Origin of the sequence: Streptomyces sp. AK08-02, assembly GCF_033795085.1 — a bacterium.
Taxonomy (GTDB): domain Bacteria; phylum Actinomycetota; class Actinomycetes; order Streptomycetales; family Streptomycetaceae; genus Streptomyces; species Streptomyces echiniscabiei.
This window is the reverse complement of the sequence record NZ_JARAZV010000001.1, coordinates 230,687-287,386: the sequence shown is the minus strand read 5'-3', so window position 1 is coordinate 287,386 and position 56,700 is coordinate 230,687. Positions and strand designations below refer to the sequence as shown.

The following is a 56,700-nucleotide window of genomic DNA, read 5'->3' as shown; positions in this document are numbered from 1 at the left end:
CCGTGTCACATTCCCGGTGGCCGCGCCGTCGTACCGCCGAGGCACCATCCACGGACCAGAGGAGCGACCACATGCCCGCAGCCGGCGCCACCAGCAACACAGCGACCCTCGACCGCCTCCACTCCGCCGTGAACAGCGGCGACCCGGACATCATCTCCAAGGCCATCGACGAGTTGGTCGCACCGGACGTGCTCTTCCACGCGCCGGTACCGATGGGCGCGACGGGACCCGACGCACTCAAGCAGGTGTGGGAAACGCTCCTGCGCGCGTTCCCCGACATCCACGTCTCCGTCGAGGAGACGGTCGCGGAAGGCGACAAGGTCGTCTCCCGGAACACGGTGACCGGGACCCACCGGGGCGAGTACCAGGGGCTGTCGCCCACGGGAAGGACCGTCACCTACGGCGAGATCTTCATCTGCCGGTTCACCGAGGGACGGATCACCGAGATCCGCGGCGTCGTCGACGTCCTCACCCAGCTGCGCCAGTTGGGCGCCCTCCCGGCCTGACCTCGCCCGGGACGGCAGGACCTCCTGGCGGAGCCGGGTTTCGGCACGCGGTCGCAGCCAGGAGATCCGCCGGCGGCCTCACTTCACCGGTTCCCGCCGAACCCGGCGATCAGCCTCGGACGCTCGCCTCGGCCGTGTCGTCCGCCCTGCGCGTCAGCGCCGCCGCTGCCGCGCCGACGAGGCCCGCGTCCGTGCCCATCTGCGCCGGGACGATCTCCAGACGCTGGACGAACGACAGTGTGGCGTAGGTCTTCAGGGCCGCGCGCAAGGGCGCGAAGAGGACGTCACCGGCCTTCCCCACACCGCCGCCGATCACAGCGACGTCGATCTCCACGAGGGTCGCCGTGGCGGCGATGCCCGCCGCGAGCGCCTGGGCGGCGCGCTCGAAGGAGGCGAGGGCGACCGGGTCGCCGGCCCGCGCCGCCTCGGCGACCGCGGCGGCCGAGATGTCGCCGTCGGGGCCCGGCTGCCAGCCGTTCTCGAGGGCGCGCCGAGCGATGTTGGGACCGCTGGCGATGCGCTCCACACAGCCGCGGGAGCCGCAGGCACAGGGTTCACCGTCGAGTTCCACGCTGATGTGCCCGATGTGGCCGGCGTTGCCGGTGGGTCCGGGGTGCAGCCGGCCGTTGAGGACCAGGCCGCCGCCGACGCCGGTCGAGACGACCATGCAGAGCGCGTTGTCGTGGCCGCGTGCGGCGCCCTGCCAGTGCTCGGCGGCCGTGATCGCCACGCCGTCGCCGATCAGTTCGACGGGCAGGCCTCCGGTCACGGCCCGGACGCGTGCGACCAGCGGAAAGCCGCGCCAGCCGGGCACGTTCACCGGGCTCACCGTGCCCGCCGAGGCGTCCACCGGCCCCGCACTGCCGATTCCGACGGCGGTCACACCCACCCACGAAGGCGAGCCGGTCAGCTCGGCGAGCACCTCCTCCACTGCGCGCATGACCGTCTCCCCGTCCTCCCGGGCGGGCGTCGGGCGCTGAGCGCGCAGCAGGATCCGGCCGTGGCCGTCCACCAGCGCTCCGGCGATCTTGGTACCGCCGATGTCGAGCGCGGCCACGAGGTCGGTGTGCATCAGTGTCAGATCTCCCTGTCAACCATGGCAAAGGGGCAGGCCGGTCTGATGGTGGGGGCGCAGGCCGGAGTTGGCGTGGACAGTGTCCCCTGCACCTGACAACGTTGTCCAGGCCCTATGCTCGACGCCACATCCTCATACACAACCTGGGACGACGCATCCCCCGCACGCAACACGGTCCGGAGTTTCGCGATGGATCGCCGTGGACCGCCGACATCCCGTGGACGACAGGACAGGACAGCGCATCGTGGCCGACACCGCCCGCCGCCCGGAGAACCGCTACGGCAACCGTCCGACCATGAAGGACGTGGCCGCCCGTGCCGGGGTCGGTCTGAAGACGGTCTCGCGTGTCGTCAACGCGGAACCGGGGGTCACCCCGGAGACCGAGCGCCGCGTACAGGAGGCCATCGACGCCCTGGGGTTCCGCCGCAACGACAGCGCGAGAGTGCTCCGCAAGGGCAGTACTGCGAGCATCGGCCTCGTCCTGGAGGACCTCGCCGACCCGTTCTACGGCCCCCTGAGCCGAGCTGTCGAGGAGCTCGCCCGAGCACACGGCGCCCTGCTGATCAACGGGTCGAGCGCCGAGGACCCGGACCGGGAGCAGGAACTGGTGCTGGCGCTGTGCGCGCGGCGCGTGGACGGGCTGGTGATCATTCCGGCCGGTGACGACCACCGTTATCTGGAGCCGGAGCTGAAGGCCGGCGTCGCCACGGTGTTCGTGGACCGGCCAGCCGGGAAGATCGACGCCGACGTCGTCCTGTCGGACAGCTTCGGCGGCGCCCGTGACGGCGTGGCCCACCTGATCGCGCACGGCCACCGCAGGATCGGCTTCATCGGCGACATGCCCCGCATCCACACCTCCGCCGAGCGGCTTCGCGGCTACCGCGCCGCGATGGAGGACGCGGGGATACCGGTCGACGACGCGTGGATGTCGCTCGGCGTCACCGACCCGGAGCGGGTTCGGCGCGCGGCCGAGGAGATGCTCTCCGCGCCGTCCCCGGTGACGGCGGTCTTCGCGGGCAACAACCGGGTGACGGTCACCGTCGTCCGGGTCCTCACCGAGCAGCGCCGCCCCGTCGCCCTCGTGGGCTTCGACGACTTCGAACTCGCCGACCTGCTCCAGCCGGGCGTGACCGTGGTCGCCCAGGACGCGGCTCAGCTGGGCCGCACGGCCGCCGAGCGTCTCTTCCGCCAGCTGGACGGCACCCTGCTCGCCCCGGAGCGCATCGAACTCCCGACCCGCCTGATCACCCGGGGGTCGGGGGAGCTGCCTCCGGCGGACTGAGACGGGCCGCGCCCGGAGTCCCCGGGCTCAGCAGACCGGGAGTCCGGGCACCGGGGCGTCGTTGTCGCCGCCCTTGAGGTAGACGACGCTGACGTAGACACCGGCGTTGCCGCTGTCGTCGTCGGTCTTCGCCCACCAGACGTTCGTCCACTCGCCGTAGGTCTCGCGCCGGCCCAGGTTCTGCTGGCAGTAGAAGTAGTTGATGCCCGAGTTGAGGACGCCGACCTCGGTGCCGGACGCCGTGTAGGACTTGGTGGTGCGCCAGACCGAGCAGTTGTACTTGCCGTCGCCGGCCGGCTCGCACGCGGGCTCGGGCGTGGCGGTCGCGCCACCGCTCGTGCTGCTCCCGCCGGTTGTGCCGCTGCCCCCGGTCGTCCCGGTCCCGCCGGTCGTGCCCGAGCCCCCGGTCGTCCCTGTTCCGGTGTCTCCGGTGGTCCCGCCCGAGGCGCCGCCGCCGGTCGTGCCGTTTCCCGAGGTCTTCGACGCCTCCGGGGTCACGTGGTCCCCGGGCTCGGCGCCCTTGGTCCCGGTCGGCTCCGCCGGAGAGGGGGACTTCCCGGGGGCCTTTCCGGTGGGAGTGGGATCGGAGAGGTCCAGGTCGGCCCGGCCGTTGCCGGTGGAGGGCGCCGGCCCACGGCTGTCCCCGGGCGCGACGGGCCGGGTGCTCGCCTCGCTGGCCTCCCCGCCGTTCAGCACCGCCGCGGTGGCTCCGGCGGCGGCGAGGACCACGATGACGGCCGCGGCGGCGAGCAACACGCGTCCCCTGCGGCGGGGTTGGGCGGAGGCGGGCACCGGGGTGGAGAAAGCGGTCGGCGCGGCGAGGTGGCCTGCATCCGGGACGCCGGCGGTGTGCGGGGGCCCGACGGGGCTGAAACCGGGCGCGGAGGACGTCACCGGCTCCGGCGGACCGAACCCGGGGGACGCCTGCTGTACGGCCGGGACGGCGGGTGACGCCTGCCCGGCGGGACCGAATCCCGGCGGCACCGACGGCGCGACGGACTCCGCCGCCCCCGCCGCCTTCCCTGCCTCCCTCACCTCTTCGTCCGTACGTGCGCTGCCCGCCTCGGGGATTCCGGCCGCGGCCGCTTCCGGCGGTCGCAGGCTCGTCGTCGGCATGTCCGTCGCACCGGCCGCGGCCGACGCACTCGCCGCGGGCGTGTCCGTCGCACCGCTCGTGGCCGACGCCACCGCCTCCAGCAGGCCCCGCGCCGTCTCCGCGTCCGGGCGTTCCTCCGGCCGCTTGGCCATCAGTTGCCGCAGGACGGGGCCCAGGGCACCGGCCTGGCGGGGTTCCGGGAGGGGTTCGGCCACGATCGCGGTGAGCGTGGACCAGGTCGACGTACGGCGGAAGGGCGAGGCGCCCTCGACGGCCGCGTACAGCGTGGCGCCCAGGGCCCAGATGTCGGAGGCGGGGCCGGGGTCGCCGCCCTGGGCCCGTTCGGGGGCCAGGTAGTCCAGGGAGCCCACGAGTTCGCCGCTGCGGGTGAGGTTCGTGGCCGAGCCGTCGCCCGGGTCCTCCATCGTGGCGATGCCGAAGTCGGTCAGGACGACCCGGCCCGAGGTCTCCAGCAGGATGTTGCCGGGCTTCACGTCGCGGTGCAGGACGCCGACGCGGTGGGCGGCGGACAGCGCGTCCATCACCTGGGCGCCGATTCCTGCGGCCTCGCGCGGATCCAGGGTGCCGCGCTCGCTCAGGACATCGTCCAGGGAGCGGCCGTCCACCAGTTCCATGACGATCAGAGGGCGGCCGTCGATCTCCGCGACATCGTGCACGGCGACGACGCCGGAATGGCGTATTCGGGCCGCCGCGCGGGCCTCGCGCTGCATCCGCAGCCGCAGGGCGGCCAGTTCGGGCGCGCCGGCGTCGGTGAACGCGCGCAGCTCCTTGACCGCGACCTCACGGCCGAGCACCTCGTCGACCGCACGCCAGACGACGCCCATACCGCCGCGCCCGAGCCGGGACACGACCCGGTAGCGGCCGGCCAGCAGTCGACCGGTGCCCGCCGCCGGATCCATTGCCGGTTCCACCGGCCGCTCCTCCGGCTGTCCGCCCGTCTGTCCGTGCTCCCCCGAAGACACCACTGCCCCGTTCCTGTGACCCATCCGTACGTGGCGTACGTGCCGTACAGACTACGGGGCCGGTGTGACAGCGGAATCTCGTGCCCATGGTTGTGACAGGCGTGCTATCTGGGCGACGCGGTGAGGTCGGCTCGTCTCGGGCGGGCGAAGCCGTCCAGGTCGGCGCGGGTCAGGCCGTTCGTCGCCCGGGTGACCTCCGCGACGTCGAGGGCGCCGCAGTCCAGGCCGCGCAGCAGATAGCCGCTGAGGGCCTTGGCGGTGGCCGGCTCGTCCATGACGTCGCCGCCGGCCCGGTCGGCGTAGCGGGAGAGGCGGGCCGCGGCCTGCTCGTAGCCCTCGCGGTAGAAGGCGAAGACGGCCGCGTACCGGGTCGGGATGTGCCGGGGGTGCATGTCCCAGCCCTGGTAGTAGGCGCGGGCCAGGGCGCGGCGGGTGAGGCCGTAGTGCAGGCGCCAGGCGGCGTGGACCTGCTCGGTGGGGCCGACCGGCAGGACGTTGGTGGAGCCGTCCGAGACGCGTACCCCGGTGCCCGCCGCCGCGACCTGCATGATCGCCTTGGCGTGGTCGGCGGCCGGGTGGTCGCTGGCCTGGTGGGCGGCGGAGACGCCGAGGCAGGCGCTGTAGTCGAAGGTGCCGTAGTGCAGGCCGGTGGCGCGGCCCTCGGCGGCCTGGATCATCCGGGCGACCGTGGCGGTGCCGTCGGTGGCGAGGATGGACTGGCTGGTCTCGATCTGGATCTCGAAGCCGATCCGGCCGGGCGTGAGGCCGCGCGCCTTCTCGAACTCCTCCAGGAGCCTGACCATGGCGGTGACCTGCTCGGCGTAGGTCACCTTGGGCAGGGTGAGGAGCAGTCCCTCGGGCAGGCCGCCGGCCTCCATCAGACCGGTCAGGAAGATGTCGAGGGTGCGGATGCCCCGGTCGCGCACCGGCGCCTCCATGCACTTCATCCGGATGCCCATGTACGGGGCGGCCGTGCCCTTCTCGTACGCCTCGGCGATCAGCCGGGCCGCGCGGGCCGCCGTCTCGTCCTCCTCGGTGTCCGGGCGGGGGCCGTAGCCGTCCTCGAAGTCGACGCGCAGGTCTTCGATCGGCTCGCGCTCCAGTTTGTCGCGGACACGGTCGTGGACGGATTCGGCGAGGTCGTCGGAGAGGCCGAGGACCGCGGCGAAGGAGGCGGCGTCCGGGGCGTGTTCGTCGAGGGCGGCGAGGGCCTGGTCGCCCCAGGAACGGATGGTGTCGGCGGCGAACGCGTCCCCGGGGACGTACACGGTGTGGACGGGCTGGCGGGTGCCGGGGTCTCCGGGGTAGCGGCGCTCCAGCTCCGCGTCGACCGGGGCGAGGGAGGCGCTGATCTCCTCGCTGACGGCACCCGCGAGGCTCGTCGTCACGTTTTCCTGCCGACCCTGCACCATTCCGAACCCTCCGTCTTCCGCAGTACGGAATCAGTAATCCGCATGACGAAGCTAGCCGTCGATCTTCCTCCAGGTCAACACCGTCCTGAAGCGGGATTGCCGAACCTTTCCCCTGGTCACTGCTGATCCCGGCGCCGTCTTCCGTATTCAGTGGGCAAGGTTCATTCTGACTCCGAAGGGGAGGGGATCGCGTGCCGAGAGAGGTCGGAGTGACGCGTCGCCACGGACTCAAGTCCGTGGCGGCCGCCGCCATCGCCATGCCGCTGCTGACCACAGCGAGCTCATCGATACCCGCGGTCGCCGGCGAGCACGCGGGCGCCCTGAACGTCATGACGTTCAACGTGCGCTTCGCGACCGTGGTCGACAAGACACCGCGCTGGTCCGTGCGCCGCCCGGTGATGCGGGAGCTGTTGCGTCGCGAGCGCCCGCACGTCATCGGCACCCAGGAGGGGCTCTACCAGCAGGTACGCATGATCGAGAAAGATCTCGGCGGGCACTACGACTGGATCGGCACGGGCCGGGGCGGTGGCAGCAAGGACGAGTTCATGGCGGTCTTCTACGACACCCGAAGACTCGAACCGCTGGAGTTCGACCACTTCTGGCTGTCCGACACCCCGTACACCATCGCCTCCAACACCTGGAAGGCGGACTGGCTGCGCATGGTGACCTGGGTGCGATTCGCCGATCTCGCCGACGGGGGGCGGGAGTTCTACGTCCTCAACACCCACCTGGACAACGTCAGTCAGTACGCCCGGGAGCGGTCCGCGGGGCTCATCGGCGAGACGATCGCCAAGTGGGACCCGTCGACGCCGGTCGTCGTCACCGGCGACTTCAACTCGGGCGCGCACGAGAACCGGGTGTACGACCTGATGCTGGACAACGGGCTCGTGGACACCTGGGACACGGCGCTCTCGCGCGGCCCGCAGTACGGGACGCTCAACTCCTACCGGCCGCCCAAACCCGGCGGTCGGCGCATCGACTGGATCCTGACCTCACCGGGGGTGACCACCCACCGGGCGGAGATCAACACCTTCTCCGTCGACGGGATGTACGCGAGCGACCATCTGCCGGTGCAGGTCTCGCTGAGCCTGGGATGAGCTGAGGCCCCCGCGACCGGTCGTGCTCAGGTGCTGCCGGTCGCGGGGGCCTCGACGGTTCAGGAGGCTCAGCCCTTGCGGGTGTTGATCTCCTCGGTGAGCTGCGGGACGACGTCGAAGAGGTCGCCGACGACGCCGTAGTCGACGAGGTCGAAGATCGGGGCCTCGGCGTCCTTGTTGACCGCGACGATGGTCTTCGAGGTCTGCATACCGGCGCGGTGCTGGATGGCGCCGGAGATGCCGTTGGCGATGTAGAGCTGCGGCGAGACGGACTTGCCGGTCTGGCCGACCTGGTTGGTGTGCGGGTACCAGCCCGCGTCCACGGCGGCGCGCGAGGCGCCGACAGCCGCGCCGAGGGAGTCGGCGAGCGCCTCGATGATCGGGAAGTTCTCGGCGCCGTTGACGCCACGGCCGCCGGAGACGACGATCGCGGCCTCGGTCAGCTCGGGGCGGCCGGTCGACTCGCGCGGGGTGCGCGCGGTGACCTTGGTGCCGGTGGTCTGGGCGGAGAAGGTGACGGCGAGGGCCTCGACGGCGCCGGCGGCCGGGGCGGCCTCCACGGGGGCCGAGTTCGGCTTGACGGTGATGACCGGGGTGCCCTTGGCGACCCGGGTCTTGGTGGTGAACGAGGCGGCGAACGCGGACTGCGTGGCCACCGGGCCCTCGTCGCCGGCCTCCAGGTCGGTGGCGTCGGTGATGATGCCGGAGCCGATGCGCAGCGCCAGACGGGCGGCGATCTCCTTGCCCTCGGCGGAGGAGGGGACCAGCACGGCGGCCGGGGAGACGGCGGCGTAGGCGGCCTGGAGGGCGTCGACCTTCGGGACGACCAGGTAGTCGGCGTACTCGGCGGCCTCGTGGGTGAGCACCTTGACGGCGCCGTGCTCGGCGAGAGCGGCGGCGGTGTCGGCGGCGCCGTTGCCCAGGGCGACGGCGACGGGCTCGCCGATGCGGCGGGCCAGGGTCAGCAGCTCCAGGGTGGGCTTGCGGACGGCGCCGTCCACGTGATCGACGTAGACGAGAACTTCAGCCATGGGACTTCTACTCTCCTGCTTGCGGAAGATGAGGGGCGGTCTGCGGGGCGGGGCTCAGCGAGCCTCGAACGGGCCTAGATGAACTTCTGGCCCGCGAGGAACTCGGCGAGCTGCTTGCCGCCCTCGCCCTCGTCCTTGACGATCGTGCCGGCCGTGCGCGCCGGGCGCTGGGTCGCGGAGTCGACCACGGTGTACGCGCCTTCCAGACCGACCTCCCCGGCCTCCAGGTCGAGGTCGGACAGGTCCCAGGCGGCCACCGGCTTCTTCTTGGCGGCCATGATGCCCTTGAAGGACGGGTAACGCGCCTCACCCGACTGGTCGGTGACCGACACGACGGCCGGGAGGGAGGCCTCCAGCTGCTCGGAGGCGGAGTCGCCGTCGCGGCGGCCCTTGACGACACCGTCCTCGACGGAGACCTCGGAGAGCAGGGTGACCTGCGGGACACCCAGCCGCTCGGCCAGCAGCGCCGGTACGACGCCCATGGTGCCGTCGGTGGAGGCCATGCCGGAGATGACCAGGTCGAAGCCGGCCTTCTCGATCGCCTTGGCGAGCACCAGGGAGGTACCGATGGCGTCGGTGCCGTGCAGATCGTCGTCCTCGACGTGGATCGCCTTGTCGGCGCCCATCGACAGGGCCTTGCGGAGCGCGTCCTTGGCGTCCTCGGGGCCGACGGTCAGGACCGTGATCTCCGCGTCGTCGGCCTCGTCGGCGATCTGCAGCGCCTGCTCGACCGCGTACTCGTCGAGCTCCGAGAGCAGACCGTCCACGTCGTCACGGTCGACGGTCAGGTCATCGGCGAAGTGCCGGTCGCCAGTGGCGTCGGGCACGTACTTCACAGTGACAACGATCCTCAAGCTCACGCCGGCTCTCCTACTGCATCGTCTGTTCCGGGCTGCCTTCCTGCAGGCAGCATAGGCGCCTCAAAGCGGCAGATCCCGATGGGGGCGACCCGCGCTCCGAACGAAATATTACTCGCCAGTACACCCACTCGACGCCCACTGAGCAAGCGCTTTGACGTGTGACCTTCGCAACGCAGCGTAACCGGAACCGGGCCGGGGCGCAGAGTCGGCAACATCACATTGTACCGATCGGTCGGTCACTGTCGGTCAGTCGCGAAGCCCGTTGAACCGGCCCTGGTGGTACAGCAGCGGCCGTCCAGGACCCGCGGGGTCGCCCAGCACGACCTCGGCCAGCACGATCCGGTGATCCCCCGCCGGCACACGCGCGACCGGGCGGCACACCAGCCAGGCCAGGACGCCGTCGAGGACGGGCACCCCCTCGGGGCCCTCACGCCAGGCGGTGGGCGCGCCGAAGCGGTCGGCGCCGCTGCGGGCGAAGGTCGCGGCCAGCTCGTGCTGGTGCTCGCCGAGTATGTGCACGCCGACATGGTCCGCCCCGGATATCGCGGGCCAGCTGGAGGCGCCGGTGCTGATGCCGAAGGAAACGAGCGGGGGCTCCGCGGAGACGGAGGCGAGGGAGGTGGCGGTGAAACCGACCGGACCGGCGCTCCCCCGGGCGGTGATCACGGCCACACCCGCCGCGTGCTGCCGGAATACGGAGCGCAGGAGATCGGGAGAGGCGGGAACGACGGACTGAGCGGTACCGAGGGCGGGCGTTGCCGTCATGGAACTGTCCTTCTGCGGGAGACGGTGAGCTGGGCGGTGGTTGCTCAACGGCCCGGACAGCGCGCGCTCGCGGTGCGCACGAGGTCCACATGGACCCGCGCGTGGAGAAGGAGTTCCGGAGGCATAGGGTCAGGTTGACGATAGATGGTGGGCGCAGTCAAGTGGCTTCCGGCATCTGGGAGATGCGTCACCGAACACACCATCAGCGGTGTTGACGGACAACCGGAACACCTCAAACGGCCTCCCCCAGCGCGGCGATGACCTCTTCCTTGCGCGGCTGCCCGGTCGCCCTCCGCACGATCCGCCCGTCGGCGTCGAGCACCAGCACGGTGGGCGTCTTGAGAATGTCGAGCTTCCGTACGAGGTCCAGGTGCCCCTCGGCGTCGATCTCGACGTGGGTGACTCCGGGCACGAGGCCGGCCACCTCGCCGAGGACACGTCGGGTGGCCCGGCAGGGGGCACAGAACGCGCTGGAGAACTGGACCAGCGTCGCCCGCTCGCCGAGGCTCTCACCCAAGTCGGCGGCGCCGAGCCGTTTTCCGTCGTCCCGCACGCGCACGCGTACCCTCCCGCTCCGCCGCCGATGCAGCACTCCGAACACGCTCGACGCCGCGAGCACCGCCACACAGATCACGATTCCGGTCATCCCCGGCTCCAGCGTTCATCAGACTGCAAAGATTCCCGGCTGCTCTAATCGTTTCCGTTGCGGAATGCTGTGTTCCATGGACATCGATGTGAGAGGGCCGCGATTCGGAGCGGCCGTGACGGCCGTCGTTCTGGCGACCGTGCTGGTCACCGGAAGCGCGTGGCTGCTGGCCTGGCAGACGCTGGCGTTCGCGCTGGGCGCGGTCGGCGGGGTGGGGCGCTCCCCGTACGGTCTGCTGTTCCGCCGGGTGATCCGTCCCCGGCTCGGCCCCCCGACGGAGTTCGAGGCTCCCGAGCCGCCCCGGTTCGCGCAGGCGGTCGGGCTCGTCTTCGCGGGCGTGGGACTCGCCGGGTACGCGCTGGGGGTGGAGTGGCTCGGGATCGCCGCGACGGGGGCGGCACTGGCGGCGGCGTTTTTGAACGCCGCGTTCGGGTACTGCCTGGGATGCGAGATGTACCTGGTCGTACGACGGGTGACGCCCCGCGCGGAGTAATGGCGACATAAAGACGATGCAGGGGAAGCGTAAAAGCACGAGGTGGATCAAGGGAGGACGTGACGAGTGTCTCGCCGATCACAGGCACGGGGACTGGCCACCCGTCCGTTCTTGGGGCACGATCTGCGCAACGCTGTAAAACCTACGGCTGCGTAACTTCCCGCCGGGGACCCCTTCCCAGGCAGAGCAGAGAGAAGGGTCATCCCCGTCCATGGCTGAGCTTGCCTACCGTCCCGCCATCGGTCTCGCCCGGACACTGTTCAAGGCCTGGGACCTGCAGATCGACTGCAAGGGGTCGGAGAACATTCCGCGCTCGGGTGGTGCGGTGCTGGTGAGCAACCACATCGGCTACCTGGACTTCATCTTCGACGGACTCGCGGCTCTTCCGCAGAAGCGCCTGGTGCGCTTCATGGCGAAGGAGTCGGTGTTCCGGCACAAGGTGTCCGGCCCGCTGATGCGGAACATGAAGCACATCCCGGTGGACCGCAAGAACGGCGAGCAGGCGTACGCGCACGCGCTGGACTCACTGCGCTCCGGCGAGATCGTCGGCGTCTTCCCCGAGGCCACGATCTCCCAGTCGTTCACGCTGAAGAGCTTCAAGTCCGGCGCGGCGCGGATGGCCCAGGAGGCGGGCGTCCCGCTGATCCCGATGGCCCTGTGGGGCACGCAGCGCCTGTGGACCAAGGGCCACCCGCGCAATTTCAAGCGCAGCCACATCCCGATCAACATCCGGGTCGGCGAAGCCATAGACGCCTCCCGCGACAAGTACGCGGGCGCGATCACCCGCCAGGTGCGCGAGCGCGTCAACGAGCTCCTGGAAGCCGCCCAGCGCGCCTACCCGGTCCGCCCCAAGGGCCCGGACGACACGTGGTGGATGCCGGCTCACCTCGGCGGCACGGCCCCGACCCCGGAGCAGGTCCGCGAGGCCGAGGCACGCTGAGCCCTCCGGGGGCCGGCCGGGCAGGCGGTTCGTTGGCTGCGGGTCCGTGGGGGCTGGTCGCGCAGTTCCTCGCGCCCCTACAGGGCGGGCCTGATCGTGATGCTTGAACCCGGGCTGAACTTCTCCAGCAGTTCCGCCAGTTCGGCGGCGGCGGTCTGTGACTCCTGGGTTGTCATCGGGGGCAGGCACTCCAGGAGGAAGATCGCGGACGTGGTCCGCTCGGTGAGCCGGGTGCGCGGGCCCTGGCGCCAGTTCCAGCGCCGGCACGTCACGCCCGCGTCGTCGCACCACACGACCTCACCCGCGCCGGGGTGCTCGACGGTCTCCTCGCCGCCCGCCACGGTCACGAAGTCCTCGGCGCCCGTGGCGCGCACGAGGCGCATCCCGCCCCGGATGTGGTCGAGGTCCTCGCCGCCGACCGGGACCAGGTGCGCCACGCTGATGGCGTTGTAGAGGTCGACCAGGACGTTGATCCGGGGCAGGCCGGCATCCGTCAGAGCCCTCTTGGCGAGCGCCTCGGCCGAGTTGCGGGTGCGCGACGGCTTCGAGCCGAACGCCGTGTACGTGTCCCGCCAGGCGACCATGTGCGGGTCCTCGTGCGGGGCGCGGCCGTCCAGGCGTACGGCGAGCCGGCGGGCCGCGTCGTCCAGGAGCGCCGAACTGGCCTCGGTGCTGGGCCCGTTGACAAGTCCGTGGGCCTCGATCGCGACGTGGGTGAAGCCCGGCGCGAGCGTGCGCACCTCGTCGGACACGATCAGGGTGAGTGTCATCGTCAGCCTCAGAGTGCGGTGGGGAGCGTCTTCCAGAGATACGGCCTGTCGGGTGCGGCCTTCAGCACGCCCAGCACAGCCGGATGAGGTTCAGCGTACAGTACTGGATAGTCCATCTCATTGGACTCTGGATCGGGGATCCAGGCCAGCCGCTCACCGTCGAGGGAGAACCGCGCGTCCACTCCGGCCCTGTTGCCGCGCGGATCCTGGCGATGCCAGGCGCCGTTGAACCGCACGGCGACCAGCCCGTGCACGACATGTCCGCCCCCGTCGTCGTGCGCGAGCCGCTGATAGCACAGCGCTGTGGGAATGTCCTCGGCACGCAGCAGTGCGGTCAGCGCGTGCGCCTTGGCGTAGCAGATGCCGGTGCGCTCCTCCAGGACGATGGAGGCACGCCAGGTGACCCGCGGGTCACCACTGTCGGCGGAGTGCGGGATGGTGTCGCGCACGAACTCGTAGGCCGCCCGCGCATAGGCATACGAGTCCACCGCATCCCTGGCGAGTCGTGCGGCGGTCTCCCGCACCAGCGGGTGAAGGTGGTCGATGACCTCGTCGGCGGCAAGATACCTGGACAGGTCAGAGGTGTTCTGGATCAGCTCCATGGCCCCAGAGCATAGGAATGCGGCCACCGAACAGTCAATGACTTTTCAGGTGACCGCATATCTATGCATTCGGTCCGGATGCTCGGTGAGAGGGCGTCAGCGCGCCATCTCCTCCTTCAGCGCAGCCACGAACGCGTCCACGTCGTCCTCGGTCGTGTCGAAGGCGCACATCCAGCGGACGTCGCCGGCGACCTCGTCCCAGAAGTAGAAACGGAAGCGCTTCTGCAGACGCTCACTCACGTCGTGCGGAAGTCGGGCGAAGACCGCGTTCGCCTGGACCGGGTAGAGGATCTCCACCCCGTGCACGGCCCGCACGCCCTCCGCCAGCCGCTGCGCCATCGCGTTGGAGTGGCGGGCGTTGCGCAGCCAAAGGTCCTTGGCTAGCAGCGCCTCCAACTGCACCGAGACGAAGCGCATCTTGGAGGCGAGCTGCATGGACAGCTTGCGCAGGTGCTTCATATGGCTGACGGCGTCCTGGTTGATGACGACGACCGCCTCACCGAACAGCGCGCCGTTCTTCGTCCCGCCGAGGGAGAGGATGTCGACGCCGGCCGCGTTGGTGAACGTCCGCATCGGGACGTCGAGCGAGGCCGCCGCGTTGGCTATGCGGGAGCCGTCCAGGTGGACCTTCATGCCGTGGGCGTGGGCGTGGTCGCAGATCGCGCGGATCTCGTCCGGGGTGTAGAGCGTGCCCAGCTCCGTGCTCTGGGTGATCGAGACGACCTGTGGCATCGCACGGTGCTCGTCGTCCCAGCCGTACGCCTGCCGGTCGATCAGGTCCGGGGTCAGCTTGCCGTCGGGGGTGGCCACCGTGAGCAGCTTGAGGCCGCCCATGCGTTCGGGGGCGCCGCCCTCGTCGACGTTGATGTGCGCGCTCTCCGCGCAGATCACGGCGCCCCAGCGGTCGGTGACCGCCTGGAGCGCGACGACGTTGGCTCCGGTGCCGTTGAAGACGGGGAACGCCTCCGCCGTGGCCCCGAAGTGGCTGCGGACGATCCGCTGGAGGTTCTCCGTGTAGTCGTCCTCGCCGTACGCGACCTGGTGCCCGCCGTTGGCCAGGGCCAGGGCGGCGAGCACCTCGGGGTGGGCCCCCGCGTAGTTGTCGCTGGCGAAGCCTCGGGTCTCCGGGTCGTGATGGCGGCGCGCGTCGGTCCTCGGAGGGTTCACGGCTTCTCGGTCAGCCACAGACGTTTCCCGTTCACTTCGGCGGCGGGCCGCTCCCAGACGCCGACGACGGCCTCGGCCAGTTCCTTGACGTCCGTGAAGCCCGCGAACTTCGCGTTGGGTCGCTCGGCGCGCATCGCGTCGTGCACCAACGCCTTGACGACCAGGATCGCAGCCGCCGACGTCGGCCCGTCCCCGCCCTCCGACACCCCGGCCTTGCGGAAGAAGTCGGCCATGGCCAGCGTCCACGCCTCGGCGGCGGCCTTGGCGGCGGCGTACGCGGCGTTGCCCGCGGTCGGGTTGCTCGCGCCCGCGGCGCTGGTCAGGACGTACCGGCCGCGGTCGCTGCGCTGGAGTGCCTCGTGGAACGCGAGGGACGTGTGCTGGACGGTGCGGATGAGCAGCAGTTCCAGCAGGTCCCAGTCGTCGAGGACCGTCTTGGTGAAGGTCTCGCTGCCGCGCCAGCCGCCGACGAGGTGGACCAGGCCGTCGACACGCCCGAAGTCCTTCTCGATGCGTGTGGCCCAGTCCCGGGTCGACTGCAGATCGAGCAGGTCGACGGTGTCGCCGACGACCGTGGCACCGCCGTGGGCGTAGCTCGCGGCGTCCACGGCCTCCGCGAGCCGCTCCGGGTCGTTGTCCGAACCGACGACCGTCGCACCCGCCTCGGCGAGCCTGAGCAGTGTCGCCCGGCCGGCCGGGCCGCCGGCGCCGGCGACCGCGATCACCGCACCGCTGAGAGCCCCGTTCCCCATCCTCATCGCCTCCTGAGCAGTGTTTTCGGTGGCACGGTCGCTCACGCGGCGATCCGCTCGGCGCTCTCCGCGGTGATCCCCTTGGTGGAGGCGATCACGTTCTTCAGCTTCTTGGAGAGGGCCTCATAGAACATGCTCAGCGGAAACTCGTCCGGAAGCACGTCGTCCACGAGCTTGCGCGGCGGCTGGTTCAGGTCGAGGGCGTCGGGGCCCTTGGCCCAACGGGAGCCCGGGTGCGGGGAGAGATGGGTGGAGACCAGCTCGTACGCCTTGAACCAGTGGATGAGTTTGGGCCGGTCGATGCCCTCGCGGTACAGGGTCTCGATCTCGGCGCAGAGCTGGTTGGTGACCTGCGGGGCGCGCTGCCAGTCGATGTGCAGCTTGTTGTCGGTCCAGCGGATCACGCCGTGCTGGTGGAGGTAGGCGAAGAGGAGCTGACCGCCGAGTCCGTCGTAGTTGCGGACGCGCTCGCCGGTGACCGGGAAGCGGAACATCCGGTCGAAGAGCACCGCGAACTGCACGTCACGGGCCTGCGGTACGCCTTCCGCCTCCAGCTTCACGGCCTCCTTGAAGGCGGTGAGGTCACAGCGCAGCTCCTCCAGGCCGTACATCCAGAACGGCTGGCGCTGCTTGATCATGAAGGGGTCGAAGGGCAGGTCGCCGTGGCTGTGGGTGCGGTCGTGGACCATGTCCCACAGGACGAACGCCTCCTCGCAGCGCTTCTGGTCGTGGACCATCGCGGCGACGTCCTCGGGCAGCTCCAGGCCGAGGATGTCGACAGCCGCGTCGGTGACCCGGCGGAAGCGGGCGGCCTCGCGGTCGCAGAAGATGCCGCCCCAGCTGAATCGTTCCGGCGCCTCGCGCACGGCGATGGTCTCCGGGAAGAGGACGGCGGAGTTGGTGTCGTACCCGGCCGTGAAGTCCTCGAAGGTGATGCCGCAGAACAGCGGGTTGTCGTAACGGGTGCGCTCCAGCTCGGCCAGCCAGTCGGGCCAGACCATGCGCAGGACGACCGCTTCGAGGTTGCGGTCGGGGTTGCCGTTCTGCGTGTACATCGGGAAGACGACCAGGTGCTGGAGGCCGTCCGCGCGGCTCGCGGCGGGCTGGAAGGCCAGCAGCGAGTCGAGGAAGTCGGGCACCCGGAAACCGCTGTCGGACCAGCGGCGCAGATCCTTGGCGAGGGCCTCGTGGTAGGCGGCGTCGTGCGGGAGCAGCGGGGAGAGTTCCGCGACGGCGTCCACGATCCGGCGCACGGCGAGATCGGCGTCCGCGGGGTCCGGGGCGTCCTCCCGGTCGAAGTCGATCGACCCGTCCTTGGCCTGCCATGGCCGGATCAGCTCGACGGCATCCTTGAGCACGGGCCAGGCCGGGTGCTCCACCACCCTGCCGAGCGGAGAAACCCGCTGGTCCGAAACTGCCTGCACAAGAATTTCCGTCATGTCCCATCCTCCACGGGAGAACCTCTCGTCATGACACCGTATGTGTTCGAGGTTCCCGACCACAAGGCGAGACAGGAGAGATTATCCTGCGCACCTCCATGGTCACCGCATTTTTTCCTGCCTGTAACCCGGACAACGATGACTTCCCTACCCGGCGGCGGCCGCTTCACACCCTCTGCGGATCAGTCACTTCCGGCCAGCGGTTCCGGCGCGTCCGTAAGGGTTCAATGCCGGGCCGGGCGGTTAGGCTGCGGCAGCCGAGCCGCCGACGGAAGCGAGCTGACCTTGAACTTCCTGACCATCGGGCACCGCGGAATCATGGGCGTCGAGCCCGAGAACACCCTCCGGTCGTTCGTCGCCGCCGAGCAGGCCGGCCTCGACATGATCGAACTCGATCTGCGCCTCAGCAAGGACGGCGCCCTCGTCGTCATGCACGACGCCGACGTCGACCGCACGACGGACGGCACGGGGCCCGTCGCCGAGATGACCCTCGCCGAACTGCGCGCCCTGGACGCGGGCCGCGACGAGCGCGTCCCGGTCTTCGAAGAGGTGCTCGACGCCGTCGGCGCACCGCTCCAGGCCGAGATCAAGGACACGGCGGCGGCGCGGGCGCTGGCCGAGGTGCTGGAGCGCCGCGATCTGACCGCCCGGGTCGAGGTGTCCTCGTTCCACGAGGACACGATCGCCGAGATCACCCGGTTGGTGCCCGGGGTGCGCACGGCGCTCATCGCCGGCCGCTACGGCACCGACGTCGTGGACCGCGCCACCCGCTCCGGCGCCTCGACCGTGTGCCTCGACATCCGCCGCCTCACCCTGGAGATCGTCGAGCGGGCGAGAAAGGCGGACCTCCGGATCATCGGCTGGGTGGTCAACACCCAGGACCAGCTGCGCCTCGTACGCGCCCTCCAACTGGACGGCGCGACCACCGACTACCCGCAGATCAAACGCACGGGCCGCTTCACCGCGTAGCGGACGTGCCCGGGTTCACCCCAGTTCCTTGACCAACAGCTCGAACTGCAGGTCGGCGCGCTGCGGAATGCCGAAGCGCTCGTCGCCGTACGGGAAGGGGCTCATCTCTCCCGTACGGCGGTAGCCGCGCCGCTCGTACCAGGCGATCAGGTCGTTCCGTACGGAGATCACGGTCATGTGCATCTCACGCGCATCCCAGGCCTCGCGCGCCGACCGCTCGGCCTCGGCGATGATCACCTTGCCGAGACCCGCACCCTGGAGGGCCGGGCTGACCGCGAACATGCCGAAGTAGGCGTGGTCCCCGCGGTGTTCGAGCTGGCAGCAGGCGACCACCCGGCCGTCCGTTTCGACGATGAGCAGCCGGCTGTCGGCCGACTTGATGACGCCCCGCACGCCCTCCGGGTCGGTCCGCTGCCCTTCCAGGATGTCCGCCTCGGTGGTCCAGCCCGCACGGCTGGCGTCTCCCCGGTACGCCGACTCGATCAGCGCGACCAGGGCGTCCACGTCGGACTCGGTGGCGTCGCGGAAGGTGGGTCCGGGGGCGGGGGTGTCCATGGCGGCGGTACTCCGGATCTCGGCTCGGGTCAGGTCGCTCCCGCCGTGGCGCGAGCGCCGCCCAGCCTAACTCCGCTCGCCGACACCCCCACTAGGCTCGGGTCGCATGGTGCATGTACTGAGCAGCCGGACCCTTCTGCGTCCCCTCGACCCTGAGCGGTCCCGGGTCTTCTACGGCGAGCGACTGGGCCTCGCCGTCCACCGCGAGTTCGGGACCGGACCGGAACGGGGCACCGTCTACTTCCTCGGCGGAGGGTTCCTGGAGCTTTCGGGGCGGGCCGACGAGCCCCCGTCGCCGTCCGTACGGCTGTGGTTGCAGGTGGCGGACATGTCGGCCGCGCACGACGAGCTGGTGTCCCGGGGCGTCGAGATCCTCAGGCCGCCGGTGAAGGAGCCGTGGGGGCTCGTCGAGATGTGGATCGCGGATCCGGACGGTACGCGGATCGTGCTGGTGGAGGTGCCGGCGGACCATCCACTGCGGTACCGGCCCGGCATCTGAGGCCTTCGACAGGCCCTCGCCGCCCATGAGTTCGACCGGTGGGCCGCCGGCCGGCCGTACGTCGTACACCCGTCGCCGCGGACGTCGGTGTCCGGCTCCCTGACCTGCCGTGCTCCGGCCCGCGCTCCCCCGCTTACACCCTTGCGCTCGTCTGCGCACCTCCCCGAGCGGGCATCCCTTCAGCGACGGTCTCGGAGGTCCCAGGGGGAGGGTGCGTGTGCACGGTCCGGCTTCGCCCGGGTGGCTGCTGGTCGCGTTGTGCGCGGCGACCGGCGCGTACTGCCTGCTGCGCATGCGCAGCAGGGTCGAGGAGCAGCGCCGGGCCGCGGGCGGCGAGGCGCTGATGGGCTTCGGCATGGCCGCGATGGCCGTGCCCGGCGCCGTACTCGCGCCCCCGCGCTGGGCCTGGCTGGTGTACACGGCCGTGTTCGGTACGGCGGCGTTGCGCGCCCTTTGGGCGGCCCGCACCGGGCGGCACCATCTGCACCATCTGGTGGGCGCGTTCGCCATGGCCTACATGGCGGCCGTGATGGCCGGCGCCCCGGGCCACCACCACGGGTCCGGTGGCTCCGGGGTCCCCCTGCTGACGGCGTCGCTGCTCGTCTACTTCACCGGCTATGTGCTGCTGGCCGGCGTCCGGCTGGTGTCCGTACCGGTGCTGGCCGTCGACGGCGGGGTCCGGACGGGCTCGCCCGGCTGGGGCGACCGGCCCGAACTGGCGCGTGCCTGCAGGCTCTCCATGGGAATAGCGACGGTCGCCATGCTGATCACGCTCTGACTGTACGAAACCGTGGTCTGCGTCACTTTGCCGCCAGAGACCGTAGGTCTGAGCGCCGCCCCGCTCATAGGCTGCGTCCATGATGGTCCCCGCGGCACTGTTGCTGCTCGGCGCGCTGACCGCCGTCGTCGCCCCGCGGCTGCTCGCCCGTGCCGAGTGGCCGGACCGCGAACCGGTGGTCGCCCTGTGGGTGTGGCAGTGCGTGGTGGCGGCCGTGCTGATGTGCTGCGCGCTGTCGATGACGCTCAGCGCGGCGGCGGCCTGGCAGGCCGTGCGCGGCCATGTCTTCGCCCCCGCACCGCACGCTGTCGTGGAGGCGTACGTCCTGGGCGCCTCCCGTCCATGGGCCGCGACGACGGCCGTTGCACTCGCCTGCGGCGGGCTGTGGACCGCGGCGATGCTCGTCCGCGAAGTCGTACGGGCGCGCGGTCGGCGCAGGCTGCGAAGTGCCGAACTCCTCGTCCGCGCACCGCTGTTGCCCGGTGAGGAGCCCGGGCCCGACCGGCTGGTGGTCCTGGAGGGTGAGCGCGCCGACGCCTGGTGGCTGACCGGCTCCGCCCCCGGGCTCGTCGTCACCACGGGCGCCCTGCGCCGCCTGCGAGGGCGTCAACTGGACGCGGTGCTCGCCCACGAGCAGGGGCACGCCCGGGCCCGTCACGACTGGCTGCTGCACTGTTCGGGCGCGCTGGCCAACGGGTTTCCGCAGGTGCCGGTCTTCGCCTCGTTCCGGGACGAGATGCACCGACTGGTGGAACTCGCCGCCGACGACATGGCCTCCCGCCGCTTCGGCCGGCTGACGACCGCCCTCGCCCTGGTCGAACTCAACGAGGACCGGGGCGTGTTCGGCCCGTCCCCGACCCCTCAGGCCCATGTCCCGCTGCGCGTCCACCGGTTGCTGACCGCACCGGACCGGCTGACGCCGGGCCGTCGGCTCCGGCTGACGGCGGCGGCGGCCCTCGTGCCGGTGATCCCGGTCCTGGTGGCGTTCGCACCGGGGTTGCGGGCCCTCGGATAGCGCGCCGACGTACACCTCGGTTGGCCTCCCGCCCGGCGCTTCGGCGAGGATCGACTCATGCGCACCCCCCACCTCGTCCCCCGGCTCCAGCGTCCGGTCCGGCATCGGGCCGTCCACGCCTCCGTCGCCCTGGCCCTCGCCTCCGCGCTGCTGCTGACCCTGGTCGCGGCGGACTGGCATCCGCTGATCACCCTCGACGGCGACATCGCGCGGGCCACCCACCGCTGGGCGGTCGACGAACCAGGGCTCACGCACGCGTTCCGGATCCTGACGGACTGGGTGTGGGACCCGTTGACGATGCGCCTGCTGTGCGCGGCCGTCGCGGTCTGGCTGGTGTGGCGGCACTCCGCGTGGGGGCTCGCGCTGTGGCTGGCGGTCGTCTGCGCGCTGGGCACGGTGCTCCAGCAGGCACTGAAGGCGGCGGTCGGCCGCGCCCGCCCCGTGTGGCCGGACCCCGTCGACTCCGCGCACTACGCGGCCTTCCCCTCCGGGCACGCCATGACCGCCACGGTGGTGTGCGGCCTGCTGCTGTGGCTGCTGCACCGGTACGGCGCCGGACGAGTCGTGTGGCGTACGGCCGTCACCGGGTCGGTGATCTCGGTTCTCGGTGCCGGCCTGACCCGGATCTGGCTCGGCGTCCACTGGCCCTCCGACGTGCTCGGCGGATGGCTCCTCGGCGCGCTCGTGGTGTCACTGGCCGTGCTGGCGCACGAGCGGTTCGAGCCGGCCCCCGAGCGTCCCTGACCTCGCGGTTCGCGCCTCCACTTGCGGACCGTCCCATTCAGCCCCGATCACCCCGGAACCGTACATACGATCGACAGCGGCGGCGGGAGACACCCGTCCGAGCCATCGAGCGCAGTCGAAACGGGGATCAACTTGTCCAGTATTTCGAGACGTTCGCTGCTGGGTTACTCGGGGACGGCCGCGGCGGGCGCGGCCCTGGGAACGGCGACACAGGCAGAGGCGGCGGAGGACGACCCCACCGCCATGCCCGAGTTCCCGACCAACACCGAGTTCAGCGGCGACTCCAACATCCGCAACGCCGAGTACAGCGAGCCCGACGGGCACATCGGCATCTCGTTCAAGGTGAACTGCTCCACGACCGGCGCCGCCCGCCCGAACCAGATCGACCCCATCGACATCGCGGACGCGCTCAACGCCTACCTCGAGTCGCGTGGCTGGCCGCCCATGACGTTCTACGGCACCCCGGTGCCCGCTCCGCTGAACTGACGGGAGGGCGTGCCCGCGGGAGGGCGTGGAACCGCGAGCGTGAGGGTGGGCCGTGATCGTCGGCCCGCCTTCCCGCGCGTCCCGCCCACGCCCGACGGTTCGGGCCGCGTCGTGGAGTGCGAGCAGCACGTCGGGCGTCTCCACCAGCACCTCGAACAGCTCGGCCGATAGGGTCCGGCGCATGGCTGCCGTGCTGTTCGACTTCTCCGGGACCCTCTTCCGTATCGAGTCCACCGACTCCTGGCTGCACGCCGTACTCGCCGACCACAGACTCGCCCTGCCGGAGCCCGAGTTCGGCAGGTCCGCCCGGGCGCTGGAGTCCGCGGGCGCGCTGCCGGGCGGGGCGTCCCCGGAGCGGTTGCCGGCGGAACTCGCGGCCGTGTGGGGGATCCGCGACCGGAGCGCCGAGCTGCACCGGGCCGCGTACACCGGGCTCGCCCGGCAAGTGCCTTTGCCCGACGCGGCGTTGTACGACGCGCTGTACGAGCGGCACATGACTCCGGCCGCGTGGGCCCCGTACGCCGACGCCGCAGAGGTACTGGGTTCGCTGCGGGAGCGAGGGATCTCCGTCGGGGTGGTGAGCAACATCGGCTGGGACCTGCGGCCCGTGTTCCGGGCGCACGGGCTGGACCCGTATGTCGACGCGTACGTCCTGTCGTACGAGCACGGCATCCAGAAGCCGGACCCGCGCCTGTTCAAGATGGCCTGCGACGCGCTCGGCGCCGCCCCGGCAGACGTGCTCATGGTCGGTGACGACCGGCACGCCGACGGGGGCGCGGCCGCCCTTGGCTGCGCGGTGCACTTCGTGGACCATCTGCCGGTGTCGCGGCGGCCGGACGGGCTGCGACCGGTACTGGACCTGATCTGCTGAGACCACGCTCCGAGTGAGGCACGCCGGTCTGAGGTGATCCCCCGCGTCACCCCAGACAGACGGCCGCCCGGAACCACCCGCGAGGGGTCGCTCCGGCCGCGTCGGCATCGTCGGCTGACAAAATGTCAACGCAGAGGTAACAGCATGTCCCCACGCGGCTTCTCGGTCAATGAGGAATCACGGGGGCGTTTCCCCGGACACGGGCGTCCCGCCGGGCACTCGGATGCCCAGCGGGACGCGCGTCAAGGGCTCGTCCGGACGGTCAGTCGAAGTAGTCCGGCTGCGTCTGGACGTTCAGCTCGCGCACCCGGACCTTCTTGGCCGGATCCGTGCGCCGGTCGTCGAGCTTCAGGACGTCGAAGCCCTTGGCGATGTCGTTCGAGTAGATGTAGCCGTTGTAGTAGTACGCCGACCACGGGCCGGCGGTGGTGACGCGGTCGGTGGTCACCGGGCCGCGGTCGAAGTAGGCGATCTCCTTGGGCTTCGCGGAGTTGGTGAAGTCCCAGACGGAGACACCGCCCTGGTACCAGGCCTGGACCATGATGTCCTTGCCCTTGACCGGGATCAGCGAGCCGTTGTGCGCCACGCAGACCTCGGTGTCCGCCTGGTAGCGGGGGATCTTGAAGTAGCTCTTGAAGACGAGCTTGCGCTTGTCGCCCTTGCCAACGATGTCGTAGATGCCGTCGGCCCCACGGTTCGGCCCGATCTGCTCGTTGCAGGTGGCCGCGCCTCCGCCGCCCAACTCGTCGGTGAAGACGACCTTGTTGGCCTTCTGGTTGAAGGTCGCCGAGTGCCAGAACGCGAAGTTGACGTTGTCCTGGACCCGGTCGATGACCTTCGGGTGCTCGGGATCCTTGATGGAGAACAGGATGCCGTCGCCCATGCAGGCGCCCGCCGCGAGGTCCTTGGAGGGCAGCACGGTGATGTCGTGGCAGCCGGTGGTCTTGGAGACGCCCGGGTTGGTGGGCGAGCCGGGGTTGCCGCCGCCGTCGGGGCCCTCACCGGGGAACAGCACCGGGAAGCCGACAACCGCCGCCTTCTCGGGGGCTTTTCGCGGCACCTTGATGATCGAGATGCCGTCGTGCGGGGGCTGGCAGTCGGGGAAGGCGGCGCTCGGCGAGTACGAGGAGACGTAGATGTAGACGTTCTTGCGCTCGGGCACCAGGGTGTTGGTGTGCGAGCCGCAGGCGGTCTCCACGGCGGCGACGTACTTCGGGTTCGCCTTGTCCGTGATGTCGAAGATCTTCATGCCCTCCCACGACGACTTCTCGGTCGCGGGCTGCGAGACGCTGTTGCAACTGCTGTCGCTGCGCGAGGAGTCGGTGGACAGGAAGAGCAGGTTCCCGGAGACGGAGATGTCGTTCTGGCCGCCGGGGCACAGCACCTGGGCGACCGTCTTCGGGGCCTTCGGGTCGCTGATGTCGAACACACGGAAGCCGTCGTAGTTCCCGGAGAAGGCGTACTTCCCCTGGAAGGCGAGGTCCGAGTTGGTGCCGGGCAGCGCGTCCTTGGGGACGTTCGTGAGGTGCGTGATGTTGTCGGAGTGGACGATCTCGTCCACTCCGGGTATCTCACCCGCGGCCAGGGCTTCCTTGACCTGGGTCTGCACGTTCTTGGAGATCTTCTCCGGCACCGTCGGGCCGTCCCCCGGGTCGGGGGTCGCGGCGGCGGGGCCGGCGGTCAGCAGCGCGGCCAGGAGTCCGGCCGCGACGGCGGCAACTCCCAGACGTCTGTGCCGCGTTCGGGAATCGTTCAACAGGGTCACTGCGTCCTCCCTGGTAGCCGTTCGGATCAGAACGGTTCACGGTGCTCCGAAGTATCGTCTTCATCATGCACCGATCAACAGTAGGCAACGCATTCGTCATGAAAGTTTCTGATCACCGGCGAATGGAAGCGTGCTAGGACGGACACAGCACTCACGAGGTGTCCCCCAACTCACCTGACCCAGGAGGCTGTTGTGCCCGTCCGCCGTGCGTCCCGTACGTTTCGCCCGGCCCTGCCCGTACTCGCGCTCACCCTCGCGCTCGGGGCCTGCGACTCGACCCCGTCGCCCGACGCGAACGCCAGGGCCGCCAAGGCGACCGGGCCTTCGGTGATCGCGCCCGGCCTGCCCGGCGAGGCGGCCAGAACGCTCTCCCCGGAGGAGGCCAAGGCACAACTGCCGGACGACTCACCCAACTCGGCGGACATCTCGTACGCCCGCAGGATGATCGAGCATCACGCACAGGCGATCGAGATCACCGAACTCGTGCCGAAACGTGCGCAGTCGACACCGGTGAAGCTGCTGGCCGAACGCATCGCCGCCGCCCAGGGGCCCGAAATCGCCGCCATGCAGGGCTGGTTGGAGGACAACGGCAGCGATGACAGGCCCACCGGGCACACCCACGAGGCGATGCCCGGCATGGCGACCACCACGCAGCTCGCCAAGCTGCGCGCGGCCAGGGGGAAGGCATTCGACGAGCTGTTCCTGACGTTGATGATCACGCATCACGAGGGGGCCGTCACCATGGCCACCGAGGTGAAGGCACAGGGCAACAACGTGCGGGTCGAGGAGATGGCGGACGACGTGATCGCCCAGCAGACGGCCGAGATCAACAGGATGCGCGGAATGTAGCCGCGAGCCGTCGAGCCGACCGGGTCTCCCTCGAAGGCCCTCGCTCAGCGCCGGGCATGACGGGGTGAGAGGAACCCGGCGTCGCGGGCCTGTGAGATCAGTCTGAGGGATCGGCGACGGCTGTATCCGGTGGCGCACATCACGGCGAGAACGGGGTCGGCGCCCTCTTCCTGGGCCGCGCGGTACTCCTCGGCGATCAGCCATCGCCCCTCGACACCCCGCGGCCAGGCCTGTCGGGCGCGACGCGGTCGCGGACAGAACTCGCTCTGCGCGGCGTCCGCCGGCCCGTCTCCGCACGCGTCGAAGAGCGGCCCCTCGATCCAGTCGGCGAGCCCCGCCAGATCGTCCAGGGACAGCGCCGGCTGCGCCCGTACGTCCTCGATGGAGACGCCCGCCTCACGGACCACGGCGAGCAGGTCGACCTGGGCGCCGTCGGCGAAGGCGAGCCGGACGTCGAACCATGCCGTCGCCGCCGAGCCCTCGTGTTCCCGCACTTCCCAGGCGGGCCGCACCGACACCGCGCCCTCCGTCGGGCAGCGACCGGAAAGATTAAGAAAGGATGCTTCTAGCACATACGGAACGTAACCGCATCATCACATTCACTACGAACGGACACGCGCGCCCGTCTCGCCCGGCACCCTGTCAGCGCAGCTCCGGGGGTGCGATCCTGGAGGTGTCAGCAACAGGGAGTTCCGCAGCGTCCCGCAGTGAGGGGTTCCGCCGTGTTGCGTGTCGCCGTCGTGGGTTCGGGTCCGAGTGGGGTCTACACCGCGCAGAGCCTGGTCCAGCAGGATCCGGAGGTGCGGGTCGACGTCCTCGACCGGCTGCCGGCGCCCTACGGGCTGGTGCGGTACGGCGTGGCGCCGGACCACGAGAAGATCAAGTCGCTCCAGCACAATCTGCGCGCGGTCCTGGAGCACGAGCGGGTGCGTTTCCTGGGCGGGGTCCGGATCGGCCGCGGGCCCGGGGAACTGCCCGTCGCCCGGCTGCGGGAGCTGTACCACGCGGTGGTGTACTGCGTGGGCGCCGCCACCGACCGCCATCTGGGGATTCCCGGTGAGGAACTGCCGGGCAGCTGGTCGGCCACACAGTTCGTGTCCTGGTACAGCGCCCATCCGGACGCCGTCGGCGACGGGTTCGTCCGGGGGGCGCGGTCCGCGGTGGTCATCGGTGTCGGGAACGTGGCGGTGGACGTGGCCCGGATGCTGGCGCGCGGCCCGGCCGAGCTGAGCCCCACCGACATGCCGCAGGCGGCGCTCACCGCGCTGGCCTCCAGCAGGGTGACCGACATCCACATGGTCGGCCGGCGCGGCCCCTCACAGGCCCGCTTCACGACCAAGGAGCTGCGCGAGCTGGGATCACTCCCGGACACGGGAGTCGTCGTGGACGAAGCCGAGTTGATGCTCGATCCGGGGTACGCCGACCCGTCCGCCCTGCCCGCCGTTCAGCGCCGGAACGTGGAGGCGCTTCGCGCCTGGTCCGCCCTGCCCGCCGTGGCCGGCGCCCGGCGCATCCGGCTGCGTTTCTTCCGTCGCCCGGTCGAGTTGCTCGCCGCCGGGGGCCGGGTCGGGGCGGTGCGTTTCGAGCGGACGGCGCCGGACGGGAACGGCGGCGTGACCGGGACAGGGCAGTACGAGGACATCGAGGCACAGCTCGTGCTCCGCTCGGTCGGCTATCGCGGGGTCGCCCTCGACGGGCTGCCGTTCGACGAGGCCCTCGGCACCGTGCCCCATCTCGCGGGCCGGGTCCTGCGCGACGGGCGCCCCTCGGTGGGCGAGTACGTGGCCGGCTGGATCAAGCGCGGCCCGACCGGCGTCATCGGCACCAACCGCCCCTGCGCCAAGGAGACGGCGACCTCCCTGCTGGCGGACTCCACCGTGCTCGTACGACAGGAGAGGACCGAGGACCCACTGACCGCACTGCACGCGGCGGGGTTCCGGCCGGTCGAGTGGACGGGCTGGCAGGCCATCGAACGGGCCGAGGCGGAACTGGGCGCCACGCTGGGGCGGAGCACCGTGAAGCTGCCCGACTGGGAGTCGCTCATGGCGGCGGCAAGGGCGGAAGGCGCCCCGGGCGTCACAGCCCTGCCCGGGGCGTGACACACCGGCAACAGGGCAGCAATCAACAAACTGTTCAAGCCCCTTACGGTCTCGTCGAGACCGGACGCCCGCTCGCCCGCCGCCCCTGGAGTGCCCATGGCCACCGCCTCTCCCCCACCCGTACATCCCGTCGACGAGGTCCCACCCGTGCGACAGCTCGCCGCCTTCGGTCTGCAGCACGTACTCGCGATGTACGCGGGGGCCGTGGCGGTGCCCCTGATCGTCGGCGGTGCGATGAAGCTGTCACCCGCCGACCTGGCGTATCTGATCACCGCGGACCTGCTGGTGTGCGGGATCGCTACGCTCATCCAGTGCGTGGGCTTCTGGCGCTTCGGCGTCCGGCTGCCGATCATGCAGGGGTGCACCTTCGCGGCCGTGTCGCCGATGGTCCTCATCGGCACGACGGGCGGCGGGCTCCCCGCCATCTACGGCTCGGTGATCGTCGCCGGGCTCGCGATCATGCTGCTGGCGCCGGTCTTCGGGCGGCTGCTGCGCTTCTTCCCGCCGCTGGTGACCGGCACCGTCATCCTGGTCATCGGGCTGTCGCTGCTGCCGGTGGCGGGCAACTGGGCGGCCGGCGGGGTGGGTTCGGCGGAGTTCGGCGAGCCGAAGAACCTGGCGCTGGCCGCCTTCGTGCTGGCCGTGGTGCTCGGTGTGCAGCGGTTCGCGCCGGTGTTCCTGAGCAGGATCGCGGTACTGACCGGCATCGTGGTGGGGCTGGCCGTGGCCGTTCCCCTCGGCTTCACGGACTTCGACGGGGTCGGGGACGCCGACTGGGTCGGCGTCAGTACGCCGTTCCACTTCGGGGCGCCCACCTTCGAGGCGTCGGCGATCATCTCGATGCTGGTGGTGGCGCTGGTGACGATGACCGAGACGACCGGTGACCTGATCGCGGTCGGCGAGATGACCGGCCGGACGGTCGAGCCGCGCTCCCTCGCCGACGGGCTGCGCGCGGACGGCTTCTCCACCGTCCTGGGCGGCGTTTTCAACACCTTCCCTTACACGGCGTACGCACAGAACGTGGGCCTCGTCGGGATGACCCGGGTGCGCAGCCGCTGGGTCGTGGCGGTCGCGGGCGGCATCCTCGTACTGCTCGGTCTGCTGCCCAAGCTCGGCGCGGTGGTCGCGGCCATACCGGCACCGGTGCTGGGCGGTGCGGGACTGGTGATGTTCGGGACGGTCGCCGCGAGCGGGCTGCGCACGCTCGCCGCGGTCGAGTTCAAGGACAACCACAATCTGACGGTCGTGGCGGTCTCGGTGGCCGTGGGCATGCTGCCCGTCGGTGTGCCGACGGTCTACGCGAAGTTCCCCGACTGGTTCCAGACGGTGATGAACAGTGGGATCAGCGCGGGCTGTCTGACGGCGATCGTACTGAACCTGCTCTTCAACCACCTTGCGGGGAAGGGCGGTTCGCTCGGCGGCGACTCCGCCGAGGCGGTCGGCCCGGCGGACGGCGGCGGTCGGCACGCTGTCGAGAAACCCCGGGAAGAGGTCGTCTAGGTCGTCCCGGCGCAGGCGTTCATCCTGGCCGTGCCCCGGTAGGCCTGTCGGATCACTCCACTCTCGCGCAGCACCCGGAAGTGGTAGGTGGTCGTGGACGTCGACGCCGTCCCCTTCGCCGCCCGGGTGAGGGCCGAGACCTCGCTGCCCGTCGCCGCCGTGGGGATGATCACCGACGCCGAGCAGGCCGAGAGGATCCTGTCCAACGGCGAGGCCGACACGGTGCTGCTCGGGCGTGAACTGCTGCGCGACCCGGACCGGGCCCGGCACGCGGTCCGTGAACCGGGCGGCGACGTGCGCGTGCCGGACCAGTGCCACCGGTCCGTTTGAGTCCGGGGCCGCCGACCGGAGCCTGGACGCCGGGTCCCGTGCGTCCCCTGGTTTCTCAGGGAGCCGGCGGCAGTTCCTGTTCCGCCCAGATGGTCTTGCCCGTGCCCGTGGGCCGGGTTCCCCAGCGGTCGGTGAGCTGGGCGACCAGGAGGAGGCCGCGTCCGCCCTCGTCGAAGGTGCGCGCCCGGCGCAGATGCGGCGAGGTGCTGCTGGCGTCGGAGACCTCGCAGATGAGGGTGCGGTCGCGGATCAGCCGGAGCTGGATGGGGTCGCCGCCGTAGCGGATCGCATTGGTGACCAGTTCACTGACGACCAGTTCCGTGACGAAGGCCGCCTCGTCGAGGCCCCAGCGGGTCAGCTGCTCCGTGACGTGTTTGCGGGCGACGGCGACCACGGCCGGGTCGGCGGGCAGGTCCCAGACCGCGACCTGTTCGGCGTCCAGGGCACGGGTGCGGGCGACCAGCAGGGCGACGTCGTCGCCCGGTGTCTCCGGGAGCAGGGCGCCGAGCACCGTGTCGCAGATCTCCTCCAGGCTGTCGGCCGGTGCCGCGAGTGCCCCGCACAGGACGGCCGTTCCGGTGTCGAGGTCACGATCGCGGGCCTCGACCAGCCCGTCCGTGTAGAGGGCCAGCACGGCACCCTCGGGCAGCTCCAGCTCGGTCGCCTCGAACGGCAGCCCGCCGACGCCGAGCATGGGACCGGCGCTCACCTTCACCACCTCGACCCGGCCGTCGGGATACCGGACGACGGGCGGCGGATGCCCGGCGGCGGCGAGCGTGCAGCGCCGGGACACCGGGTCGTAGACCGCGTACAGACAGGTCGCGCCGATCTCGGCCGACCCTCCGCTCTCGTCGGTCCCGAGATGGCCCACCAGGTCGTCGAGGTGGGTGAGCAGTTCGTCGGGCGGCAGATCGACGTCGGCCAGTGTCCAGACCGCCGTCCGGAGCCTGCCCATGGTCACCGAGGCGTGCAGGCCGTGGCCGACGACGTCCCCGACGACCAGCGCCACCCGGGTCCCGGACAGCGGGATCACGTCGAACCAGTCGCCGCCGACGCCCGCCTGGGACAGCGCGGGCAGATAGCGGGAGGCGGACTCGACGGCCGCCTGGCCGGCCACCGTCTGGGGCAGCAGGCTGCGCTGGAGGGCCAGAGCGGTGGTGCGCTCGCGGGTGTAGCGGCGGGCGTTGTCCACGCACACGGCCGCGCGGCTGACCAGTTCCCGGGCCAGCGACTCGTCGTCGTCGTCGAACACTTCGGGCTTCTCGGGGGTCAGCAGCCGCACGAACACGGCCACGCCCAGCGCCGCACCGCGTGCCGTCAGCGGTACGGCCATCAGCGCGATGTCATGGGTGCCCGTACCGTCGTCGTCGCGCAGTTTCGCCGAGCGGGCCGTGTGCCGGCCGAACCAGCGGTCGAGGTCCGGGTCACCGGAGCGGGCGAGGACGGGCAGGCCCGTGGCGAGCGCGCGGGCGGGTGGCGCGTACGCCGGGTAGACGTCCGCCGCGCCGAGCGCGATCGCCGCCTCAGGCACCCCGGCCGTGAGCGAGTGGTGGGCGACCCGGCGCAGTTCCACGCCGGCGTCCATCTGTCCGACCGTCGGTTCGTCGCCCTGGAGCACCGAGTCCAGCAGGTCCACACTGGCGAAGTCGGCGAGCCGGGGCACCACCAGTTCGGCGAGTTCCCGGGCGGTCTGTACGACGTCGAGCCGGGTGCCGATGCCCGCGGCGGCCTCGTTCAGCATGGCCAGCCGCTGTCTGGCCCAGTACTGCTCACTGCTGTCGAAGGCGGCGAGCGCGACGCCGAGCAGGTCGCCGGCCGGATCCCGCAGCGGCCACATCTCGGTGGTCCAGGCATGCATGCGCCGCCCCGAGGGCGAGCGGGTCCAGCTCTCGTAGTGGACCGGCCGACCCGTCTCGGCCACCATCTCCAGATGGCGCCGGAAGCCCCGGCTGTGTTCGGCGTCCTCGACGGTGTCGGGGAAGTACCGGTGCAGGAACGCGGCCTCGGGCTGCCCCATGACGGCACAGGCGACGTCGTTCATCCGCAGGTACCGCTGTTCGGTGTCGAAGACGGACATCGACATGGATGCCTGCCGGAACGCGAGTTCGCTGAGGACACGCCCCGCATCGTCGGGCGTCACCGTGACGACGTACTCCCGCCGCCGCCCCACGACGGGACACAGCCGCAGCGCCAGCTCCACACTCCGCCCGTCGCGGTGCCGTACGCCCACGACGGCGGCGCCGGAGGTGCGCAGTTCCCGCCAGGCCGCGCGTGGGTCGCCGGTCACCAGGTCCGCCGCCGGGCGGCCGGTGACCTCGGGGGCGGTGTGTCCGGTGAGCCTGCGGGCACCCTCGGTCCAGCCCGTCACAGTGCCCCGGGCGTCGATCACCGCCAGCGCGTCGGCGGCCGGGACCACCCGCTGTTTCTCGCGCGGCCCATTCACCATATGCCCAAGAATGAGGGCATTGGTGGCCGAGCTCAACCCGGGATCAGCTCTTCCCGAACCATCGCGTGGGAACGGCGGCGGCGAGCGTGCGGTACCCCTCGGGGTTGAGATGCAGCCAGTCCCCGTCGTGCAGGTCGGCGCGCAGCCGGCCCGGATCGGCCGGATCGCGGACCGCCCGGTCGAAGTCGACCACGGCGTCGAAGGCGCCACCGGTGCGGATCCAGGCGTTCACGGCCTGACGGGTCGTCTCGCGCACGCCGGCCGGATCGTCGTACGGCGTGTTGCCGCGGAAGGGCGTGAGTGTGGCTCCGTAGACGCGGATGCCCTGGGCGTGTGCGCGGACGACGATCTGCCGGTAGGCGGCGATGAGGTCGTCGGTGACGCGCTGCTGGGCTGCCGGGGTGGCCTCGGCGGTGCCGATGTCGTTGACGCCCTCGAAGACGATCAGCCAGGAGACCCCGCTGTGTGCCAGGACGTCCCGGTCGAGCCGGGCGAGGGCGTTGGGTCCGAGGCCGTCGTTGAGGACCCGGTTGCCGCCCGCGGCCTGGTTGAGCACGGCGATCCGGTTGCCGCCCGGAAGGCCCCTGAGCCGGTCCAGGAGCTGGTCGGGCCAGCGGTTGTTGCCGTTGGTCGTGGAGCCCCGGCCGTCGGACAGCGAGTCTCCCAGCACGGCGACGGCACGCGCGCCCGGCCCGGAGAGCACCTCGACGTCGCTGAGCAGGTACCAGTGGTTGACCGGGGTGGCCCCGGGCAGATCCTGCTCGCCCGTCCCGTCGCCGGAGCGCAGGTACGAGGTGGTGCGCGAGCCCGGGTGCGAGGTGAGCGCGAGCGAGGTCTGACCACCGGCGAGGTACGTCGTCACGGTCAGGTTGGCCGCAGGACGCAGCCCGAAGTCCAGCGGGTCGGAGACGACCTGTGCACCGGCGGGGACGGTGGTGGTCCGGCGTCCGGCGAACGTCACCTGGCGCAGGGTGCCGGGTTCGACGGCGCTGACTCCGGCCCGGCCTTCCAGGGGGAGAGCGACCGTCACTGCGGTCAGGGGCAGCGGGGTGGTGCCGAAGGCGTTGGAGAAGCGCAGCCGGATGCGCTCGCCGCCGGTGGAGACCCGCACGGTCTGGCGCAGGGTGGTGTCGACGAGGACGGCGCGCTCCCCGGTGAAGGGCGCGGGGGGCATGTTGCCGGGCTCGGTGAGCTGTGGCATCGACGTCCAGGTGTTGACCCAGCGCGGGGCGGACCTGGCCGGGTCGGCGACCGTCGGCTGAGGGCTCGCGACCAGGGCCACTACGGCAGAGGACGCCACGGCGACGGCCAGCACGAACACGCAGGCGGCGACCAGGTGGGCGAGTGCTGCTCCGGTGGACGGCCACTGGGGCCGGGGCGACTGCGCGCGGCGGGGCGACTTCACTGGCCGGGTGCCTTCCTCTGTTGTCCTGACGGGTTTCTTCGGATCGTGCGGAGCTGGAGGTGACCGGGTGCGCGCTCGTGGCACGCACCCGGCACAGGGGGGGCTCAACCGGCCGTGCAGGCCGTTCCGTTGAGCGTGAATCCGGACGGCGCGGCACTGTTGCCCGTGTGGCTCGCCTGGTAGCCGAAGCCGACACTCGCACCGGGCGCGATGGCCGCGTTGTAGGTGACATTGGTGGCGGTCACCGTGCCGGAGGAGGGGGCGAAGGTGGCGCTCCACCCGGAGGTGATGCTCTGGCCGGAGGGCAGGGTGAAGCCCAGTTTCCAGCCGTTCACGGCCGTCGTGGTGTTGTTGGTGATGGTCACGGACGCGGTCAGCCCGGTGTTCCAGGCGTTGGTCGTGACCGCCACCTTGCAGGCGCCAGCCGGGGGCGGCGGCACGGTGCCGCCGCTGTCCAGGCCGAAGAAGGTGATCACGCGGGCGGCCATGCCGGTGGTGATCAGGTTGTGGCCGACACCCTGGAGGCTGATCGCCTCGACGGGTGCTTTGTCACCGGTGGCGCCGTAACGGGTGCGGGTCCAGCCGGACTGGGGCGAGTCGGTCGCGGACGGCGTCTGGGTGAGCCCCTGCACATTGGTCCACTGCTTGATCTCCTCCCCGAAGTTGGGGTAGCGCAGGGTGTCGTCCTCGGTGCCGTGCCAGAGCTGCATGCGCGGGCGGGCGCCGGTGTAGCCGGGGTAGGCGTTGCGCACCAGGTTGCCCCACTCCTGCGGGGTGTGGGTCACTGTCCCCTGGGCGCACTCGCTGTTCCACTCCGAGCCGTTGGTGGTGGCGAAGCAGCCGAACGGTACGCCCGCGAAGGCGGAACCGCCGGCGAAGACGTCCGGGTAGTCGCCGAGCAGGACGTTGGTCATCATCGCGCCGGAGGAGACCCCGGTGGCGAAGACCCTGCTGGTGTCGGCGTTGTAGGTCCGGGTGACCCAGTCGACCATGGACCTGATGCCCACCGGGTCGCTGCCGCCGCCCCGGGTGAGCGCCTGCGGCGACGAGACGTCGAAGCACTTGCTGCTGCGGGTGACCGACGGGTAGATCACGATGAAGCCGTAGCGGTCGGCCAGCGAGGCGTACTCGGTGTTGGAGTAGAACACGGGACCGGAACCGGTGCACCAGTGCACGGCCACCAGGACCGCCGGCCGCGCGGTGACGCCGTCCGGCACGTACACGTACATCTGCAGGTTGCTCGGGTTGGTCCCGAAGTTCGTCACCTCGGTGAGCGCGGCGGCCGCCGCGGCGGGGGCCGCCGCCGGCTCCGTGCGGGCCGCCGCAGCGGGCGCGGTGAGAAATGTTGCCGCGAGTAACGGCAGCAGGCCTGCGAGAAGCGCGACGAGTGCCGAGCGCAGCGGTCGTCTCGCGATGGTGCCGACAGTGGTGGACACGTCCTTGTCCCTTCCTGATCACGGCTCGTGGGGTAACGCGTGGCGGAAGTCGAAGTCCCGCTCCGCGGGGCTGCCCGCCCGCATCGTGACATGGGCATGGCCCCCATGGAAGCGCTCCCACACATCGAAAACATTCGCCGACCAGCAGGTGCGGGTCCGAGGGAAACGCATTGCGCGCAAAGCGTTGACCAGAAAGCGCTTACCCCCTACCTTCCGTTCATCGATGTGACCCATCGAAGTCGATCCCCATTCGACGAGACGGCCCGAAGCACACGCACTCAGGGATGTGCACTCCCTAAGGCGCCAGTGCCCCCACTGCTTCGATCCTTCCGTCGCCACTCCATCGCCCGCACGGGCGGCGCGCCCCGTGTGAACAACATGGTGAATTTCATTCACATAGCTGATCACCCCCTCGGTCAGCCAGCCCTCCCGAAGGGACGCACCCGCATGCGTACACACCCCCCACGTACACAAACGCAAAGATCTGTGGCGGTGGCTGCCGCGGCCACCGCTCTCGCGGCCGCCACCGTGCTGGCCGTCCCCCAGACGGCCGGTGCCGCCGAGAACGCACCCATCGGATTCGGCGCGGGAACGACCGGCGGCGGCAGCGCCACCCCGGTCACCGTGACGACGCTGGCCGCCTTCAGGACGGCCGTCACGGGCAACGCGGCGAAGGTCGTGCGGGTGAGCGGTCTGATCACGCTGAGCGGTCAGGTCGACCTCGGCTCCAACACCACGGTCCTGGGCGTCGGTTCATCCTCCGGTTTCACCGGGGGCGGCCTCAGGATCAAGGAGGAGACGAACGTCGTCGTCCGCAATCTCAACATCAGCAAGCCGCTCGCACCGTCCGACGGCGTGACCGTCCAGAAGTCCACGAAGGTGTGGATCGACCACAACTCCTTCTCCGCGGACCGCGCTCACGACAAGGACTACTACGACGGTCTGCTGGACATCAACCACGGCTCCGACAACGTGACGGTGTCCTGGAACACCTTCAAGGACCACTTCAAGGGCTCGCTCGTCGGCCACAGCGACAACAACGCGTCCGAGGACACCGGCCATCTGAAGGTGACGTACCACCACAATCACTTCAACAACGTGTACTCGCGCATCCCCAGCCTACGGTTCGGCACCGGCCACTTCTACGACAACTACGTCCAGGGTGCCGAGACCGCCGTGCACTCGCGGATGGGCGCCCAGATGCTCGTCGAGAACAACGTCTTCCGTTCGACGCCGGTCGCGGTGACCACCAGCCGCAGCAGCGACATCGACGGATACGCCAACCTGCGTGGCAACGACCTCGGCGGAGCCGCCACGGAGGTCTCGCGGGTCGGCACGTTCACCACCCCTCCGTACAGCTACACGGCAGAGCCGGCCTCGACCGTCGTCGCCTCGGTGACGTCCGGCGCGGGCGCCGGAAAGCTCTGAACGACCCCCCACTCCCCACAGCACGACCGACCGGAAGAAGGCATCGGGACATGACTTCCGCAGTACGTCCACGCGCGCGCGGGCGCGCGCTGACCGGCACCCTGGCCACTCTCAGCCTCTCGCTTGGCATGATCATGACTAGTGGAGCGCTCTCCCCGGCGAGCGCCGCGACCTGGCCGACCGCCAACGGCAGCCAGGGCGTCTCGGCGACCATCGCGGTCTCCGGCACCAAGGACTACGGGATGAAGCGCCTGTACGGCACCGGTGACCTCGGCACCGGTGGTCAGGACGAGGACCAGGGACCGATCCTCGAACTGGCGGCGGGCGCCGTACTCAAGAACGTCATCATCGGCAGCCCGGCTGCCGACGGCATCCACTGCAAGGGCAGCTGCACGTTGCAGAACGTGTGGTGGGAGGACGTCGGCGAGGACGCCGCGACCTTCCGGGGCAGCTCCTCGTCGAACGTCTACACGGTCTCCGGCGGCGGCGCCAAGGAAGCCAGCGACAAGGTGTTCCAGTTCAACGGCGCCGGGACGCTCAACATCTCCAACTTCGCGGCGAAGAACTTCGGCACCTTCGTGCGGTCCTGCGGCAACTGCTCCACGCAGTACAAGCGGACCATCAACCTCACCAACATCGAGGCGACCTGGAAGGGAGGCAAGCTCGCCGGCATCAACACCAACTACGGCGACAGCGCCACCCTGAGGGGCATCACGATCGTCGGGGACTCCAGCAAGAAGATCGTCCCCTGCCAGAAGTACATCGGCAACAACACCGGCAAGGAGCCGACCACGAACGGCTCCAACCCCGACGGCACGTACTGCAAGTACGCGACCGGCGACATCACGTACCGCTGATCCATCCCCCCACCGGCGGCTGTACGAGGCGGACGGCACCCGCCTCGTACAGCCGCCGTCATCCCGGCTCGGTGCGCCGCTTTCCGCGTTGCCGCTCGCGCTCGGCACCGGGGCGTCCGCCGCTCGGACGGGGCCCGTACGGCGGTCCGGGGCGGCGCCGAGGGCAAGGTCGACCACGTGTCGGCCCACGGCCACGAACCCGCGCGCGGGTCGGCCGTCCTGCCGGAGCTCATTCGGCATTCGGCGAAGTGTGACGACAGCGTTCCGCTCGCCTGACCGATGGGCCCGGCCTCCTTCGCACACCCGCACGGCGGTTGCCGGACGGAGACGGTCCGCGTCGTGCCGCCGACGAGCCCACCGAGCGCCACGTCACGGTGGTCGGCGGGCCGACCGGGAGCGGCACCGCCGGGCACCACACCTCGGGGCGCGCGCCGTGGCGAGGGACGCGGCGAGAGGCGGCCGAACGCCTACGCCTCCGCTCCCCCGGCCCTTCTCAGCGCGTGTTGCGGCCCCACATCGGGTCGAACCGCTCCCACGCCTCGTCCCACTCCTCCATCCGCCGGCGCTGCAGACGGCCGCGCAGGAGCCGCCAGCCGACGTAGGGCACGGTCCCCCCGCTCGCGCCCGCCAGGGCGCCGATCAGCACGGCTCTGAGCTGGGCCTCGGACTCGGTGGCGGGCTTTGTCACCAGCCGGCCCTGCGGGTCCGTCCAGACCGTCGCCGGGCTGCCCGCGGTGCTGCCCGAGTCGACCCGGGCCTGACCCGTGTGCCGGGTGCCGTCGGAGGTGCTCCAGCGAACCTTCGCCCACACCTTCTCGCTGCCCACGGTGCCGGGCGCGTCCTCCACCACCAGTGCCGTCACGGCGCGCCACTCGACGCGCTCTCTCGCCAGCCCCTGTTCGACGGAGTGGGCCGACAACAGGCCGACGAAGACTCCGGTGAGCACGATGAGTGCCCAGGTGGCCAGTACGGCCCATCCCTCCACGGCATCCACGCGACGCCTCAGCGGATTGCGCCGCCAACGCCACAGCCACACCCTCGGACCACGGAATGCCGCCATCGAAGGCATCCTCCTCACGCGCACACGGACATGCCCTGCCGTCCTCCCATACGCGCGACGGCCCGCCGCTGCTCACGACAGGCTCGAAGTCTCCGTCACATCTCGCCGACAAACCGCTTTGACCTGCGACGACACCGTTTCCAGAGGTGACTGTCAGTGGTGGGGTGCAGACTGGCCGATGACTGGACAAAGACGTCCCGGAGGTGATCGGCATGACCGAGGTACTGCTCACGGTCGGCACGCGCAAAGGCCTGTTCATCGGGCACCGGCGCGGGGGCACGTGGGAGTTCGACGACAGCCCTTCTTTCAACGCGCAGGCCGTGTACTCGGTCGCGATCGACACCCGGCGAGAAAACCCGAGACTGCTCGTCGGCGGCGACAGCGCCCACTGGGGACCGTCGGTCTTCCACTCCGACGACCTGGGCCGGACGTGGACGGAGCCCGCGCGGCCGGCCGTCAGGTTCCCCAAGGACACAGGCGCCTCACTGGAGCGCGTCTGGCAGCTCCACCCGTCGACGGCGGAAGCGGACGTGGTGTACGCGGGCACCGAACCGGCGGCGCTGTACCGCTCGGAGGACCGCGGTGAGTCCTTCGAGCTGGTCCGGCCGCTGTGGGAGCATCCCACCCGCTCCCGGTGGGTACCGGGCGGCGGCGGTGAGGGCCTGCACACGATCGTCACCGACCGCCGAGACCCGCGCGCGGTGACGGTCGCCGTCTCGACGGCAGGCGTGTTCCGCACGTCGGACGCCGGCGCGAGCTGGGCCCCGTCCAACTCCGGTGTCTCCGCGGTCTTCCTGCCGGATCCGAACCCGGAGTTCGGCCAGTGCGTGCACAAGGTCGCGAAGGACTCGGCCAACCCCGACCGGCTCTACCTCCAGAACCACTGGGGTGTCTACCGGAGCGACGACGCGGGCGGGCACTGGACCGACATCGGCGCCGGTCTCCCCTCGACGTTCGGTTTCGCGGTGGCGGCCCATCCGCACCGCGGCGACACGGCGTACGTCTTCCCCATCAACGCGGACGCGGACCGTGTCCCCGCCGACCGCCGTTGCCGGATCTTCCGCACTGCGGACGCCGGCAAGAGCTGGGAGCCCCTGTCGGCGGGTCTGCCCCAGGGGGACCACTACGGCACGGTGCTGCGCGACGCCCTGTGTACGGACGACGCGGACCCGGCGGGCGTCTACTTCGGCAACCGCAACGGCGAGGTGTACGCGTCGGCGGACGACGGCGACAGCTGGCAGCAGTTGGCGTCCCATCTGCCGGACGTCCTGTGTGTCAGGGCCGCGGTGATCGACTGAGGATCCGGTCGCAGGGGGAGGGTGCCCGGCTGTCACGGCATCGCCGCGGTCCTGGGAGACCACGGCGACGACTGTGGCCTACGGCAGTTGCCAGTCCACCGGTTGGGCGCCCTGCTTGACGAGCAGGTCGTTGGCCCTGCTGAACGGGCGCGAGCCGAAGAACCCGCGGTCCGCCGACATCGGAGACGGGTGGGCGGACTCGATCGCCGGAAGATCGCCCAGCAGCGGCCGCAGATTGCGCGCGTCACGCCCCCAGAGGACGGACACCAGCGGCTTGCCACGCGACACCAGCGCCCGGATCGCCTGTTCGGTGACTTCTTCCCACCCCTTGCCCCGGTGCGCCGCGGGACTGCGCGGTGCCGTGGTGAGCGCCCTGTTCAGCAACAGCACACCCTGCTTCGTCCACGGCGTCAGATCACCGTTGGACGGTCTGGACAGCCCCAGGTCCGTGTGCAGCTCCCGGAAGATGTTCTCCAGGCTGCCCGGCAACGAACGCACCTCGGGCGCCACCGCGAAACTCAGTCCGATCGCCATCCCCGGCGTGGGGTAGGGATCCTGACCGACGATCAGGACGCGGACGTCGTCGAACGGCTGCTGGAAGGCCCGCAGGACATTCGCCCCGGCCGGCAGGTACGTCCGGCCGGCCGCTATCTCGGCCCGGAGGAAGTCCCCCATCGCGGCGATGCGTTCGGCGGCGGGGTCAAGAGCCTTCGCCCAGCCCGCTTCGACAAGTTCATGCAAGGGTCGTGGTGCCACGATCCGTCACCCTACTGGCACACACCGAGGCCTCGCACAGCCAGGGAAGCCCTCGCACACCGACACCGCTGAATGACCGGCATATGAACCCGATGCCCGATTGCCGGACAGGCGACGGCTCTTCGCCGCACCGGGTGCAAGTCCGCCCAATTCGCCGAGTCCCGTCGGACCCCGCCGTTCGCGCGCGGTTGACCAGCGCAGACACATGGGGTCGATATGCCCGGCTTCTTCCCCCTATGGAGAGATGTCACGTACTGATCACTTCTGATCCGCCCGTAACTCATCAGACAAAAGGGGACGGATACCGCTCACCTGCCCCCTCCCCGAACAAGGGAGCCCAATAAGCCAGTAACATGCGGCGCCATGAGCTCCCCCACTGGGCCCGCCGGCCTGCCAGTACGAATGCCGCGCCCCCGCCAGCCGGGCCGGCACCGCCGCCCCGAGCCGCTGGCGGCTCCCGAGGGGGCGCCCGCGCTCGTCCTCGCGGTGCCGGGCATGCCCAGCGCCGCCACCCGGAGCCTCGCCGAGGAGGTCGTGAGCATCGCCCGCTCCGAGCTCCCCGGCCTCGACGCCCGCATCGGATACCTCGACGGTGACGACGCGGAGTTCCCCACGCTCCAGTCGGTGCTCACGCACACCGCGCAGGAGCGCACGGCCCGCTATGAGCAGGCCCTCGCCGCCGGCGCGGACGTCAAGCAGCCCGAGGGGCCCGTGGCCGTCGTCGTGCCGCTGCTCGCCGGTCCGGACAACGCACTGCTGCGGCAGGTCCGTCAGGCCGTCATGGAGAGCCGTATCGCGGCCGACCTGACCGACGTCCTCGGCCCGCACCCGCTGCTCGCCGAGGGACTGCACGTACGGCTGTCCGAGGCGGGCCTCGCGCGCGCCGACCGGGCCCGTCTGTTCACCGTGGCGACGGCCGCGGACGGCATCATCCTGGCCTCTGTGGGTGGCGAGGAGGCCGTGCAGGCCGCCGGGATCACGGGCATGCTGCTCGCCGCGCGCCTCGCCGTACCGGTCATGGCCGCGGCCCTCGACCAGGACGGCTCGATCGCGGCCATCGCCGAGCAGCTGCGGGCCTCGGGTTCGCAGAACCTCGCGCTCGCCCCGTATCTGATCGGCCCGGAGATCGACGCCGGTCTGCTGGAGGCCGCGGCCGCGGAGGCGGGCTGTGCCTCCTCCGACGCGCTCGGCCCCTACCCGGCGATCGGCAAGCTGGCGCTGGCCAAGTACACGACAGCCCTGGGCATCGCCCCGCAGCAGCCCCAGGGCGCCCCGGTCCGCTGACCCGGCAGCACCCCGTACGACGCGGTCCGACGACCGGAACATCTGGTACGCCGAAGGGCCCGCTCCTCTCAGGGAGCGGGCCCTCGGCGTGTCCGGACGAGTGGACCTCAGGCACCGACGAGTGGCGAACCCGACGGGCCGCGCAGCGGATCGGCCAGCTCGGCCAGGGTCCGTTCCAGGGCGTGCAGATGGGCGAGGGCGGGCTCCCTGGTGTGGACGCGGTCGGCGGGGGCCACCATGGAGTCGGCCCGGCCCTCCACAAGCGCCTCCACCGCGGTCTCCACCCGCGTACAGGCGGCGACGAGCCGGACGTCGTGGGCGGCCTCCCGGTCCGCGGCCACGGCGACCAGGCCACGGATCTCCCGGGCACAGTCGTCGAGGAGCGCCAGCACCCGAAGCGCGCGGCGCTTGCGGGCGCGCGCCGGGTTGAGCGGATGCACGAGCGGCGCGACGGACAGCCGGACACGCCCCAGCAGCAGTTCCAGTTCCGCCACGCGAGGGCCCGGGTCGGGATCCGCACCGCCGAGGCCACCGCCCGGCGAACCGGCGAGCCGGGCCGTGGCCTCGGCGGTACAGGCGTGGACGCAGCGCAGGGCTCGCTGGATCCATGCGTCGGTGGTGGCGTGTGTGGTGATCGGCAGCACGAGGACCACGGCCAGCAGGGCGCCCAGCGCGCCGACACCGGTCTCCGCGAGCCGTACGCCGAGCAGGGCGGGGTCGAGGACGCCCAGAAGGCCGTACATGAGTTCGGCGAGCAGCGTGACCGAGAGCATCATCCACGTGTACGACACGGCGGCCGAGTAGAAGATCCCGAACACACACAGGGCGGCCAGTACGGCCGTGGGGAAGGTGGCGCCCGCTACCGGAACAGCGACAGCGAGGCCGAGCGCGATGCCGAGAACCGTCCCGAGGACACGGCGGAAGCCGCGGACCAGCGTCTCGCCGCGCGAGGTGGTGTTCACGAAGATCCACCAGGTGGCGCCGACGGCCCAGTACCAACGGTCCCCGGACACCAGCTGGCCCATGACCAGCGCGAAGCCCGCGGCGACCGTCGCCTGGACGGCCTGACGGGTGGTGGCGCGGGCCAGGCCGCGTTCGCCGGCGGGGGCGCGGGGAGCCGGCGGCGGGGGCGTGCGGCGCTCGTAGCACCACAGTCCGAAGCGCACCGCCGAGGCGGTGAGCAGGGACAGGGCGACAGCGCCGTACAGCTCGGGCAGTTGTGCCGGTACCGCGTGCAGGAACTGGGCGACGAAGAAGGTCATGAACGCGAAGATGCCCAGGCTGTGGCCGCGCGGGCCCCACCGGCGCGAATACACGCCGGCGCCGACGACCGCGAGGAGGGCGAGGCCACGGGCGACCGGGTGGTCGTGGAGTCCGGCCGCGGCGGCGAGGACCGGGAGGCCGACGGCGGGCAGCAGCGCGGTGGTGACCGCCTGCCCGCGCACCGTGGCGTCGGTGACCGTGAACAGGGCGAGCATCGCGGCGAGTCCGCCGGTCACGGCCCCGGTGAGCGAGTACCCGGCGAGGCCGCAGACGATGACGGCCAGACCGACACCGAGCACGGCCCGTGCGGCGAAACGCAACCGGGCACGGCCCGGGTCCGGCGCCATGAACACCCTCTTCAGCACTGCTGCCCCGCCCCACTGGAATCGACATGAGAAAGGCGCCACGGAGTCCGCGGCGCCATCGACGGGAACATTGCAGCACTTCCACCGCGACCGGCTCAAGCCAGGGCGATTACGCTGGGCCATTGGCACAGACATATCGGTCCGCAGGTGTCCACCGTCGAACCAACGGACCATGAGACAGACCATGTACACGAGAAGGGCGACACCATGGCAGTGGACGAGCTGGACACCCGCATCCTGCGGCTGCTGCTGGAACGGCCCCGCAGCAGCGTCCGTGAGTACGCCCGTGTCCTCGGCGTCGCACGCGGCACCCTCCAGGCCCGGCTCGACCGTCTCGAACGGGACGGCGTGATCACCGGCACGGGCCCTTCCCTGTCCCCCGCCGCGCTCGGCCACCCGGTGCTCGCGTTCGTGCACATCGAGGTCACCCAGGGCCATCTCGACGAGGTAGGGGACGCGCTGGCGGCCGTGCCGGAGATCGTCGAGGCGTTCTCGATCGCCGGCGGCGGTGATCTCCTCGCGCGGGTCGTGGCCCGCGACAACGCCCATCTGGAGGACGTGATCCAGTCGCTGATCAGCGTGCCGGGCGTGGTCCGCACCCGCACGGAGGTGGCCCTGCGCGAGCGCGTCCCGCACCGGCTGCTGCCCCTGGTCGAGTCGATCGGCCGTGCGATCGCCGGCTGATCACCGCTCCCGCCCACTCTCGCGGCGTCGTTCGGAGCCCGGTTTCCAGATCTCGGCGGATGCTACGACTTGCGGCGGGGCTTGCCCTGGCGGGTACCGCCGGTCTTTCCCCCACCGCGGGCGTTCCTGCCCGCCGATCCGCCCTTTCCCGCGCCTCCGCCTCCGCCCCGGCCCGCCGACCTTCCGGCGGCGGGCTTGCGCGCCGTGCCCTCCGCACCGGCGCGCTTCTTGGTCTTCGGCTGCTCCGCCTCGGGCTCCTGGCGGCGTCCGCGCGAGCTGTTGACGGTGCGGCCCCGCACGATGCCGATGAAGTCCTCGACCAGGTCGGTCGTACGGTCCTCCGGCCAGGACAGTGCGACCTGGGAGCCGGGCGCGTCGGTGACCGGGCGGTACGTGAGGTCCCTGCGGTGGTGGAGGCGGGCCAGGGACTGGGGGACGACGAGGACGCCGATCCCGGCCGCGACCAGTTCGACGGCGTCCTCGGTGGTCGCGGGGCGCTCGAGCGCGGGGAGGCCGGGGAGATGCTCCCAGCCGAGGGTGTCGTCGAGGGGGTGCAGCACGATGTCGTCGGCGAGGTCCTCGGCGGTCACCTCGTCGACGGCGGCCACGACATGGTCCTTGGGGACCACGACCACCGACGTCTCGGTGTAGAGAGGGATCGCGCTGAGCACCGTACGGTCGACCGGCAGCCGGACGAGGGCCGCGTCGGCGTCGCCGGCCAGCATCAGGTCGCCGGCCTCGGCGGCGGACACCTGGAGCAGGGTCAGGGGGACGTCGGTTCGCCGCTCGTTCCAGATCCGCACCCACTTGGCGGGGATCACTCCGGGGACGTACGCGAGCCGGAACGCGGGGGAATCTACCGAGCCAGTCACCGCGCCAGGCTACCTGCCGTACTCCCTGCGCCGTGCTGCCCGCCCTGTCCGGCCGGACTCCCCGCCCCGCCCCTCGTGGTCGGCGCTGGTTCATACGCTCGATACCCTTGACATCATGACGACGCACCAGACCTCCCAGACCATGAAGCCCGCGACCGCGGCGAAGAAGCTGGGTGTGTACCTCCAGGCCACCCCCGCCGAGTTCCAGGAGGGTGTCGTCACGCGCGCCGAGCTCACCGCCCTGCAGGCCGACCCGCCGGCCTGGCTGCTCGACCTGCGCCGCGACGGCCCGCACCCTCGTCCGGTGGTCGCGTCGAAGCTGGGCGTCTCCATCGCGGGGCTCGCCCGCGGCGGGGTCACCGAGGCCCTCACCACCGAGCAGATCGACGCCCTGAAGCAGGAGGCCCCGGAGTGGCTCAAGCACGAGCGCTCCGTGCAGGTCGATGTCCGCAAGGAGTCGGCGCGCATCAAGGAGCTGCACCAGGAGCAGCAGGAGAAGCGCGCGAACCAGGGTAGGTAGCCGTTCGTCCGGTTCGGTGGCGGAGCCGGTTTCAGTGGCGGAGCGGGTCGAAGCGGAACGGCGCGAGTCTGCGGGCCCAGCCGGACTGGCCGGTGCTGCGGGACACGATCACCGGGCGGCCGCTGCGCGAACACCGGACCGCCATGGCCCTGTACCTCGCCTGTCCGGCCGACGAACCGGGCGAGGGCGCCACCCTCGACGAAGGGTGACGCCCCCGAGGTCACGTTCCCGCCGGCTAGCCGGCGGACTCCCCCGCCGTGGGCCGCCGCGAGGCCGCCATCGCCTCGTCGACGTCCGTCAGGGGACGCAGCCGGTAGCTGTACGAGTAGTCGCGGTTCGCGAACAGCTTGTACTCGTCGTGGGTGTGCGCGCCCCAGCTGTTGTCGCCGCCGACGCCCATCTGTCGGTGGCTCAGGCGCAGGACGACCTCCGCGCGCGGGGTGAGCTGGTAGTCGTGGCGGGCCCCGACCGACAGGTCCTCCGGCGTGAAGTGCGAGGCGTTCACCTCAAGGAGCGGTTCCGCGGAGACCAGCAGGCCGGCGCCCTTGCGGTCCGTCAGGGCGATCCAGCGGACGTCGGTCTTGTTGCCGTTCTCCTGCGGGCGCAGATAGCCGCTCCACTGCCCGTCGACGGTGCCGGAGTAGAGGCCCACGTCGGTGGAGTTGTTGCGGTCCCAGTGGTTCTCCTCGGGACCGCGGCCGTAGTAGTGCAGCCTGTCCAGGCGGCCGGGCAGCAGGAGCAGGTTGCCGACCTCCGGGATGTACGGCAGCGAGGCGGCCCCCGGGTGCAGGGTGTTGTCGACCTTGATCTCACCGTTGCCGAAGACGGTGTAGGTGATGGTGTACGTCGATGCCGGCGTCGTCGGCAGCGTGCCGGCGACCTTGATCTCGACGGCCCGGTCCCGCAGGGCACGGACGCTCACGCCGGTCACCGCACGCCGGACACCCGCGTCGCGCCAGACCTGGTTGCGGGTGTGCTGGCCGTTGCCCCGGTCGTTGTCGGTGGGCGCCCGCCAGAAGTTGGGGGTGGGCCCGGCGGCGATCAGCTGGGCGGCGCCCGCCTTGTACGAGGTGATGGCACCGGTCGCCTTGTCGACGGTGACCGAGAATCCCTTGCCCTTGACGGTGACCGACGTGTCGCCGTCCTCGTGGCGGAGCGCCGGGACGCCGGCCAGCGGCCTGGGCGTGACGGCCGGGCTGCCCGCGTCCAGGGCGAGTTGCTGCCGGGCGACCTCGAAGCCGGCCTTGGCCCACTTCGTGCTCTCCCTGGTGGTGAAGGACAGCTGCAGGAAGTACTCCGCGCCGGGCGCCGGGTCGGCCGGCAGTTGGATGGGCACGGTGATGTCCTTGGCGGACAGGGGCGGGACGTCCAGCTGGGCGCGGGTGAGCCTTCCGCGCCGGACCACCCTGCCGTCGGCGACGAGTTCCCAACGGCCTTCGAATTCACGGAGGTTGGTGAAGAGGTACTCGTTGGTGAGGGTGACCGTTCCCGGCGTCGCACCCGAAGTGATCTGCACCGCCTGGTAGATCCGCTTGACCTCGGCGGACTTGCCGGTCAGCCTGCGGTCGGCGGTGATGATGCCGTCCCCGGCGAAGGCCCCGTCGTTGGGGTTGTCGCCCCAGTCGCCGCCGTAGGCGTAGAACGTCCTGTCGCGGGGCCGCTTCTCGGTGAGGCCGACGGTGGCGGCGTCGAACCAGAACCGTACGCCGTCGTCGCCGGGGCCACGGCTGTCGGAGGCCAGTTCGGTGGCGCTCAGCGCGCGGGCGTAGACGCGGGCCCGACGGATGGTGCCGCTGAACTCCCGGGTGGGGTTGTCGATGTCGGTGGCCAGCGCGAGGGACGCGGTGTTGTTGCTCGGCCGCTGGGTGGTGGTCCTGGTGGCCCGCGCCACGCCGTCGACATGGAGGGTGAGTGTGCCCGTGGTCGCGTCGAAGACACCGGCGACGTGGTGCTCCTTACCGGTCCAGTCGTCGGGCAGCGACCACCACGCGCTGATCCACTGGCCGCCGCCGTAGATGAAGAACTCCAGGCCCCTGTCCGACTGCTTCAGGGCGTACTGGGTGTCGCCCTTGGCGATGATCGGCTGGTGGTAGCCGAGGAAGTGCGGGGTGATCCACGCCTCCAGCGTCAGCGAACCGGTGAGGTCGAGGCTCTCGTCGCGGGCGAAGACGGTGCCCCCGGAAAGGCCCTGCTCGCGGGTGAAGGTGCCGGCGGGGGCGATGATCTCGCCCTGGAGCGCGGTGGGCCCGGTCTCGGTGAACAGTTTGCGCGTGGGGGTGGGCCAGGCGAGGGCCTGGTCGACGAAGTCCCAGATCCAGCCGCCCTGGAGGACCGGGTAGCGGCGGACGAGGTCCCAGTACTTCTTGAAGTTCCCGTTGGAGTTACCCATGCCGTGGGAGTACTCGATCATCACGTACGGGCGGGTGTCGTTGGGGTCCTTCGCCCGCTGCTCGACACGGGCGGGACTGTCGTACATCTCGGAGCGGATGTCGCTGATCCCTGGGCGGTCGTCGCCCTCGTACTGGATGACCCGGGTGGTGTCGTAGGAGCGGATCCAGTCGTACATGGCGTTGAACGTGCTGCCGCCGCCCGCCTCGTTGCCGAGGGACCAGATGACGACCGAGGCGTGGTTCTTGTCCCGGTGGACCATGTTCTGGGCGCGGGCCACGCACGCCGTGGTCCACTCGGAGTGGTTCCCGGGGTACTCACCGCGGACGCCGTGGGTTTCGAGGTTGGTCTCGTCCACGAGGTACAGGCCGTACTCGTCGGCGAGTTCCAGCCACTGCGGGTTGTTCGGGTAGTGCGAGGTACGGACGGTGTTGATGTTCAGCCGTTTGATGATGCCGATGTCCTCGACCATGTCCGCGCGGGTGAGGGCCGAGCCGTGGACCGGGTGCATCTCGTGCCGGTTGGTGCCCCGGAAGGAGACCGGCTTGCCGTTGATGCGCATCAGCCCGTCCTTGAGGGCGAACTCGCGCAGGCCGACACGGTGGGAGAGGGTCTCGGTCACCTTGCCGGCCGGATCACGCAGCCGGAGCACGGCTGTGTAGAGGTTCGGGTGCTCGGCAGACCACAGCCGCGGCGCGGGTACCGCCTTCCCGGCCCGCACGGACTTCTCCTCGCCGGCGCCGAGCGCGACGGTCTGCTGGAGCGGACGCGACCAGACCGGGTGCCCGCCCGCGTCGTACAGCTGTGTCTCGACGGAGTACTGTCCGGCACCCTCGCCGCCGTAGTCCCGCACGTTCGCGGTGACGAGGAGTTCGGCCGCTGTGTGGTCGTCGCTCAGCGGGGTGTCGAGCCTAAAGTCCCGCAGGCGCACGGCGGGCGTCGAGTAGAGGTACACCGAGCGGAAGATGCCGCTCAGCCGGATCATGTCCTGGTCCTCCAGCCAGTCGCCGTCGGAGTAGCGGTAGACCTCCACGGCTATCTGGTTGGTGCCCGGCTTCAGGTGCTTGGTGATGTCGTACTCGGAGGGGTCGTACGAGTCCTCGTGGTAGCCGACCAGCGTGCCGTTGATCCATACGTAGTGGGCCGACTTGACGCCCTCGAAGTGGAGGAACGTCCGCCGTCCCGACCAGTCGCGCGGGAGGGTGAAGGTGCGGCGGTACTGGCCCACCGGGTTGTGGACGGTCGGCGCGGCCGGCGGCTGCGCCTCCTCGCCCCGGCCGTTGGCGCCCCACCAGGGGTAGTCGCTGTTGATGTAGATCGGGCTGTCGTACCCGTGCAGCTGCCAGGCGGAGGGGACCGGGATGGTGTCCCAGGCCCGGTCGTCGAGGTCGGTGCGGTAGAAGTCGGCGGCGCGGTCGTCGGGGCGGTCGACGTACGCGAACTTCCAGGTGCCGTCGAGGCTTTGCCGGTACGGGGAGCGGGTGCGGTCGGCCGCGAGGGCCTGGGCGACGGTCGCGTACGGCATCAGCGTGGTGTGCGCCGGTTCGGTGCCGACGCGGAAGACGTCGATGTGGCCGTTCCACTCGGGGGTGGCGTCCGCCTGGTCCGCCGCTGCGGCCCGCTGGGCGGTGACCGGTCCGGACAGGGCGAGCGCGCCGAGGACGGCGGCTCCGCCCTCCAGCAGACGGCGGCGGCTGACGGCGAACTCGTGGGGGTGCGGCATGACCGTGGCCTTCCTCGGTACGACAGTGCGCTGCACGGACCGAGGGTGCGTCAGATCGTGTTCGTTACTGTTGACAATCGACCCGGAATCCGGCAGCGCTTTGGTCATCGGTGACGGCTCAACTCACCGGGGCGGTGCAGGAGTTGATATTGAGTCAGCACACAACTGCTGGTGACAGTGGGAGCTGCCGAGCCAGGCTCACCCTAGGACTTCGAACACAGCCGAAGCAAGAATCTTGTCGGACTCTGTTGGATCCTGATGGCTCGTCCCGCCTCGTCCCCGCGCATCACCCGACCGTCGCCCCCGGACCGTTCCTCCGGAACGCCCGTCGTCAGGCGGGAGCGTCCCACAGCACATGCAGCGCGGACGGCTTGCGGAAGACCAGGCCCCGCACGGCGACGGAGTGGTCCGGGTCGAGGCGCAGGTCAGGCAGGCGTTCGAGGAGACGGTGAAGGGCGATGCGGGTCTCCAGACGGGCGAGGTGCGCGGCGAGGCAGTGGTGGGGGCCGTGTGCGAAGGCCAGTTGGAGGCGGGCGTTCTCGCGGCGGACGTCGAACCGGTCGGGGTCGGGGAAGACGGCGGGGTCGCGGTTGGCGCCGGCCAGGGAGACGGTGACCAGGTCGCCGCGGCGGATCGCGGCCGGGCCGAGGACGGTGTCCCGGGTGGCGTAACGGTCCACGACAGCGGCGCCGGGTTCGAGGCGCAGCGACTCCTCGATCGCGCCGTCCAGGAGGCCGAAATCCCCCCGGACAAGGTCGAGTTGAGCGGGATGCCGGAACAGGTGCAGCAGCGCGTTGGTGATCATCGCCTCGGTGGTCTCGATGCCGCCGAACATCAGGACGGCGACATTGGACGCCACCTCGGGCACGGTCAGCCGTCCCGCGGCGGCGACGAGGAGGGACGAGGTGTCCCGGTCGGCGACGGTGGCTTCCACGGCGGCCCTGAGCCGCGCGTAGGCGTCGGTGCCGGCGGGGCCCGCCGTCTGCCCGGCGGTGATGTCGGAGACCGACCGCACGATGGCGTCGTACCAGGCGAGCACCGTGTCCGCGGAGGTCCCGGTGAGCCCGAGCGCCTCGGTCACGACGGCGACCGCGAGGGGTCCGGCGAAGGCGCGCCGCAGGTCGGCGGCGCCGGTCTGCGGGAGTGCGGTGATGAGCCGGTCGGTCTCGCGTTCGATGCAGTCGGTGAAGCCCTCACGTACCGCCCTCGGCCGGAAGGGGGCGTTGAAGGGCTCCCGGTGGCGGGTGTGCTCGGCGCCGTCGAGGGAGAGCATGCTGGGGCCGACGACCTGGGCGGTGGAGAAGCGGGGGTCGTCGACGGTGAACGTCTCGGCGTCGCGCATCACGGTCAGGGCGAGGTCGCGTCGGGTCACCAGCCAGCCGTCCAGTTCGGGCAGCCAGGAGACGGGTTCGTGGGCGCGCAGCAGCGCGAGCCGGGGATGCGGGTCCTCGGCGAGTTCGGCGAGGGTGGTGGCGGCGCCGAGCGGGCAGGCGTCGACGGGGTCGCTGGTCATCGGGGTCGAACTCACTCCCGATGGCTGGTACTTGGGCATGAGGCACTCACTCGACGAACAGCCCTCGCGCCGCGGCCCGCGCGTCGAACTCCTCCAAGTGGGCCTGCGCGTCCGGCAGGGCGTCACACATGGCCTCCAGGAGGACCTGCCCCAGCAGCATCGGAGCGCCCACGGTGTCGAACACCAGGCCGTTGCCCACGGCCGCCGGAAGCAGCAGATCGCTGTGCGCGGCCACCGGGGCGAAGGTGCCGTCGGCGATCGTCACCACCGTCAGCCCCGTGTCACGGGCATGGGCGAGGGCGTCGAGGACCTCGCGCGGGTGGCGCGGCAGCGCGAAGCACAGAAGTGCGCTCGCACCAGCCTGCCGGGCCGCGTCGATCCGGTCGGCGAGCAGCGAGCCGCCCTCGTCGAGGAGTCGTACGTCGGGATGGACCTTGGCCGTGAAGTAGGCGAAGCCCCGCGCCTGGGCGGCGGAGGCGCGCAGCCCGAGCACCGGCAACGGCCGGGAGGCGGCCAGCAGCCGTCCCGCGCGCTCCACGGGTGCGGGGTCCGCGAGCAGCGACGCCAGCTGCCGCAGGTTGTCGATCTCGGCCTGTACCGCCTGCTGGTAGGGATTGCCCGCCCGCTCCCGCGTTTCCGGGCCGGTGGGGGCGACCTCCCGCAGATGTCTGCGCAGGGCCGGATACCCGTCGAAGCCGAGAGCGACCGCGAACCTCGTCACGGACGGCTGGCTGACGCCTGCCAGCTGGGCCAACTCCACGCTCGACAGAAAGGGCACGTCCGCCGCCTGCCGGACCAGACAGTGCGCGATACGGCGTTGGGTCGGGGTGAGCCGGCGTCCCTCGAAAAGCCGGTGCAGCCGTACGGAGGAGCCGGTCCCCTCGGCCGGGTCGGTGCCGACGCCGTCGCTCATCCGCTCCCCAGCCGGTCGTGTTCGGTCCCTCTCCCCTGCCCGGAGTGCCGGACGGAGGAGAGGTCGGACGGTACTGCCAAAGCCCGAGGGGGTCAGCTCACGAGACCGGTGCTCGTCAGCCACTCCTTGGCGACGGTGCTGGAGTCCTCCTTGTCGTTGACGAGCTTCTTCATCATCTCCAGCAGGTCCTCGGTGGTGAGCTTCGCCGAGAGGGCGTTGAGCGCCGACTTCGCCGTGTCGTTGACCGCCGACTTGTAGACCAGGGGCGTGACGTTCTGTGAGGAGAACAGGTTCTTCGGGTCCTCCAGGACCACCAGCTTGTCCTCGACGATGGCGGGGTCGGTGGTGTAGAGATTGGCGGCCTGCACGTCGTTCGACTTGAGCAGCTTCACCAGGGTGGTCTGGGCACCCGCGTCCAGCGGCTGGAACTTCCCGAACTCGACGCCGTAGACCGTCTTCAGGCCGACCCCGCCCTGGGTGCGGGTCTTGAACTCGGAACCGGCCCCGAGCGTCATGTCCTTGGCGACGGGCTTGAGGTCGGCGAGGGTCTTGAGCTTGTACTTGGCGGCGGTCTCGGAGGTGACGGTCACCGAGTCCTTGTCCTCGGCCGCGGCGGAGTCGAGGATCTCCACCGTCGAGGGCAGCTTCGCCTTCAACTCGGCGTTGACCTGCTCCGTGCTGGTCGCGGTGCTCTTCTTGTCGACCGCCACCGACAGCAGGGCACCGTTGTACTCCGGGAAGACCCCGATGCCGCCCTTGACGACCTGGTCGTAGTAGACCTCGCGGGCGCCGATGTCGAACTTGCGGGTCACCTTCAGGCCCTTGGCCTCCAGCGCCTGGGCGTAGATCTCGGCGAGCAGCTGGTTCTCGGGGAAGTTCGCCGAACCGACGACGATGGATTTCCCGCTGCCGCCGCTGTCGCTGTCGCCCGTCAGCGGATTGCTGCTGCTGTCGTCGCCTCCTCCGCAGGCGGTGAGCGAGAGCGCGGCGATCAGGCTGAACGCGGCGCCTCGGTAGACGGCTCGGTTGGTGCTCATGGGGTGTTTCCTCTCTCGGAGCCCGGAAGCTCGGAAAATCAGGGATTCGGTCAGAGGATCAGAGGGTCAGAGGTTCGAAGGGTCCGGCGGACTCGGAACTCAGGACTTCGACGGCGAGACCCGGAGGCCCGGCGAGACGACGACGCGCCGCAGCGCGGTGAAGGCGACCTGGACGACGAGCGCCAGGACGACGACGACCGTCGAGCCGCCGATGACCAGCTCGTAGTCGTTGCGGGAGAGGCCGTCGACGATGTAGCGGCCGAGGCCCCCGAGACCGGGGTAGGCGGCCACGGTCGCGGTGGCCACGACCTGGATCGCGGCGACCCTGAGGCCGAGAAGGATCACTGGCAGCGCCATCGGCACCTCCACCCGCACCAGAACCTCCCACTCCGTCATACCGACCCCGCGCGCCGCGTCCCTGGTGTCGGGGTCCACACCCCGGACGCCCTCGAAGGTGTTGATGAGGATGGGCGGCACCGCGAGCGCGACCAGCGCGACCAGCACGGGCGTCGTGCTGAGCCCGGCGAGGGTGACGACGAGGACCACCAGACCGAAGGTGGGGATCGCCCGCGCCAGGTTCGCCACGCTGGCCACGGCGAACGCCCCACGGCCGGTGTGCCCGACGAGCAGCCCGAGGGTCAGCCCGATGAGGGCGGCGAACAGCAGGGACAGCCCGCTGTAGGTGAGGTGTTCGAGGAGCCGGTGGGGAATCCCGTCCTCTCCGTGCCACTGCTTCGAGGACGTCAGCCAGTCGCCCACGAGCCGCATCTGATTCAGGAAGTCGTTCACGGCGCCGTCACCTTGTTCCGGGACCACGGGGTCAGCAGTCGCTGTGCCAGTACCAGCAGGGCGTCGGTGGCGAGTGCGAGCAGCATGATCAGCACGATCGCGGTGATGATCGGGGTCGGGAAGTCGAGTTGGAGACCACGGGTGATGTAGTACCCGAGTCCGCCCTGTCCGATCAGTTGTCCCACCGCTACCAGGCTGATGGACGACACGGCCGCCACCCTGACCCCCGCGATGACGACGGGGACGGCGATCGGCAGTTCGACCTGGACTACGCGTCTGACGGCGCCGAATCCCATCGCGGTGGCGGCGAGCCGGACCGGTTCGGGGACCGAGGCCAGCCCGTCCACGACGTTGGGCACCAGCACGGACAGCGTGTAGATCGTCAGCGGGATCATCACCGTGCGTTCGGTGAGTCCCGTGTACCTGACGAAGATCATGAACAGGGCCAGCGACGGGATCGAGTACAGGATGTTGGCCACGGTCAGCACCGGTGGGTACAGCCAGCGCCAGCGGTGGCAGAGGATGCCCAGCGGCACGGAGACGATCAGCCCGAACAGCACCGGCAGCAGGCCGAGTCTCAGATGGATACCGGTGTAGTCGGCGAGTTCACCGGCGTGGTCGCCGATCCACTGCCATCGGATCAGCGGCTCGTCGTCACTCATCGTTCGTCACCGGCCGTCCCGGTGGCGCCCGCTTCCGTGGCGGCGCCGGCCGTGCCCGCGGACAGCTCGTGGGCGTCCGCGACTCCGACCACCGCGCCGTGCGCGTCCACGCCCACCGCGAGCCGGGCCGGTGAGAGGAGCGCCGAGTCGAGGGCGGCCCGCGCCGAGTCGCCGACGAGGCTGAACGTGTGACCGAGCGGTGCCAGCTTCGCGTCGGCGAGCGTGCCGCTCGCCGGCAGGTCGGCGACCGCGGCCCAGCCGAGCGGCCGACGGTCGTCGTCGACGACCAGAACCCAGGGTTCGCCGCCCGTCCGCGCCGACCCCACGGAGGTGGTCACCGCCAGCACCGGACCGTCGCGCAGCGGTACATCGGCCGCGTTCACGAAGGACAGCCGGCGAATACCCCGGTCGTGTCCCACGAAGTCGGCCACGAAGTCGTCGGCGGGATCGGCGAGCAGCCGTTCGGGCGTGTCGAACTGCGCCAATTTGCCGCCGGTCCGGAACACCGCGATGTTGTCGCCGAGTTTGATGGCCTCGTCGATGTCATGGGTGACGAAGACGATCGTCTTGTGCAGTTCCTTCTGGAGCCGGATGAACTCCGCCTGGAGTTCCGCCCGGACGATCGGGTCGACCGCGCTGAACGGCTCGTCCATCAGCAGTACGGGCGGATCGGCGCCCAGTGCCCTGGCCACGCCGACGCGCTGCTGCTGACCGCCGGAAAGCTGGTTCGGATAGCGCTTGGCCATCTCGCTGGGCAGCCCCACCAGTTCCAGCAGTTCCGCCGCCCGCGCCCGCGCCTTCTTGCGGCTCCAGCCCAGCAGCAGCGGAACGGTGGCGATGTTGTCGAGGATGGTGCGGTGCGGGAACAGCCCCGCGTGCTGGATCACGTACCCGATGCCACGGCGCAGTTCGGGGGCGTTGACCTCCCGGATGTCCTGGCCGCGCAGGCTCACCGTCCCTGCCGTGGGCTCCACCATTCGGTTGACCATGCGGAGCGTTGTGGTCTTGCCGCAGCCGGAGGGACCGACGAGCACCGTGATGCCACCCTCGGCCAACTCCAGCGACAGTTCGTCCACCGCTTTCGTCCCATTGGGATAATTTTTGCTCACCGCGTCGAATCTGATCAAAGCTGCCCCTTACCCGGCTGCATATGTTCATGCAGGGTTATCCGTGACTGAATGACAGTCAATGCCCATCTGTAAACGGCACGTTACAGTCACACGAAATCAGGCCACGGACGTCCAAAACGCAGGGAGACACCGCCATGGAACCGGTCTGGTTCACCTTTCTGAACGGCTCGGACATCGCCCGATTGGAGCTGACCGACACCGAGATCCTCGACGCCGTGGAGGAGCGACTGCGCGCCCAGGGGCAGGGCGAGACGGTGATCGAGCCGCGCGTCCACCTCGTGCCCGACGCCGCGTTCAACGGTCACTTCAACGTGCTGCGCGGCTATGTCGCCCCGCTCTCGCTGGCCGGGGTCAAGATCGTGGGTGACTTCGTCGGCAACTACAAGGCCGGACTGCCCTCCGAGATGGCCCTGCTCAACCTCTTCGACCCACGCACCGGTATGCCGGTGGCCGTCGTCGACGCGACCGCCCTCACCGAGATGCGCACCGGCGCTCTCACCGCGCTGGGGGCGCGTCATCTGGCCCGTCCCGACGCCAGGGTGCTCGGCCACATCGGCGCCCGCGCCACCTCGTACTGGAACGTCCGTCTCCTCGACCGGATCCTCGACCTCACCGAGATCCGTGTGCACTCGCGCCGCCCGGAGAGCCGAGAGGCCTTCGCCGCGCGTCTGGAGCGGGACCTCGGGAAGCCGGTGGTCGTGACGGAGGACTGGCAGAGCTGCGTGGAAGGCGCGGACGTCGTGGTGGAGGCGTCCCGCCTCGAACACCCGGAGCCGCTGCTGAGGACGGAGTGGATCGCCCCCGGCGCCCTGGTCGTGCCCTACGGGACGAACAGCGCGGTCGAGCTGAGCCTCACGGACATCATGGACAAGATCGTCGTCGACGACTGGGGCCAGGCACATGCCGGACCGTTCGGCGCCCTGCGCGCCCATGTGGACTCCGGCAGGCTCGACAAGTCCAACCTGCACGGGGAGTTGGGCGAGATCGTCGCCGGCCGCAAGCCCGGCCGGGAGAGCCCCGGGGAGACCAACCTGTTCTGGCACCGCGGACTCTCCCTCTCCGACATCGCGCTGGGCGCCGCCATGCTGAGGAAGGCCGAGGAACGCGGCCTCGGCCAGAAACTCCGCTTCTCATGACGGACACCGGTGACGGCAGTGGCATCGACCTTCGCGCCGGCGGCACGGAGGTCGTCGTCGACGGTCGGACACTGTCGTACGACGATGTCGTCGCCGTCGCCCTCCACGGCGCTCGCGTCACCCTGGCGGACGGCGTGTCGCCCCGGCTGGAGCGCGAGCGGGCCGTCGTCGACGACATCGTCGACCGGCAGGTACCGACGTACGGCCTGACGACAGGGCTCGGCACCCGCTCCTCCTACGCCCTGCCGCGTGCCGAGCTGGAGGCGTTCAGCGTGCGTACGGTCCGGGGGCGGGCGAACGCGGTCGGCGATCCTCTGCCGGTCCCCGTCGTCCGCGCCACCGTCCTCGCCCGGGTGAAC

Annotated in this window: 52 protein-coding genes and 2 pseudogenes (1 of these 54 running past the window's edge); 24 read left to right on the top strand and 30 right to left on the bottom strand. The window is 70.7% G+C overall.

Translation table 11 applies throughout. The features are described from left to right. Window positions 1-71: 71 nt before the first annotated feature. Entirely contained in the window at window positions 72-506 is a 435-nt protein-coding gene (locus PV734_RS01240) for an ester cyclase (protein ID WP_319288530.1), read from the top strand. Window positions 507-615: 109 nt separating this feature from the next. On the opposite strand, the gene PV734_RS01235 is transcribed toward PV734_RS01240, so the two are convergent. Beyond that, window positions 616-1,578 (bottom strand): ROK family protein, encoded by a 963-nt coding sequence (locus PV734_RS01235; RefSeq protein WP_319091605.1) that lies wholly within the window; start codon window positions 1,576-1,578, stop codon window positions 616-618. A 220-nt stretch (window positions 1,579-1,798) separates the two neighbouring features. On the opposite strand from PV734_RS01235, the gene PV734_RS01230 reads away from it, so the two are divergent. Further along, window positions 1,799-2,863 carry a LacI family DNA-binding transcriptional regulator gene (locus PV734_RS01230; RefSeq protein WP_319091604.1) on the top strand — a complete coding sequence of 355 codons (1,065 nt, stop codon included), beginning with the start codon at window positions 1,799-1,801 and terminating at the stop codon, window positions 2,861-2,863. A 27-nt stretch (window positions 2,864-2,890) separates the two neighbouring features. Here the strand turns inward: PV734_RS01230 and PV734_RS01225 are convergent, their stop codons facing one another. Together PV734_RS01225 and PV734_RS01220 are read right to left on the bottom strand one after the other, a co-directional pair. Continuing rightward, window positions 2,891-4,942, bottom strand: coding sequence for a protein kinase domain-containing protein (locus PV734_RS01225; RefSeq protein ID WP_415924145.1), 2,052 nt, complete (start codon window positions 4,940-4,942; stop codon window positions 2,891-2,893). A 104-nt stretch (window positions 4,943-5,046) separates the two neighbouring features. Then, window positions 5,047-6,354, bottom strand: coding sequence for a DUF6986 family protein (locus PV734_RS01220; protein ID WP_319288529.1), 1,308 nt, complete (start codon window positions 6,352-6,354; stop codon window positions 5,047-5,049). Window positions 6,355-6,545: 191 nt separating this feature from the next. Between PV734_RS01220 and PV734_RS01215 the strand changes: the two genes are divergently transcribed. Then, entirely contained in the window at window positions 6,546-7,451 is a 906-nt protein-coding gene (locus tag PV734_RS01215; RefSeq protein WP_319091601.1) for an endonuclease/exonuclease/phosphatase family protein, read from the top strand. A 68-nt stretch (window positions 7,452-7,519) separates the two neighbouring features. Here PV734_RS01215 and PV734_RS01210 read toward each other — a convergent pair whose 3' ends face one another. From PV734_RS01210 to PV734_RS01195, 4 genes are all read right to left on the bottom strand, one after another. Further along, window positions 7,520-8,482, bottom strand: coding sequence for an electron transfer flavoprotein subunit alpha/FixB family protein (locus tag PV734_RS01210; protein WP_319288528.1), 963 nt, complete (start codon window positions 8,480-8,482; stop codon window positions 7,520-7,522). Window positions 8,483-8,556: 74 nt separating this feature from the next. Next, a complete protein-coding gene (locus tag PV734_RS01205; RefSeq protein ID WP_319091598.1) occupies window positions 8,557-9,342 on the bottom strand; it encodes an electron transfer flavoprotein subunit beta/FixA family protein in 786 nt (261 codons plus the stop codon). 246 nt (window positions 9,343-9,588) lie between these two features. Next, a complete protein-coding gene (locus tag PV734_RS01200) occupies window positions 9,589-10,107 on the bottom strand; it encodes a flavin reductase family protein (protein WP_319091597.1) in 519 nt (172 codons plus the stop codon). A gap of 232 nt (window positions 10,108-10,339) precedes the next feature. Then, the gene (locus PV734_RS01195; RefSeq protein WP_319091596.1) at window positions 10,340-10,753 is read right to left on the bottom strand and encodes a thioredoxin family protein; all 414 of its coding nucleotides are present in this window, start codon (window positions 10,751-10,753) and stop codon (window positions 10,340-10,342) included. 76 nt (window positions 10,754-10,829) lie between these two features. On the opposite strand from PV734_RS01195, the gene PV734_RS01190 reads away from it, so the two are divergent. Both PV734_RS01190 and PV734_RS01185 read left to right on the top strand, forming a co-directional pair. Then, window positions 10,830-11,246, top strand: a complete 417-nt coding sequence (locus tag PV734_RS01190) for a DUF4395 domain-containing protein (RefSeq protein WP_319091595.1) — start codon at window positions 10,830-10,832, stop codon at window positions 11,244-11,246. 211 nt (window positions 11,247-11,457) lie between these two features. Continuing rightward, window positions 11,458-12,186, top strand: coding sequence for a lysophospholipid acyltransferase family protein (locus PV734_RS01185; protein ID WP_319091594.1), 729 nt, complete (start codon window positions 11,458-11,460; stop codon window positions 12,184-12,186). Window positions 12,187-12,263: 77 nt separating this feature from the next. On the opposite strand, the gene PV734_RS01180 is transcribed toward PV734_RS01185, so the two are convergent. The 5 genes from PV734_RS01180 to PV734_RS01160 all read right to left on the bottom strand — a co-directional run bounded on the left by PV734_RS01180 (window position 12,264) and on the right by PV734_RS01160 (window position 16,916). Then, complete coding sequence (locus PV734_RS01180) at window positions 12,264-12,956, bottom strand: B3/4 domain-containing protein (RefSeq protein WP_319288527.1); 693 nt, start codon at window positions 12,954-12,956, stop codon at window positions 12,264-12,266. An 8-nt stretch (window positions 12,957-12,964) separates the two neighbouring features. After that, window positions 12,965-13,558, bottom strand: a complete 594-nt coding sequence (locus tag PV734_RS01175; RefSeq protein ID WP_319288526.1) for a transglutaminase family protein — start codon at window positions 13,556-13,558, stop codon at window positions 12,965-12,967. A gap of 96 nt (window positions 13,559-13,654) precedes the next feature. After that, window positions 13,655-14,725, bottom strand: coding sequence for a low specificity L-threonine aldolase (locus PV734_RS01170; protein ID WP_319288525.1), 1,071 nt, complete (start codon window positions 14,723-14,725; stop codon window positions 13,655-13,657). After that, window positions 14,722-15,477: an SDR family NAD(P)-dependent oxidoreductase gene (locus PV734_RS01165; protein ID WP_319091590.1), complete on the bottom strand. Its 756-nt coding sequence runs from the start codon at window positions 15,475-15,477 to the stop codon at window positions 14,722-14,724. Before PV734_RS01165 ends, PV734_RS01170 begins: the two co-directional genes overlap by 4 nt. Window positions 15,478-15,518: 41 nt before the next feature. Further along, on the bottom strand, window positions 15,519-16,916 hold the full coding sequence (locus PV734_RS01160) for a DUF6421 family protein (RefSeq protein WP_319288524.1): 1,398 nt from the start codon (window positions 16,914-16,916) through the stop codon (window positions 15,519-15,521). A 285-nt stretch (window positions 16,917-17,201) separates the two neighbouring features. Here PV734_RS01160 and PV734_RS01155 point away from each other — a divergent pair, with 285 nt between their 5' ends. After that, window positions 17,202-17,885, top strand: a complete 684-nt coding sequence (locus PV734_RS01155) for a glycerophosphodiester phosphodiesterase (protein ID WP_319091588.1) — start codon at window positions 17,202-17,204, stop codon at window positions 17,883-17,885. Between the two features lie 15 nt (window positions 17,886-17,900). Here PV734_RS01155 and PV734_RS01150 read toward each other — a convergent pair whose 3' ends face one another. Then, a complete protein-coding gene (locus PV734_RS01150; RefSeq protein WP_319091587.1) occupies window positions 17,901-18,440 on the bottom strand; it encodes a GNAT family N-acetyltransferase in 540 nt (179 codons plus the stop codon). A 106-nt stretch (window positions 18,441-18,546) separates the two neighbouring features. Here PV734_RS01150 and PV734_RS01145 point away from each other — a divergent pair, with 106 nt between their 5' ends. The 6 genes from PV734_RS01145 (at window position 18,547) to PV734_RS01120 (ending at window position 22,833) form a co-directional block, all read left to right on the top strand. Continuing rightward, entirely contained in the window at window positions 18,547-18,939 is a 393-nt protein-coding gene (locus PV734_RS01145; protein ID WP_319091586.1) for a VOC family protein, read from the top strand. A gap of 217 nt (window positions 18,940-19,156) precedes the next feature. Further along, a complete protein-coding gene (locus PV734_RS01140) occupies window positions 19,157-19,717 on the top strand; it encodes a DUF5134 domain-containing protein (RefSeq protein WP_319288523.1) in 561 nt (186 codons plus the stop codon). A 79-nt stretch (window positions 19,718-19,796) separates the two neighbouring features. Next, the gene (locus PV734_RS01135; protein WP_319288522.1) at window positions 19,797-20,732 is read left to right on the top strand and encodes a M56 family metallopeptidase; all 936 of its coding nucleotides are present in this window, start codon (window positions 19,797-19,799) and stop codon (window positions 20,730-20,732) included. 57 nt (window positions 20,733-20,789) lie between these two features. After that, complete coding sequence (locus PV734_RS01130; RefSeq protein WP_319091583.1) at window positions 20,790-21,476, top strand: phosphatase PAP2 family protein; 687 nt, start codon at window positions 20,790-20,792, stop codon at window positions 21,474-21,476. A 132-nt stretch (window positions 21,477-21,608) separates the two neighbouring features. Next, window positions 21,609-21,962, top strand: a complete 354-nt coding sequence (locus PV734_RS01125) for a twin-arginine translocation signal domain-containing protein (protein WP_319091582.1) — start codon at window positions 21,609-21,611, stop codon at window positions 21,960-21,962. A gap of 181 nt (window positions 21,963-22,143) precedes the next feature. Continuing rightward, on the top strand, window positions 22,144-22,833 hold the full coding sequence (locus PV734_RS01120) for an HAD family hydrolase (protein WP_319288521.1): 690 nt from the start codon (window positions 22,144-22,146) through the stop codon (window positions 22,831-22,833). A 262-nt stretch (window positions 22,834-23,095) separates the two neighbouring features. On the opposite strand, the gene PV734_RS01115 is transcribed toward PV734_RS01120, so the two are convergent. Then, window positions 23,096-24,598 (bottom strand): hypothetical protein, encoded by a 1,503-nt coding sequence (locus PV734_RS01115; protein ID WP_319288520.1) that lies wholly within the window; start codon window positions 24,596-24,598, stop codon window positions 23,096-23,098. A 192-nt stretch (window positions 24,599-24,790) separates the two neighbouring features. Here PV734_RS01115 and PV734_RS01110 point away from each other — a divergent pair, with 192 nt between their 5' ends. After that, window positions 24,791-25,447 carry a DUF305 domain-containing protein gene (locus tag PV734_RS01110; protein WP_319091579.1) on the top strand — a complete coding sequence of 219 codons (657 nt, stop codon included), beginning with the start codon at window positions 24,791-24,793 and terminating at the stop codon, window positions 25,445-25,447. Window positions 25,448-25,491: 44 nt separating this feature from the next. Here PV734_RS01110 and PV734_RS01105 read toward each other — a convergent pair whose 3' ends face one another. Further along, window positions 25,492-25,965, bottom strand: coding sequence for a DUF6214 family protein (locus tag PV734_RS01105; RefSeq protein WP_319091578.1), 474 nt, complete (start codon window positions 25,963-25,965; stop codon window positions 25,492-25,494). A gap of 204 nt (window positions 25,966-26,169) precedes the next feature. Between PV734_RS01105 and PV734_RS01100 the strand changes: the two genes are divergently transcribed. Further along, window positions 26,170-27,546, top strand: a complete 1,377-nt coding sequence (locus PV734_RS01100; protein WP_319288519.1) for an FAD-dependent oxidoreductase — start codon at window positions 26,170-26,172, stop codon at window positions 27,544-27,546. Window positions 27,547-27,642: 96 nt separating this feature from the next. Next, window positions 27,643-29,046 (top strand): nucleobase:cation symporter-2 family protein, encoded by a 1,404-nt coding sequence (locus PV734_RS01095; protein ID WP_319288518.1) that lies wholly within the window; start codon window positions 27,643-27,645, stop codon window positions 29,044-29,046. Here PV734_RS01095 and PV734_RS01090 read toward each other — a convergent pair. Beyond that, window positions 28,975-29,144: pseudogene (locus PV734_RS01090) on the bottom strand (transcriptional regulator); the annotation flags it as partial. The gene PV734_RS01095 and the pseudogene PV734_RS01090 sit on opposite strands and share 72 nt — an antisense overlap. A gap of 10 nt (window positions 29,145-29,154) precedes the next feature. Between PV734_RS01090 and PV734_RS01085 the strand changes: the two are divergent. Beyond that, window positions 29,155-29,376 (top strand): annotated as a pseudogene (locus tag PV734_RS01085) (tRNA-dihydrouridine synthase); the annotation flags it as partial. 55 nt (window positions 29,377-29,431) lie between these two features. Here PV734_RS01085 and PV734_RS01080 read toward each other — a convergent pair. The 3 genes from PV734_RS01080 to PV734_RS01070 form a co-directional block, all read right to left on the bottom strand. Next, the gene (locus PV734_RS01080; RefSeq protein WP_319288517.1) at window positions 29,432-31,822 is read right to left on the bottom strand and encodes a SpoIIE family protein phosphatase; all 2,391 of its coding nucleotides are present in this window, start codon (window positions 31,820-31,822) and stop codon (window positions 29,432-29,434) included. Between the two features lie 43 nt (window positions 31,823-31,865). Further along, on the bottom strand, window positions 31,866-33,158 hold the full coding sequence (locus PV734_RS01075; RefSeq protein ID WP_319092010.1) for an SGNH/GDSL hydrolase family protein: 1,293 nt from the start codon (window positions 33,156-33,158) through the stop codon (window positions 31,866-31,868). A 173-nt stretch (window positions 33,159-33,331) separates the two neighbouring features. After that, window positions 33,332-34,663, bottom strand: a complete 1,332-nt coding sequence (locus tag PV734_RS01070; RefSeq protein WP_319091574.1) for a PHB depolymerase family esterase — start codon at window positions 34,661-34,663, stop codon at window positions 33,332-33,334. A gap of 447 nt (window positions 34,664-35,110) precedes the next feature. Between PV734_RS01070 and PV734_RS01065 the strand changes: the two genes are divergently transcribed. Further along, the gene (locus PV734_RS01065) at window positions 35,111-36,091 is read left to right on the top strand and encodes a pectate lyase (RefSeq protein WP_319091573.1); all 981 of its coding nucleotides are present in this window, start codon (window positions 35,111-35,113) and stop codon (window positions 36,089-36,091) included. A gap of 50 nt (window positions 36,092-36,141) precedes the next feature. After that, window positions 36,142-36,948, top strand: a complete 807-nt coding sequence (locus tag PV734_RS01060; RefSeq protein WP_319091572.1) for a pectate lyase — start codon at window positions 36,142-36,144, stop codon at window positions 36,946-36,948. A 493-nt stretch (window positions 36,949-37,441) separates the two neighbouring features. On the opposite strand, the gene PV734_RS01055 is transcribed toward PV734_RS01060, so the two are convergent. After that, entirely contained in the window at window positions 37,442-38,008 is a 567-nt protein-coding gene (locus PV734_RS01055; protein ID WP_319091571.1) for a hypothetical protein, read from the bottom strand. A gap of 212 nt (window positions 38,009-38,220) precedes the next feature. Between PV734_RS01055 and PV734_RS01050 the strand changes: the two genes are divergently transcribed. Further along, a complete protein-coding gene (locus PV734_RS01050) occupies window positions 38,221-39,306 on the top strand; it encodes an exo-alpha-sialidase (protein WP_319288516.1) in 1,086 nt (361 codons plus the stop codon). Window positions 39,307-39,384: 78 nt separating this feature from the next. Here the strand turns inward: PV734_RS01050 and PV734_RS01045 are convergent, their stop codons facing one another. Next, window positions 39,385-40,062: a uracil-DNA glycosylase gene (locus tag PV734_RS01045; RefSeq protein ID WP_319091569.1), complete on the bottom strand. Its 678-nt coding sequence runs from the start codon at window positions 40,060-40,062 to the stop codon at window positions 39,385-39,387. Between the two features lie 363 nt (window positions 40,063-40,425). On the opposite strand from PV734_RS01045, the gene PV734_RS01040 reads away from it, so the two are divergent. Then, window positions 40,426-41,346: a hypothetical protein gene (locus tag PV734_RS01040; protein WP_319091568.1), complete on the top strand. Its 921-nt coding sequence runs from the start codon at window positions 40,426-40,428 to the stop codon at window positions 41,344-41,346. 107 nt (window positions 41,347-41,453) lie between these two features. Here the strand turns inward: PV734_RS01040 and PV734_RS01035 are convergent, their stop codons facing one another. After that, window positions 41,454-42,974 (bottom strand): FUSC family protein, encoded by a 1,521-nt coding sequence (locus PV734_RS01035; protein WP_319288515.1) that lies wholly within the window; start codon window positions 42,972-42,974, stop codon window positions 41,454-41,456. Window positions 42,975-43,181: 207 nt separating this feature from the next. On the opposite strand from PV734_RS01035, the gene PV734_RS01030 reads away from it, so the two are divergent. Beyond that, window positions 43,182-43,658 (top strand): Lrp/AsnC family transcriptional regulator, encoded by a 477-nt coding sequence (locus PV734_RS01030; RefSeq protein WP_319091566.1) that lies wholly within the window; start codon window positions 43,182-43,184, stop codon window positions 43,656-43,658. Window positions 43,659-43,720: 62 nt separating this feature from the next. On the opposite strand, the gene PV734_RS01025 is transcribed toward PV734_RS01030, so the two are convergent. After that, window positions 43,721-44,530 (bottom strand): LysR substrate-binding domain-containing protein, encoded by an 810-nt coding sequence (locus PV734_RS01025; RefSeq protein ID WP_319091565.1) that lies wholly within the window; start codon window positions 44,528-44,530, stop codon window positions 43,721-43,723. Window positions 44,531-44,645: 115 nt separating this feature from the next. Between PV734_RS01025 and PV734_RS01020 the strand changes: the two genes are divergently transcribed. Then, window positions 44,646-45,050: a DUF5997 family protein gene (locus PV734_RS01020; protein WP_319091564.1), complete on the top strand. Its 405-nt coding sequence runs from the start codon at window positions 44,646-44,648 to the stop codon at window positions 45,048-45,050. A 235-nt stretch (window positions 45,051-45,285) separates the two neighbouring features. On the opposite strand, the gene PV734_RS01015 is transcribed toward PV734_RS01020, so the two are convergent. The 7 genes from PV734_RS01015 to PV734_RS00985 all read right to left on the bottom strand — a co-directional run bounded on the left by PV734_RS01015 (window position 45,286) and on the right by PV734_RS00985 (window position 55,202). Then, on the bottom strand, window positions 45,286-49,161 hold the full coding sequence (locus PV734_RS01015; protein ID WP_319288763.1) for a glycoside hydrolase family 2 TIM barrel-domain containing protein: 3,876 nt from the start codon (window positions 49,159-49,161) through the stop codon (window positions 45,286-45,288). A gap of 331 nt (window positions 49,162-49,492) precedes the next feature. After that, window positions 49,493-50,674, bottom strand: a complete 1,182-nt coding sequence (locus PV734_RS01010; RefSeq protein ID WP_319091563.1) for a cytochrome P450 — start codon at window positions 50,672-50,674, stop codon at window positions 49,493-49,495. A gap of 46 nt (window positions 50,675-50,720) precedes the next feature. Continuing rightward, window positions 50,721-51,587 carry a MurR/RpiR family transcriptional regulator gene (locus PV734_RS01005; RefSeq protein ID WP_319288514.1) on the bottom strand — a complete coding sequence of 289 codons (867 nt, stop codon included), beginning with the start codon at window positions 51,585-51,587 and terminating at the stop codon, window positions 50,721-50,723. A gap of 92 nt (window positions 51,588-51,679) precedes the next feature. Beyond that, entirely contained in the window at window positions 51,680-52,624 is a 945-nt protein-coding gene (locus PV734_RS01000; protein ID WP_319091561.1) for an ABC transporter substrate-binding protein, read from the bottom strand. A gap of 99 nt (window positions 52,625-52,723) precedes the next feature. Then, entirely contained in the window at window positions 52,724-53,413 is a 690-nt protein-coding gene (locus PV734_RS00995) for an ABC transporter permease (RefSeq protein WP_319288513.1), read from the bottom strand. Continuing rightward, on the bottom strand, window positions 53,410-54,075 hold the full coding sequence (locus PV734_RS00990; protein ID WP_319091559.1) for an ABC transporter permease: 666 nt from the start codon (window positions 54,073-54,075) through the stop codon (window positions 53,410-53,412). Before PV734_RS00990 ends, PV734_RS00995 begins: the two co-directional genes overlap by 4 nt. After that, window positions 54,072-55,202 carry an ATP-binding cassette domain-containing protein gene (locus tag PV734_RS00985; protein ID WP_319288512.1) on the bottom strand — a complete coding sequence of 377 codons (1,131 nt, stop codon included), beginning with the start codon at window positions 55,200-55,202 and terminating at the stop codon, window positions 54,072-54,074. Before PV734_RS00985 ends, PV734_RS00990 begins: the two co-directional genes overlap by 4 nt. Window positions 55,203-55,339: 137 nt before the next feature. Here PV734_RS00985 and PV734_RS00980 point away from each other — a divergent pair, with 137 nt between their 5' ends. Both PV734_RS00980 and PV734_RS00975 read left to right on the top strand, forming a co-directional pair. After that, a complete protein-coding gene (locus tag PV734_RS00980; RefSeq protein ID WP_319288511.1) occupies window positions 55,340-56,341 on the top strand; it encodes an ornithine cyclodeaminase family protein in 1,002 nt (333 codons plus the stop codon). Next, window positions 56,338-56,700, top strand: the 5' end (the start) of a protein-coding gene (locus PV734_RS00975; protein ID WP_319091556.1) for an HAL/PAL/TAL family ammonia-lyase. Its footprint extends 1,230 nt past the window's final position; the window shows 363 of its 1,593 coding nt (coding positions 1-363); it begins with the start codon at window positions 56,338-56,340; the stop codon falls past the right edge of the window. Before PV734_RS00980 ends, PV734_RS00975 begins: the two co-directional genes overlap by 4 nt.

Bases quoted from the DNA above. Each gene is read 5' to 3' on its own strand.
- PV734_RS01240 (WP_319288530.1), top strand. From the start codon at position 72: ATGCCCGCAGCCGGCGCCACCAGCAACACAGCGACCCTCGACCGCCTC.
- PV734_RS01235 (WP_319091605.1), bottom strand. From the start codon at position 1,578: ATGCACACCGACCTCGTGGCCGCGCTCGACATCGGCGGTACCAAGATC.
- PV734_RS01220 (WP_319288529.1), bottom strand. From the start codon at position 6,354: ATGGTGCAGGGTCGGCAGGAAAACGTGACGACGAGCCTCGCGGGTGCC.
- PV734_RS01210 (WP_319288528.1), bottom strand. From the start codon at position 8,482: ATGGCTGAAGTTCTCGTCTACGTCGATCACGTGGACGGCGCCGTCCGC.
- PV734_RS01200 (WP_319091597.1), bottom strand. From the start codon at position 10,107: ATGACGGCAACGCCCGCCCTCGGTACCGCTCAGTCCGTCGTTCCCGCC.
- PV734_RS01195 (WP_319091596.1), bottom strand. From the start codon at position 10,753: ATGACCGGAATCGTGATCTGTGTGGCGGTGCTCGCGGCGTCGAGCGTG.
- PV734_RS01190 (WP_319091595.1), top strand. From the start codon at position 10,830: ATGGACATCGATGTGAGAGGGCCGCGATTCGGAGCGGCCGTGACGGCC.
- PV734_RS01185 (WP_319091594.1), top strand. From the start codon at position 11,458: ATGGCTGAGCTTGCCTACCGTCCCGCCATCGGTCTCGCCCGGACACTG.
- PV734_RS01180 (WP_319288527.1), bottom strand. From the start codon at position 12,956: ATGACACTCACCCTGATCGTGTCCGACGAGGTGCGCACGCTCGCGCCG.
- PV734_RS01175 (WP_319288526.1), bottom strand. From the start codon at position 13,558: ATGGAGCTGATCCAGAACACCTCTGACCTGTCCAGGTATCTTGCCGCC.
- PV734_RS01165 (WP_319091590.1), bottom strand. From the start codon at position 15,477: ATGGGGAACGGGGCTCTCAGCGGTGCGGTGATCGCGGTCGCCGGCGCC.
- PV734_RS01160 (WP_319288524.1), bottom strand. From the start codon at position 16,916: ATGACGGAAATTCTTGTGCAGGCAGTTTCGGACCAGCGGGTTTCTCCG.
- PV734_RS01150 (WP_319091587.1), bottom strand. From the start codon at position 18,440: ATGGACACCCCCGCCCCCGGACCCACCTTCCGCGACGCCACCGAGTCC.
- PV734_RS01145 (WP_319091586.1), top strand. From the start codon at position 18,547: ATGGTGCATGTACTGAGCAGCCGGACCCTTCTGCGTCCCCTCGACCCT.
- PV734_RS01135 (WP_319288522.1), top strand. From the start codon at position 19,797: ATGATGGTCCCCGCGGCACTGTTGCTGCTCGGCGCGCTGACCGCCGTC.
- PV734_RS01130 (WP_319091583.1), top strand. From the start codon at position 20,790: ATGCGCACCCCCCACCTCGTCCCCCGGCTCCAGCGTCCGGTCCGGCAT.
- PV734_RS01120 (WP_319288521.1), top strand. From the start codon at position 22,144: ATGGCTGCCGTGCTGTTCGACTTCTCCGGGACCCTCTTCCGTATCGAG.
- PV734_RS01095 (WP_319288518.1), top strand. From the start codon at position 27,643: ATGGCCACCGCCTCTCCCCCACCCGTACATCCCGTCGACGAGGTCCCA.
- PV734_RS01080 (WP_319288517.1), bottom strand. From the start codon at position 31,822: ATGGTGAATGGGCCGCGCGAGAAACAGCGGGTGGTCCCGGCCGCCGAC.
- PV734_RS01065 (WP_319091573.1), top strand. From the start codon at position 35,111: ATGCGTACACACCCCCCACGTACACAAACGCAAAGATCTGTGGCGGTG.
- PV734_RS01060 (WP_319091572.1), top strand. From the start codon at position 36,142: ATGACTTCCGCAGTACGTCCACGCGCGCGCGGGCGCGCGCTGACCGGC.
- PV734_RS01055 (WP_319091571.1), bottom strand. From the start codon at position 38,008: ATGGCGGCATTCCGTGGTCCGAGGGTGTGGCTGTGGCGTTGGCGGCGC.
- PV734_RS01050 (WP_319288516.1), top strand. From the start codon at position 38,221: ATGACCGAGGTACTGCTCACGGTCGGCACGCGCAAAGGCCTGTTCATC.
- PV734_RS01040 (WP_319091568.1), top strand. From the start codon at position 40,426: ATGAGCTCCCCCACTGGGCCCGCCGGCCTGCCAGTACGAATGCCGCGC.
- PV734_RS01030 (WP_319091566.1), top strand. From the start codon at position 43,182: ATGGCAGTGGACGAGCTGGACACCCGCATCCTGCGGCTGCTGCTGGAA.
- PV734_RS01020 (WP_319091564.1), top strand. From the start codon at position 44,646: ATGACGACGCACCAGACCTCCCAGACCATGAAGCCCGCGACCGCGGCG.
- PV734_RS01015 (WP_319288763.1), bottom strand. From the start codon at position 49,161: ATGCCGCACCCCCACGAGTTCGCCGTCAGCCGCCGCCGTCTGCTGGAG.
- PV734_RS01010 (WP_319091563.1), bottom strand. From the start codon at position 50,674: ATGACCAGCGACCCCGTCGACGCCTGCCCGCTCGGCGCCGCCACCACC.
- PV734_RS01005 (WP_319288514.1), bottom strand. From the start codon at position 51,587: ATGAGCGACGGCGTCGGCACCGACCCGGCCGAGGGGACCGGCTCCTCC.
- PV734_RS01000 (WP_319091561.1), bottom strand. From the start codon at position 52,624: ATGAGCACCAACCGAGCCGTCTACCGAGGCGCCGCGTTCAGCCTGATC.
- PV734_RS00990 (WP_319091559.1), bottom strand. From the start codon at position 54,075: ATGAGTGACGACGAGCCGCTGATCCGATGGCAGTGGATCGGCGACCAC.
- PV734_RS00980 (WP_319288511.1), top strand. From the start codon at position 55,340: ATGGAACCGGTCTGGTTCACCTTTCTGAACGGCTCGGACATCGCCCGA.